This is a genomic window from Microbacterium sp. zg-Y1090, assembly GCF_030246945.1.
Lineage (GTDB): Bacteria > Actinomycetota > Actinomycetes > Actinomycetales > Microbacteriaceae > Microbacterium > Microbacterium wangruii.
The window spans coordinates 1,974,437-2,029,832 of sequence record NZ_CP126742.1; the positions used below are offsets into that span (position 1 = coordinate 1,974,437).

Sequence of the window (55,396 nt, forward strand, 5' to 3'; positions counted from 1 at the left end):
GACAACGTCGCCAAGGGCGCGTACATCCTGGCGGAGGCCCCCGGCGGCACGCCCGACGTGATCCTCATCGCCACCGGCTCCGAGGTGCAGGTGGCCGTCGCCGCCCGCGAAACGCTCGCCGCCGAGGGGGTCAACGCCCGTGTGGTGTCGGCACCGTCGCTCGAATGGTTCGCCGAGCAGGATGCCGCCTACCGCGAGCAGGTTCTGCCGGCCGCAGTGAAGGCACGCGTGTCGGTCGAGGCCGGCTCACCGCTCACGTGGCGCGGCATCGTCGGCGACGCCGGTCGTTCGGTCGGCATCGACCACTTCGGCGCATCCGCCGACTACCACACCCTGTACGAGAAGTTCGGCATCACCGCCGAGGCCGTGGTCACCGCGGCACGCGAGACCCTCAAGGAGACGCGCGCATGACAACTCCCACCCAGGCCCTGTCCGACGCAGGCGTGAGCATCTGGCTCGACGACCTGTCCCGCCAGCGCATCACCACCGGCAACCTGCAGCAGCTCATCGACACCCGAAACGTCGTGGGGGTGACCACCAACCCGACGATCTTCCAGGGCGCGATCTCGGCCGGAATCGGCTATGAAGAGGCCATCGCCGCGCAGGCGGCCAAGGGCGCCTCGACCGACGACACGATCTTCTCGCTGACCACCACCGACGTGCAGAGTGCGTGCGACATCTTCCGCCCCATCTACGACGCCACCAAGGGCGTCGACGGCCGGGTGTCGATCGAGGTCTCCCCCGACCTCGCACACGACACCGCGGCGACCGTCGCCCAGGCCAAGGAGCTGGCGGCGGCCGTCGACCGCCCGAATGTGCTGATCAAGATCCCCGCCACCAAGGCGGGGCTGCCCGCGATCACCGAGGTCATCGCGGCGGGCATCTCGGTCAACGTCACGCTCATCTTCTCGCTGGAGCGGTACGCCGAGGTCATCGACGCGTACCTCGACGGCCTGGAGCGGGCGCACAGCGCGGACTTCGACCTGTCGCACATCCACTCCGTCGCGTCCTTCTTCGTCTCGAGAGTCGACACCGAGATCAACAAGCGTCTCGAGGCCGTGGGCACCGGCGAGGCCGAAGGACTCATGTCGCTCGCAGGCGTCGCCAACGCGCGCCTCGCGTACGAGCTGTTCGAGCAGAAGTTCGCTGAGAAGCGGGCGACCGACCTCGTCGGGATCGGCGCCAACGTGCAGCGGCCGCTGTGGGCGTCCACGGGGGTCAAGGACCCGAAGCTTCCCGACACGCTCTACGTCACCGAGCTCGTCGCGCCCGGCACCGTCAACACGATGCCGGAGAAGACGCTCGAGGCCACCTTCGACCACGGTCAGATCGTCGGCGACAGCATCAGCGGCACCTACGACGCCGCACGCAAGGTCTTCGCCGACCTCGACCGGCTCGGCATCGACCTCGTCGAGGTCACGCAGCTGCTCGAAGACGAGGGCGTCGACAAGTTCATCGGCTCGTGGCACGACCTGCAGGGCACCGTCACCGAGGCTCTCGAAGGGGCCAAGGCCAACGCATGACCTTCGACATCCGGGTCACCGGGCGCGCCAAGGCGGCGGTCGACCGCGTCCTGCCGACGCTGATCGCCGACCTCGTCGCCAGCGGCATCACCGCCGGTGACGCCGCCCTGTGGGGTCCCGCCGCCGAGGCGGACGCCGCTCAGCGTCTGGGCTGGGTGCAGGCGGTCAGCGTCTCGCGTCCGATGGTCCCCGAGATCCTCGCCCTGCGCGAGCAGCTCGTGGCGCGCGGCATCACCCGGGTCGTCCTCGCGGGGATGGGCGGGTCGTCCCTCGCCCCCGAGGTCATCGCGCAGACGGCAGGCGTGCCGCTGGTGATCCTGGATTCCACCGCGCCCGGCCAGGTGCTCGCCGCGATCGACGGCGACGGCGAGACCGGCGGCCTGGCCGAGACGGTGCTGGTCGTGTCGTCGAAGTCGGGTTCCACGGTCGAGACGGATGCCGCACGGCGCGCGTTCGAGGCCGCCTGGAGCGACCTCGGCATGGACCCGGCCGAGCACATCGTCGTCGTGACCGACCCGGGCTCGCCGCTGGACGAGTCGGCTCGTGCCGCCGGGTACCGTGTGTTCCCGGCCGACCCGACCGTGGGCGGCCGCTACTCGGCCCTCACCGCGTTCGGGCTCGTGCCCACGGGGCTCGCGGGCGTCGACATCAGCGAGCTGCTCGACGAAGCGGAGGCGACGCTGCTGGAAGTGGCGATCGACAGCCCCGACAACCCCGCGCTCGTGCTGGCCGCAGCCATCGCCGGCAGCGACCCGCTGCGCGACAAGCTGGGCCTGGTCAGCGACGGCACCCACATCATGGGCCTGCCGGACTGGATCGAGCAGCTCGTGGCCGAGTCCACCGGCAAGGACGGCACCGGCATCCTGCCGGTCGCGCTGCTGCCGGTGTCCCCCGAGCTGGATTCCCGTCCCGACGACCTGCAGATCCTGCGCCTGGTCGACGAGGCGCGCGAGTTCCACCTGGTCGAGCCGCACGAGGACGAGATCCTCGTCAGCGGGTCCCTCGGCGCCCAGCTGCTGGTGTGGGAGTATGCCACCGCGATCGCCGGTCGCCTGCTCGGCATCAACCCGTTCGACCAGCCCGATGTGGAGTCCGCCAAGGTCGCCGCCCGTGCGCTGCTCGACGCCCGACCCGCGCCGACGGAGCCGTCCTTCACGGAGCACGGCGTCGAGGTGCGGGTCTCCGACCCGGCTCTCGCGGCGTCCGGAACGATCGCCGGCGTGCTCGAGGCCCTCTGGGACCGCATCCCGCCGGACGGCTATGTGTCGCTGCAGGCATATGTCGACCGTCGCGAGCTGTCGCAGCTCGCGGGGCTGCGCGAGATGGTCGCCGCCGACAGCGGGCGTCCGACCACCTTCGGCTGGGGACCGCGGTTCCTGCACTCGACAGGGCAGTACCATAAGGGCGGCCCGGCCACCGGTGTGTTCGTGCAGATCCTCGACGCCGGCGAGGTCGACCTGGAGATCCCGGGCCGGCCGTTCACGTTCGGGCAGCTGATCCGCGCCCAGGCCGCCGGCGACGCCGCCGTCCTTTCCGAGACGCACGGTCGCCCCGTCGTCACCCTCACGCTCACCGAACCGCAGCCCGACGTGCTGACGCTGTTCGAAGCCGTCCTGGAGGACTGAACCCCCCGATGACCGTCGAGATCCGGCGCGGCCACAATCCGCTGCGCGATCCTCACGACCGCCGCCTCAACCGCATCGCCGGCCCGAGCGCACTGGTCATCTTCGGCGTGACAGGCGACCTGTCGCGCAAGAAGCTCATGCCCGCCGTCTACGACCTGGCCAACCGCGGCCTGCTGCCGCCCGGTTTCGCGCTGGTCGGCTTCGCACGCCGTGACTGGGCGGACGAGGACTTCGCCCGCGTCGTCTACGACGCGGTGAAGCAGCACGCGCGCACACCCTTCCGCGAGGAGACGTGGAAGCAGCTGCTCCAGGGCATCCGCTTCGTCTCCGGCGAGTTCGACGACCCGGAGGCGTTCCGTCGCCTGCGCGACACCGTGCACGCCCTCGACGTGGAGCGCGGAACAATGGGCAACCACGCCTACTACCTGTCGATCCCGCCCAAGGACTTCCCTCTGGTGGCGAAGCAGCTGAAGTCGTCGGGACTCGTCGACGACACCGCGGCGGGCGACTCGAGCTGGCGCCGCGTCGTCATCGAGAAGCCGTTCGGCAGCAACCTGCAGACCGCCCGCGCCCTCAACGAGGCGCTGGAGGTCGCGTTCCCGGCCGACTCGATCTTCCGCATCGACCACTACCTCGGCAAGGAGACGGTCCAGAACATCCTGGCGCTCCGCTTCGCCAACGAGCTGTATGAGCCGATCTGGAACCGCAACTACGTCGATCACGTGCAGATCACCATGGCCGAGGACATCGGCGTGGGCGGGCGGGCCGGCTACTACGACGGCATCGGCGCGGCGCGCGACGTGATCCAGAACCACCTGCTGCAGCTCCTGGCGCTCACCGCGATGGAAGAGCCCATCTCCCTGGATGCCACGCACCTGCGTGCCGAGAAGGAGAAGGTCCTCGCCGCGGTGCGGCTGCCCGAGGATCTGTCGACGGCGACCGCGCGCGGCCAGTACGCCGGCGGGTGGCAGGGCGGCGAGAAGGTCACCAGCTTTCTCGACGAGGACGGCATGGACCCGGCATCCACCACCGAGACCTACGCCGCGGTGAAGCTGGAGATCGCCACACGCCGCTGGGCCGGGGTGCCGTTCTATCTGCGCACCGGAAAACGGCTGGGCCGACGCGTCACCGAGATCGCCGTGGTGTTCAAGCGCGCCCCGCAGCACCTGTTCCTGCGCAACCAGACCACCGAGCAGGGCCAGAACGCGCTCGTCATCCGCGTGCAGCCCGACGAGGGCGTGACCATCCGCTTCGGCTCCAAGGTCCCCGGCGCCGCCACCGAGGTGCGGGATGTGACGATGGACTTCGGCTACGGCCACGCCTTCACCGAATCGAGCCCGGAGGCCTACGAGCGCCTGATTCTCGACGTTCTGCTCGGCGATCCTCCGCTGTTCCCCCGGCATGAGGAGGTCGAGCTGAGCTGGCGGATCCTCGACCCGATCGAGCAGTACTGGAGCGAGCAGGGCGGGCCGCTCGAACAGTACTCCCCCGGATCCTGGGGTCCCCCGTCGGCCGATGAGCTGCTGGCCCGTGACGGCCGCGTCTGGAGGCGCCCATGATCCTCGACATCCCCGACACCACGGTGTCCCAGGTGGCCCGCTCGCTGGTGAAGGTGCGCGAAGAAGGCGGCGCGGTCGCCCTCGGGCGCGTGCTGACGCTTGTCATCGCCAGTTCCCACGGGCTCGAGGAGGACGCCATCGACGCCGCGAACGCGGCCTCGCGCGAACACCCGATGCGCGTGATCGTGCTCATCAGCGAGCCCGACGGCGAACCCCGTCTCGATGCGCAGATCCGCGTCGGCGGGGATGCCGGGGCGAGCGAGGTCATCGTGCTGCGCGCTCACGGCGACGCCGCCAGCAACCCCGACAGCCTCATCACGGGGCTCCTGCTGCCGGACGCCCCGGTCGTGGCATGGTGGCCGGACCACCCGCCGGCCGTCCCCGCCGAGTCCGGGATCGGACGCATCGCGCAACGGCGCATCACCGACGCCTCGAGCAAGCCGTACAACTCCGACCGTCTCAGCGCCCTGGCGCGCACATACGCCCCTGGCGACACGGACCTCGCCTGGACGCGGCTGACCCACTGGCGCGAGCAGCTCGCCGCCGTGCTGGACCAGCCGCCCTACGAGCCCGTGACCGACGTCGAGGTCGTGGGCGCCGGCAGCTCTCCGTCCACGGCCCTCCTCGCGGCCTGGCTTCGCCTGAAGCTGGAAGTCCCGGTCACGTGGCGCTACGCCGACCCCGACGAGTGGGACCACGGCATCCGCTCCGTGCGTCTCACGCGCGCCTCCGGCGACATCGTGCTCGAGCGCAGCAACGACATCGACGCGAAGCTGGCGCAGCCTCAGCAGCCCGAGCACGAGATCGTCCTCCCCCGCCGCACCCTGCGCGAGTGCCTCGCCGAGGAGCTGCGTCGCCTCGACCCGGACGTCCTGTATGGTCGGGTGATCACACGCGGCTGGGAGCTGCTCGGCCCTGCGGTGACACGGGAGTCGCATGGCTGAGTTCTACGCCGAGAAGCGGGTCGTCGTGCGCCCCGACCGGGAGCACATCGCACGGTCGGTCGCGACGCGCTTCCTCTCGCGGCTGACCAAGCGCGGGCGCGAGGGACAGGTCACCCACGTGTCCCTCACCGGAGGCGCCATGGGCGCCGCCGTGCTGCGTGCGGCCGGCGACCATGCCAAGCGCGACAGCGTCGACTGGTCTCTCGTGCACTTCTGGTGGAGCGACGAGCGCTTCGTCCCCGCCGACAGCGGGGAACGCAACGAGGCGATGGCGCGTGAGGCCCTGCTCGGGCGCATCCCCGTCCCCGCCGAGAACGTCCACGCCATGCCCGCCTCCGATTCCGGGCTCGACCTCGACGAGGCCGCGACCGCCTACGAGCGCCAGCTGGCGCGTTTCGCCGACGTGGATGCCGGCCTCGCCTGGCCGACGTTCCACATCACCTTCCTCGGCGTCGGCGCCGACGGGCATATCGCGTCGCTGTTCCCCGACCGGCCGGAGATCCAGATCACCGACCGCGCCGTCGTCGGCGTCCGCGACTCGCCGGTCCCGCCCGCGGAGCGGCTCACCCTCACCCGGCCGGTCATCAACTCCTCCGCGCGCGTCTGGATGGTCGTCGCGGGCACGGACAAGGCCGCCGCGCTGGGCCTGGTGCTCGCGGGCGCGAGCTACGACAGCGTGCCGGCAGCGGGAGCGAAGGGGCGCAAGCGCACCATCATCTTCGTCGACCAGGATGCCGCGGCACAGGTGCCGCCGGAGCTGATCGACGGCGAGTACTGACGGCAGCGCCGGCGTTCCGGCGCCCGCAGGTCAGTCAGCGGCGCCGGGCTTTCCGGCGCCCGCAGATATCAGAGGCCGCGGCGCTCGCGCAGCTGCGTGAGGGCGTCCTCGAGGAGGGACTCGGCCTCTTCCTCGGTGCGACGCTCCTTCACGTACGCGAGGTGCGTCTTGTACGGCTCCGGCTTGGCCAGCGCCGGGGGGTTCTCCTTATCGCGACCGGCGGGAAGGCCGGAGTGCGGGGAGTCGATCGTCTCGGGGATCTCCTCATCGGAGATGCCGGCGGCGAAGTAGCGCACCGTCTCGTTGCCGAGGGCGTCCCAGTACGAGATCGCGACGCGGTCGGCGTGGAAGCCGTGGTCCTGCTCGCCCATGGGGCCTGCGCCCACCCTCGTGCCGCGGATCGCGTTTCCACCTGTAGCCATGTCAGATTCCCTGGAACTTGGTGATCAGGCCCAGGGCCACGATCGAGACGAACCACGCAAGGGCGAGGATGACGGTGAAGCGGTTGAGGTTGCGCTCGGCCAGGCCGGACGATCCCATCGCCGACGTCATGCCGCCGCCGAACATGTCGGACAGGCCGCCGCCGCGCCCCTTGTGGAGAAGGATGAGCAGGGTCAGCAGCAGGCTGGTGATGCCGAGCATCACCTGCATGACGAACTCGAGAATGGGCACTGTCGTGTAAGCCTTTCGCTGTGGTCACTGCCGGACCGCACAAGGGTCGAGTATACCGGGCGGGAGCCGCGCGGCGGGTTCAGCGGCCGGTGTGGCCGCTGAACCCGCGCACGGTCAGACTCCGACGTGCTTCTGGTAGCGGATGATCGCGGCGAACTCGTCGACCAGCAGGCTCGCACCGCCGACCAGGGCACCGTCGACATCGGGCTCGCGCATGAAGCTGGCGATGTTGCTCGACTTCACCGAGCCGCCGTAGAGCACGCGCGTGCGCTCGGCCGCCTCGGCGCCGAGCTTCGCCGCCACCACGTCACGGAGCTTCGCGCAGACATCCTGCGCCTGCTCGGGCGTGGCCGCCTGGCCGGAGCCGATGGCCCAGACCGGCTCGTAGGCCACGACGATGTCGGCATCCGCCGCCACCGACTCCAGAGCGACCTCGAGCTGGCCGACGGGCACGGCGCTGGCGCCGTGCGTCTCCAGGTCCTCGGCGGTCTCGCCGACGCAGATCACCGGCACGAGGCCGTGCCGCAGCGCCGCCTGCACCTTCGAGGCCACGACCTCATCGGTCTCGGCGTGATACTGACGCCGCTCCGAGTGACCGATGATGACGTACCGGCAGTCGAGCTTCGACAGGAACGCGCCGGAGATCTCCCCCGTGTACGCGCCCGCATCGTGCGCCGACAGGTCCTGCGCGCCCAGGGCGAACTCGATCTTGTCGGCATCCAGCAGCGTCTGCACGGCGCGCAGATCGGTGAACGGCGGGAAGACCGCCACCTCGACGCTGGCGCTGTCGTGCTTGGCATCCTTGAGCGTCCACGCGAGCTTCTGGACGAACGCGATCGCCTGCAGGTGATCGAGGTTCATCTTCCAGTTGCCCGCGATGAGCGGGGTGCGGTTCACTGCCATCCGAGGACCTCCAGTCCGGGCAGGCGCTTGCCTTCGAGGAACTCCAGGCTCGCGCCGCCACCGGTGGAGATGTGACCGAACTGGTCATCCGAGAATCCGAGCTGACGCACGGCCGCAGCCGAGTCGCCGCCGCCGACGACCGACAGGCCGTCGACCTCGGTGAGAGCCTGCGCGACGGCCTTCGTGCCGGCGGCGAACGCCGGCATCTCGAACACGCCCATGGGGCCGTTCCAGAAGACCGTCTTGCTGCTGCGGATCGCATCGGCGAAGAGCCCTGCGGTCTTCGGCCCGATGTCCAGACCCATCCCGTCGGCTCCGAACGCGGTGTCCTCCAGTGCGTCGACGTCGGCCACCACGTGGTCGGCGTCGGAAGCGAAGGATGCCGCCATGACGGCGTCGACGGGCAGCACGATCTCCACGCCACGCTCGGTCGCGTCGGCGAGGTAGCCGCGCACGGTCTCCAGCTGGTCCTCTTCGAGCAGGCTCTTGCCCACCTTGTGGCCCTGCGCGGCGAGGAAGGTGTACATCATGCCGCCGCCGATGCAGAGCTTCTGCACGCGGGGCAGCAGGTGCGCGATGACGCCCAGCTTGTCGCTGACCTTCGATCCCCCCAGCACGACCGTGTACGGCCGCTCGGGCTTCTCGGTCAGACGGTCGAGGACATCGACCTCCTTCTCGATGAGGTAGCCCGCCGCGGACGGCAGGATCTGGGCGAGGTCGTAGACCGAAGCCTGCTTGCGGTGCACGACCCCGAAGCCGTCGGAGACGAGCACGTCGCCGAGCTCCGCCAGCTGCGCGGCGAAGGCGCGGCGCTCGGCCTCGTCCTTGGCCGTCTCACCGGGGTTGAACCGCAGGTTCTCGATCACCGCGACGTCGCCGTCCTCCAGCGCGGCCACGGCCTCCTTCGCCGAGTCGCCCACGGTGTCCCGCGCGAAGGCGACCGGCTTGCCGAGCAGTTCCGACAGCCGCTGGGCCACGGGGGCCAGGCTGTACTTCTCCTCGGGGGCGCCGGCGGGCCGGCCCAGGTGCGAGCACGCGATGACGCGCGCTCCCTGGTTGATGAGTTCGTTCAGCGTGGGAAGCGCGGCCCGCACGCGGCCATCGTCCGTGATGACGCCGTCCCCCAGGGGGACGTTGAAATCAGCACGGACGATGACACGCTTGCCGGCCAGCGAACCCAGCGAGTCGAGGGTGCGCAGGGCCATGGCCGTCAGAGCTTGCTTGCGACGAGCTCGGTGAGGTCGACGAGGCGGTTGGAGTAGCCCCACTCGTTGTCGTACCAGCCGACGATCTTGACCTGGTTGCCCATCACGCGGATGAGGCCGGCGTCGAAGATGCACGAGTGCGGGTCGGTGACGATGTCGCTCGAGACGATGTCGTCCTCGGTGTACTTGAGGATGCCCTTGAGCGGACCCTCGGCAGCAGCCTTGAACGCGGCCTTGATCTCGTCGACCGTGATGCCGTCACGCGTCTGGACGGTCAGGTCGGTGGCGGAGCCGGTGGGAACCGGCACGCGCAGCGCGAAGCCGTCGAGCTTGCCCTTGAGCTCGGGCAGCACCAGGCCGATGGCCTTGGCGGCACCGGTCGAGGTCGGCACGATGTTCAGGGCCGCGGCGCGAGCGCGACGCAGGTCCTTGTGGGGGCCGTCCTGCAGGTTCTGGTCGGCGGTGTAGGCGTGAACCGTGGTCATCAGGCCGCGCTCGATGCCGAAGTGGTCGTTGAACACCTTCGCCATGGGGGCGAGGCAGTTCGTGGTGCACGACGCGTTGGAGATGATGTGGTGGTTCTCGGGGTCGTAGTCGCCCTCGTTCACACCGATGACGAAGGTCGCGTCCTCACCGGTGGCCGGAGCGGAGATGAGGACCTTCTTGGCGCCGCCGGCGATGTGCTTGCGGGCGTCCTCGGCCTTGGTGAAGCGGCCCGTGGACTCGATGACGATGTCCACGCCCAGCTCGCCCCAGGGGAGGTTCGCGGGGTCGCGCTCTTCGAAGACCTTGATCTTCTTGTCGCCGACCGTGATCGAGTCCGCGTCGTACGTCACGTCGGCGTCGAGGCGGCCGAGGATCGAGTCGTACTTGAGCAGATGCGCAAGCGTCTTGTTGTCGGTGAGGTCGTTCACCGCCACGATGTCGAGGTCCGCACCCTGCGCGAGTGCGGCGCGAAGGTAGTTGCGTCCGATGCGGCCGAAGCCGTTGATGCCGATTTTGACAGACACGATGTCTCCCGGTTTCCGTCGCGCCGGCGACGCCTGCTCGGCGTTCCAGACACGCGATCTCTTTGACAGAAGAGGATGCCGGAATCCACCCGTTTCCGAGGAGGATTCAGGCATCCTCACCTGAGTTTGACCCTACAGCAGACCGGCCGTCTTCTCACGGGCCGTGCTAAACCGGTCCGCCACATTCGCCCAGTTCGCGATGTTCCAGAACGCCTTGACGTAGTCGGCGCGCACGTTCTGGTAATCGAGGTAGTACGCGTGCTCCCAGACGTCCAGCAGCAGCAGCGGGACGGTGCCTGCGGCGAACTGCGACTGCTGGTCGAAGAACTGCTGGATGATCAGGTTCTGGCCCACGGAGTCCCAGAAGAGTCCTGCCCAGCCCGAGCCCTGCACGCCGAGCGCGGCGGCGGAGAAGTGCGCCTGGAACTTGTCGAACGAGCCGAAGTGGTCGTCGATCGCGGAGGCGAGGTCGCCGACCGGCTTGTCTCCCCCGTCCGGCGACAGGTTGGTCCAGAAGATCGAGTGGTTGACGTGGCCACCGAGGTTGAACGCGAGGTCCTTCTCGAGCTTGTTGACGTTGGCGAAGTTGCCGGTGTCGCGGGCCTCGGCGAGCTGCTCGAGGGCGGTGTTCGCACCGGTCACATAGGCCTGGTGGTGCTTGTCGTGGTGAAGCTGCATGATCTTGCCGCTGATGCTGGGCTCCAGCGCGGCGTAGTCGTACGGCAGCTCGGGCAGGGTGTATTTCGCCATGTTCGCTTCTTCCTGTCGGCGCCGAACCGAAGTCCTCGGAGCGGCGAGGGGACGGAGTTCATCCTAGTGAGCGACAACACGGCGCGCCCCGGGTTGCTTCCCCGGGGGTGGGCATGTAACCGAGTCAGTCTTCGTCGCCGACGGGCACGGCTGACTCGGTGTCGGGGATGCCCTCGACTTCGGCCTTCTTGTCGGCCATCGCCAGCAGACGCCGTATGCGGCCGGCGACGGCATCCTTGGTCAGCTGCGGCTCGGCGTGATGCCCCAGCTCGTCCAGGCTCGCGTCACGGTGGGCCAGGCGCAGCTCGCCGGCCTGACGCAGGTGCGGGGGCACCTCGTCGCCGAGGATCTCCAGCGCGCGCTCCACGCGGGCGCACGCGGCGACGGCGGCCTGCGCCGAGCGGCGCAGGTTGGCGTCGTCGAAGTTGACCAGGCGGTTCACCCCTGCGCGCACCTCGCGGCGCTGGCGCAGCTGCTCCCACTCGGCGGCGGTACGCACGGCACCCATCTCCGCGAGCGTGGCGCGGATGGCCTCACCGTCGCGCACGACGACGCGGGGAACGCCTCGCACCTCGCGCGCCTTCGCCGCGATCCCGAGCCGGTGGGCGGCGCCGACGAGCGCCATCGCGGCCTCGCCCGACGGGCAGGCGATCTCGAGGGCGGCGGAGCGGCCGGGGTCGCTCAGGCTGCCGGCGGCCAGAAACGCCCCACGCCAGACGGCGGCGAGATCGGGGCGGGCGCCGGTGGTGAGCTTGTTGGGAAGGCCTCGCACCGGGCGGCGCCGCTGGTCGAGCAGACCGGTCTGGCGCGCGAGGGTCTCGCCACCGTCGATCACCCGCACGGCGTAGTGGCCGCCGGCACGGCCGCCGGATGCCTGCACGTGGGCGAGCTCGGGGCGGACGCCGTAGATCTCCATGAGGTCGCGGGCCACGCGGCGCGCGAGGCCGTCGGATTCCAGTTCCGCCTCCACGGCGACGCGTCCGGCGATGGAGTGCAGACCGCCCGAGAACCGCAGCAGCGCCGTCAGCTCGGCGACGCGCGCGGTGGGGCGCGGGTCGCGGATGGCGGCCAACTCGGCCTTCACGTCAGCGGTCAGGGGCACGGGATTCCTTCCGGAGGGGCGCAGGGGACGATCGTCCAGTTTACTCCCGGCCGAGGTCCCGATGCTTCACGCGCACGGCCACCCCCGGCAGCGCCGAGAGCCGGCGGGCGAGTTCCTCCGCTGTCGCCACCGACCGGTGCTTCCCCCCGGTGCATCCGACCGCGATGGTCGAGTGAGGCTTGTTCTCCCGCTGGTAGCCCGCCAGCACCGGCTGGAGGGCGGCGACGTAGGCGTCGAGGAACTCCTGTGCGCCCTCTTGCGAGAACACGAAGTCGCGCACGGCCTGGTCTTTGCCGCTGAGGGACTTGAGCTCCTCCACCCAGAACGGGTTGGGGAGGAACCGCATGTCCGCGACGAGATCGGCGTCGGTGGGCAGTCCGTACTTGAACCCGAAGCTCATCACCGTCAGCGTGTGGCGGCTGGAGCCCTCCGTCGCGAACAGGTCCACGATGCGCGTGGCGAGCTGGTGGATGTTGTTGTTCGAGGTGTCGACGATGACGTCGGCGCTCTCGCGCACACCCTCCAGCCGCTTGCGCTCGCGATGGATGCCGTCCAGCAGCGTGCCCTCGCCCTGCAGCGGGTGCGGGCGCCGAACGGATTCGAAGCGGCGCACCAGCACGTCGTCCGAGGCGTCGAGGAACAGCACCCGCAGGTGGCGGCCGTCGCGCAGCGACTGCGTGATGCGCGGCAGCTCGGAGAAGAGGTCCCGCCCGCGCACGTCGACGACTGCGGCAACCTTCGGCAGCGAGCCGCCCGCGAGTTCGCTCAAGTCCAGCAGCGGACGCAGCATCTGCGGCGGCAGGTTGTCCACCACGTACCAGCCGAGGTCTTCCAGCGCGTTCGCGGCCGTCGTGCGTCCCGCGCCGGACATGCCCGTCACGATGAGGACTTCGCCGGCGTCCTGCGTGCCCACCATCAACGTTCCCCTATCGTCGGGACCAGCCTACCGACGCGCCAGGTGCTCGTGGACCGTCGTCGCGAGCTTGGGGCCGATGCCGGGGAGCTCGGCGATCTGCTCGGGGGTCGCCTGGCTCAGCGCGGCGACGGAGCCGAAGTGGCGCAGCAGCGCCTTGATGCGCGTCTCCCCCAGCCCGGGGACCTCGCTCAGCACGCTCTGGATGTCGCGGCGGCGGCGCTTGCGCTGGTGGGTGATGGCGAACCGGTGCGCCTCGTCGCGCAGGCGCTGCAGCAGATACAGCGCCTCCGACGTGCGCGGCAGGATGACGGGGTACTCCTCGCCCGGCAGCCACACCTCCTCGAGCCTCTTGGCGATGCCGCACAGCGCGATCTCCTCGTGTCCGGCATCGGCCAGCGCGCGGGCGGCGGCTTCGACCTGCGGCTTTCCGCCGTCGACGACCAGCAGCTGCGGAGGGTAGGCGAAGCGCGGCTTCTTGCGCGCGGGCGCCACCACTTCGCCGTCGTCGGTGGGTGCCGGATCGGGCTCGTCCTGTTCCTCCGGCCGGTCGAGATACGCCACGCGCCGCGTGATGACCTGGTGGATCGAGTCGGTGTCGTCGGTCGTCTCGGGAACACCGAACGTGCGGTACTGGTCCTTGCGCGGCAGGCCGTCCTCGAAGACGACCATCGAGGCGACGACGTTCGTCCCGCTCAGGTGCGACACGTCGTAGCACTCGATGCGCAACGGCGCTTGGGAGAGGCCCAGCGCCTCCTGCAGGTCGTTCAGCGCCTGGCTGCGCGCCACGTAGTCACTCGTGCGCCGGGTCTTGAAGAGCATCAGCGCCTGCTGCGCGTTGAGGGTCGCGGTGCGCATCAGGTCGGCCTTGCGACCGCGCTGCGCGACCTGGATGGTCACGCGCTTGCCGCGCCGCGAGCACAGCCACTCCTCGAGGTCGGCACTGGCGTCGGGCAGCACGGGCACGAGCACCTGGCGGGGGATGTCCGCCGGGGCGGCATCGCCGTACGTCCGCTGCAGCACCTGGTCGACGAGGTCCGCGCCGGAGATGTCGATCTCCTTCTCGATGGTGGTCGCCCGGACGCCCCGCACGCGCCCGCCGCGCACGACGAAGTGCTGGACGGTGGCCGCCAGTTCGTCTTCGGCGATGCCGAAGAGGTCGGCGTCGGTGTCGTCGGCGAGCACCAGGGCGCTCTTGCCCAGCACCGCCTCGATGGCCTGCAGCTTGTCGCGGTACATCGCGGCGCTCTCGTAGTCCAGTGCCGCGGCGGACTCCTTCATGCGCGCCGTGAGTTCCCGCGCGAAGCGCTGGTCTCCCCCGGACATGAACGCCACGAAGTCGTCGACCATCGCCCGGTGCTCTTCGATCGTCACCTTCATCGAGCACGGGCCCCCACATCGGCCGATCTGACCGGGGAAGCAGGGACGCCCGGTCGCCATCGCCTTCTTGTAGGACGCATCGGAGCAGGTGCGGATCGGGAACACCTTGATCATGAGGTCGATGGTGTCGTGCACGGCCCATACCTTCGGGTACGGACCGAAGTACTTCGCTCCCGGAATGCGCCGGTTGCGGGTGACGATCACGCGCGGCGCCTCGTCCGCCAGCGTGACGGCCAGGAACGGATAGGACTTGTCGTCGCGGTAGCGCACGTTGAAGGGCGGATCGAACTCCTTGATCCACATGTACTCCAGCTGCAGCGAGTCCACGTCGCTGGCGACCACCGTCCACTCCACGGATGCCGCGGTGGTCACCATGCGCCGCGTGCGCTCGTGCAGCGTGTGCAGCGGCGCGAAGTAGTTCGACAGCCGCGCGCGCAGGTTCTTCGCCTTGCCGACGTACAGCACGCGCCCGTCCGCGTCGCGGAAGCGGTACACCCCGGGGTTGGTCGGAATCTCCCCCGGCTTCGGCTTGTACGGGAGCGTGGGAGCGGAGCGCGGCATCCGCTCAGCCCGCCTTGCGGACCGCCTGCGCGTCGCCGAGCACCTCGGCCAGGAACGCGCCGGTGTGGCTGCCGGCGGTGCGGGCCACCTTCTCGGGCGTGCCGGTGGCGACGATCTGCCCGCCCCCTGACCCGCCTTCCGGGCCGAGGTCGATGACCCAGTCCGCCGACTTGATCACGTCGAGGTTGTGCTCGATGACGATGACGGTGTTGCCCTTGTCGACGAGACCGCCCAGCACCTCCAGCAGGCGGGCCACGTCTTCGAAGTGCAGACCGGTGGTCGGCTCGTCGAGCACGTAGACGCTGCGCCCGTTGGAGCGGCGCTGCAGCTCGGTCGCGAGCTTCACGCGCTGCGCCTCGCCACCCGAGAGGGTCGTCGCCGACTGTCCCAGCCGCACGTAGCCCAGGCCCACGTCCACGAGCGTCTTGAGGTAGCGGTGGATCGCCTGGATGGGCTCGAAGAACTCCGCAGCCTCCGAGATGGGCATCTCCAGCACCTCGGCGATGTTCTTGCCCTTGTAGTGCACGGCCAGGGTGTCGCGGTTGTACCGCTTTCCGTGACAGACCTCGCAGTCGACGTAGACGTCGGGAAGGAAGTTCATCTCGATCTTGATCGTGCCGTCACCCGAGCACGCCTCGCAGCGGCCGCCCTTGACGTTGAAGCTGAAGCGGCCGGGCTGGTAGCCGCGCACCTTCGCCTCGGGGGTCTCGCTGAACAGCGTGCGGATGCGGTCGAACACGCCGGTGTAGGTGGCCGGGTTCGAGCGGGGGGTGCGCCCGATCGGGGCCTGGTCGACGTGGACCACCTTGTCGAGGTTGTCGAGCCCGGTGACGCGCGTGTGCTTGCCGGCGACGCGGCGCGCGCCGTTGAGCCGGGTGGCGAGCACCTCGTACAGGATGCCGTTGACGAGCGTGGACTTGCCCGAGCCGCTGACGCCGGTGACCGCCGTCAGCACGCCGAGCGGGAACTCCGCCGTGACGTTCTTGAGGTTGTTCTCGCGCGCACCGACCACGGTCAGCATGCGCTTCTTGTCGATGGGGCGACGCTTGGCCGGGGTCGGGATGGAGCGACGCCCCGACAGGTACTCACCGGTGAGCGAGTTGCGGTCCTCCAGCAGGGACGCCAGCGGTCCGGAGTGCACGACGTGCCCCCCGTCGACGCCGGCGCGGGGTCCGATGTCGACCACCCAGTCGGCGGCGTGGATCGTCTCCTCGTCGTGTTCGACGACGATGAGGGTGTTTCCGAGGCTCTTCAGCTTGAGCAGGGTCTCGATGAGCCGACGGTTGTCGCGCTGGTGCAGCCCGATGGACGGCTCGTCGAGCACGTAGAGCACCCCGGTGAGGCCGGAGCCGATCTGGGTCGCGAGCCGGATGCGCTGGGCTTCTCCGCCGGAGAGGGATCCGGCGGCACGGCTGAGGGTGAGGTAGTTGAGGCCCACCTGCACGAGGAAGTCCAGACGTGCGCGGATCTCGCGCAGCACGGCGGCGGCGATCCGGGCCTCACGGTCGGTCAGTTCGAGCTGCGCGAAGTACTCCTGCGCCTCGGCAAGGCTCAGCCGGGAGGCGTCGGCGATGGAGTGGCCGTGAACGAGCACGGCGAGCACCTCGGGCTTCAGCCGGTCGCCGTTGCAGACCTGGCAGGGGACTTCGCGCAGGTACTCCGACCAGCGCTGGCGCTGGCTGTCGGATTCGGCCTGGGCGTACTGCCGCTCGATGTACGGCACGACGCCTTCGAACCCCGACGCGTAGCGCATCTCGCGCCCGTAGCGGTTCTTCCACTTGACGGTGACCTGGTAGTTCTCCCCGCGCAGCACCGCGTCCTTGATGTCCTGCGGCAGCTTTCGCCACGGCGTGTCCAGCGAGAACTTGAGGTCCCTCGCCAGACCCTCGAGGAGCCGCTCGTAGTACTGGTACAGGCCCTTGCCCTGGGTCGTCCACGGGATCAGCACGCCTTCGCTGATGGAGAGATCCTCGTCGCCGATCATGAGGTCGACGTCGACCGACATCTTGGTGCCGAGCCCCGAGCAGGCCGGGCAGGCGCCGAAGGGCGCGTTGAACGAGAACGTGCGCGGCTCGATTTCGGTGAGCTGGATCGGGTGGCCGTTCGGGCAGGCGAGCTTCTCGGAGAACGACTGCCAGGCGTCGTCTCCTTCTTCGTCGACGAAGTTGACCTGCATGATCCCGCCGGCCAGCCCCAGAGCGGTCTCGACCGAGTCGGTCACGCGACTGAGGATGTCGGGGCCGGCCACCAGCCGGTCGACCACCACGGCGATGTCGTGCTTGTAGCTCTTCTTGAGCTTGGGGGCCTCCGCCAGCTGCACGAGGTCACCGTCGACGACGGCGCGCGCGTAGCCCTTCGCGCTCAGCTCCTTGAACAGGTCGGCGAATTCGCCCTTCTTCTGCGAGACGACGGGAGCCACCACCTGATACCGCGTGCCGTCGGGCAGCTCCATGAGCTGGTCGGCGATCTGCTGCACCGTCTGACGCTGGATGCGCTCACCGCACTCGGGGCAGTGCGGCACGCCGATGCGCGCCCAGAGCAGGCGCATGTAGTCGTGGATCTCGGTGATGGTGCCCACGGTCGACCGTGGGTTGCGGTTGGTCGACTTCTGGTCGATCGAGACGGCAGGGCTCAGCCCTTCGATGAAATCGACGTCGGGCCGGTCGACCTGACCGAGGAACTGGCGGGCGTACGAGCTCAACGACTCGACGTAGCGGCGCTGGCCCTCGGCGAAGATGGTGTCGAACGCCAGACTCGACTTTCCCGACCCCGACAGACCGGTGAAGACCACGAGCGAGTCGCGCGGAATGTCGAGGTCGACGTTCTTCAGGTTGTGTACGCGGGCACCGCGAACGCTGAGCGTTCCGCGGGAGTTTCCGGGCGCGGGGACAGAGACGATGGGCACTCCTCAAGTCTAGGCGGGGCCTCGGACACCGGCTCGGAGAAGCCTGCGAGACCGCCCTGTAGGGCACCTCCGCCGCCCGCGTCAACAGCCTCCCGCCGGTGTGCCCGCCACCGTAGCGTGGCACGACCACGCCCCGACGATGGAGGACAGACATGCCCCAGGACGACCTGACCACCCCCGACGACATCGTGATCCCCGGCGCCCCGGCTCCTGTGCCTCCGTCGCTCGCGGAACCCACCGAGCCCGTGGACCCGCTGCCGCCCCAGCCCGATCAGGCCGGCCCCGCGACGGTCTCCCCCACCGGCGCCGAGACCGGTCTTCCGGCGGCGACCGTCGCCCAGCAGGGCAGCCGCCTCACGACCGCCCAGGGCGTGCGGCTACGCGACACCGACCACTCGCTGAAGGCCGGTCCGCGCGGACCGGTGCTGCTGCAGGACCACCATCTGCGCGAGAAGATCACGCACTTCGACCATGAGCGCATCCCCGAGCGGGCCGTGCACGCTCGCGGCGCGGCCGCCCACGGCGTGTTCCGCTCCAACGGCGCTGCGGCGTCGGTCACCCGCGCGCACTTCCTGCAGCCGGGCGTCACCACACGCGTGTTCACCCGGTTCTCCACCGTGCTCGGCTCGCGCGGCTCGGCCGACACCGTGCGCGACACCCGTGGCTTCTCGACGAAGTTCTACACCGAGGAGGGCGTCTACGACCTGGTGGGCAACAACATCCCCGTCTTCTTCATCCAGGACGCGATCAAGTTCCCCGACGTGATCCACGCCGGAAAGCCCCACCCCGACCGAGAGATCCCGCAGGCGCAGTCCGCGCACGACACGTTCTGGGACTTCGTCTCGTTGCACACCGAGGCCCAGAACCACACGATGTGGAACATGTCCGATCGCGGCATCCCGCGCTCGTACCGCATGATGCAGGGCTTCGGCGTGCACACGTTCCGCATGGTCAACGCGCAGGGCGACACGTCGCTGGTGAAGTTCCACTGGCGCCCCAAGCTCGGCACCCACGCACTCACCTGGGAGGAGGCGCAGCTGGCGGCAGGCAAGGACCCCGACTTCCACCGGCGCGACCTCGCCGACGCCATCGAGTCCGGCGCATTCCCGGAGTGGGACCTCGCGCTGCAGGTCATGCCGGACACGGTCGACGAGACCTTCGAGGGCATCGACCTGCTCGACCCGACGAAGATCGTGCCCGAGGAGCTCGCCCCGTTGCAGGTGGTGGGCACCATGACCCTCAACGCGAATCCGACGAACTACTTCGCCGAGACCGAGCAGGTCGCGTTCCACCCCGGTCACCTCGTGCCGGGGATCGACGTGACCAACGACCCGCTGCTGCAGGGCCGGCTGTTCTCCTACCTCGACACCCAGATCAGTCGTCTGGGCGGGCCGAACTTCGCCCAGCTGCCGATCAACCGGCCCCACGCCGACGTCAACGACATGCTGCGCGACGGCATGCACCAGACGGCGGTGCATTCCGGGGTCGCGCCGTACAAGCCCAACTCGCTCGACGGCGGCTGCCCGTTCCACGCCGGTGCCGACGAGGCGGCGTTCACCGACCTGCCCGTGCGGGTCGCCGAGTCCGTGAAGGAGCGCGCGCAGCCGGCCGGCTTCGACGACCACTACTCGCAGGCGCGGCTGTTCTACCGGTCGCTCACGCCCATCGAGCAGCTGCACGTCGCCGAGGCGTACGCGTTCGAGCTGGCAAAGTGCTACGAGCAGGCGATCAAGGAGCGTCAGCTGCAGGCGCTGGCGAACATCGACGCCGACCTGTGCGCCACGGTCGCCGACGCGCTGGGGCTGCCCGCGCCGGCTCCCACGGTGGAGGTCCCGGATGCCCCGGTGAGCCCCGCGCTGGCGATGGTCGGCGACACCTGGCCGATCGACGGCCGCATCGTCGGGCTGTTCGCCGACGAGCAGACCGATCCGGGCGCACTGGCCCGTGCCCGTGCCGCCGTGCACGCAGCGGGGGCTCTCCCCCTCGTCGTCGCAGCCCGGGGCGGCATGCTCGGCGGCATCCCGGTGCAGCGCACCGCGCACACCGCCGCGAGCATCGAGTTCGATGCGGTGGTCGCCCTGACCGCCGCGGCCGATCCGCGCACGGCGCGGCTGTTCGACGAGGCGTTCCGCCATGGCAAGGCGATCGGCGCGACTTCGGCGGCCGAGGCCGTCCTCAGTGGCGCCCGCATCCCCGCCGACGCCCCCGGCGTCGTGGTCGGCACGCCCGAGGAGGTCGTCGCCGCGGTGCTCGACCTGCTCCCCGCCCACCGGGTGTGGGAGCGCTGGCAGGCGCCGCTGCGCTGACCCCGGCGCTCAGGCTCGCCCCGTCGCCGTCGCGGTGAACGGGGCGAGCCCGTCTCGCACGGCCGCGACCTGGGCGGCATCCATCCCCACCCGCGCCATGATCTGCTCGGGGACGCGGCGCGCCTCCGCACGCAGCGCCCGGCCCTCCGGCGTGAGGGTGATGTCGAGCACCCGCTCGTCGTCGCGGCGGCGCGTGCGCGTGACCCGCCCGTGGGCCTCCAGTCGCTTGATGATGGGCGACAGCGTCGCCGGCTCCATCGCCAACTGCTCGGCCAGCTCGCCGAGCGACTGCGGATCGCGTTCCCACAGCGCCAGCAGCACCAGGTACTGGGGATGCGTGAGACCCAGCGACTCGAGCACCGGGCGGTAGATCGCCACCACATTGCGCGCCGCGGTCACGATGGCGAAGCAGAGCTGATTCTCCAGCTTGAGCACGTCGTCGTCAGCATCCATGCCCTGCAGTCTACTTATCCGTTAGTACACTAATGATCATGACGCGAAACGATCCGGACCGCCCTCCCCTGCGCGAGCGCGTGCGAGCGGCCGGCGGGTGGTACGCGTATCTCAACACGCGCCTCATCAAGGTGGCCGGTCCCGCCTCGGTCGGACCGTACGACGTCGAGCCCGAGCCCTCCCGCGTGGAGCGCGCCTGCCCACTGTGCGGCAAGCCGATGTCGCAGCACACCTTCGACCGCAGCGGGCCGAAGCCGCTGATGACCTGCCCCTGACTCAGCGCAGGCGCACCGAACCATCGGGGTCCAGCGGCCAGCCGGGATTGACCGCCACCTCCCACGGGTGTCCGTCGACGTCCACGAAGACTCCCGAGTAGCCGCCCCACTCGGTCTCAGCCGCCGGTCGCGCGATGCGGGCGCCGGCCTGCTGCGCTGCGCTCAGGACAGCGTCGACCTCCGTGCGCGACTCCACATTGTGGGCGAGGGTCACTCCGCCCCAGCCGCCGTTGTCGGCCATGCCGGAGTCCGCCGCCAGGGCTGCCCGTGACCACAGTGCCATGACCATGCCGCCGGCCTGGAAGAAGGCGATGTCGCCGGGAACCGAGCGACGGTGCGGTTCCCAGCCGAGCGCACGATAGAACGCGATCGCCCGATCCAGGTCCGAGACCCCGAGGGTGATCAGCGACACCCGCTGCTGCATGGCCTCTCCCGTCTCACGCGTGGCCGGCGCGCTCCATGGCGCGCAGTTCCTTCTTGAGGTCCTGCACCTCGTCGCGCAGCCGCGCCGCGAGTTCGAACTTCAGCTCGCCGGCTGCGGCGAGCATCTGGTTCGACAGGTCTTCGATCGTCGCCTCCAGCTGGTTGGCTCCCTCCGCGGCGATGCCCACGCGGCGCAGCTGCGGCGTGGGGCTCTTGCCCTTGCCGCTCTTGAGCGGGCCGGAGCGCTTCTTGGACAGCAGCTCCTGCGTGTCCGAGGCCTCGCGGTTGAGAGCGTCGGTGATGTCGGCGATGCGCTTGCGAAGCGGCTGCGGGTCGACGCCGTGGGCGACGTTGTAGGCGATCTGCTTCTCGCGGCGGCGCTCGGTCTCGTCGATGGCCTTGCGCATCGAGTCGGTCATGTTGTCGGCGTACATGTGCACCTCGCCCGACACGTTGCGCGCCGCGCGACCGATCGTCTGAATGAGCGACGTGCCCGAGCGCAGGAACCCCTCCTTGTCGGCATCCAGGATCGCCACGAGCGACACCTCGGGCAGGTCGAGGCCCTCCCGCAGCAGGTTGATGCCGACCAGCACGTCGTACACGCCGGCGCGCAGTTCGCTGAGCAGCTCCACACGCCGCAGCGTGTCGACGTCGGAGTGCAGATACCGCACCCGCACCCCATGCTCGCCGAGGAAGTCGGTGAGCTCCTCGGCCATCTTCTTCGTGAGCGTCGTCACGAGCACGCGCTCGTCGCGGCCGACCCGCACGCGGATCTGCTCGAGAAGGTCGTCGATCTGCCCCTTCGACGGCTTCACCACGATCTGCGGGTCGACCAGGCCGGTCGGACGGATGATCTGCTCCACGACGCCGTCGGCGATGCCCATCTCGTAGCGGCCGGGGGTCGCCGAGAGGTACACGGTCTGGCCGACGCGCTCCTTGAACTCATCCCACCGCAGCGGGCGGTTGTCCAGCGCGCTGGGGAGGCGGAAGCCGTGGTCGACGAGTGTGCGCTTGCGGGACGCGTCGCCCTCGTACATGGCGCCGATCTGCGGCACCGTGACATGCGACTCGTCGATGACCATGAGGAAGTCGTCGGGGAAGAAGTCCAGCAGGGTGTGCGGCGGCTCCCCCGGCATGCGGCCGTCGAGGTGACGCGAGTAGTTCTCGATGCCCGAGCAGAACCCGAGCTGCTGCAGCATCTCGATGTCGAACGTCGTGCGCATGCGCAGCCGCTGTGCCTCGAGCAGCTTCCCCTGACCCTCGAGTTCCTTCAGCCGTTCGGCCAGTTCGTGCTCGATGGTGCCGATGGCCCGTTGCACCGTGTCGGTGCCCGCCACGTAATGGGACGCCGGGAAGATCGGCACGCTGTCCATGCGGTTGATCACATCGCCCGTCAGGGGATGCAGCATGTACAGCGCTTCGATCTCGTCACCGAACATCTCGATGCGGATCGCGAACTCCTCGTAGACGGGGATGATCTCGATGGTGTCGCCCCGCACACGGAAGTTGCCGCGTGAGAAGTCGACGTCGTTGCGGTTGTACTGCATCGCGATCAGCTTGCGGATGAGGGCGTCGCGGTCGTACCGCTCCCCCACCTGCAGCGCCACCATCGCCCGCAGGTACTCCTCGGGCGAGCCCAGGCCGTAGATGCAGGACACGGTCGACACCACCACTACATCGCGCCGGCTCAGCAGTGAGTTGGTCGTGGAGTGTCGCAGCCGCTCGACCTCGGCGTTGATGGACGAGTCCTTCTCGATGAAGGTGTCGGTCTGCGGAACGTACGCCTCGGGCTGGTAGTAGTCGTAGTAGCTGACGAAGTACTCGACCGCGTTGTTCGGCATGAGCTCGCGGAACTCGTTGGCCAGCTGCGCCGCGAGCGTCTTGTTGTGGGCGAGCACGAGAGTGGGCCGTTGCACCTTCTCGATGAGCCACGCGGTCGTCGCCGACTTGCCGGTGCCCGTGGCTCCGAGCAGCACGACATCGGTCTCGCCGGCGTTGATGCGGGCGGCGAGCTGCTCGATGGCCTGGGGCTGGTCGCCGCTGGGCGTGTATTCGCTGACGACCTCGAAAGGCCGGACGGCACGAGTGGTCTGCATCCTCCCAGCGTAGGCCGCACCGTCGACACGCGGCGGGGCGTTCGCCCGCGGCATACCGGCGGCGGCACGCCGGTGGGCTCACAGCGCGGGCGATGGGGCGCCGGTCCCGTACGATGGCGGCGGAAGCGAGGCAGATGTGAACCGTACGGCGGTCGTCCTGGAGGACGAGGAAGACATCCGCGCGCTCATCACGACGGTGCTCAGCGGCGCCGGATACGAGGTGTACGGCACCGCCAACGGTCTGGATGCCGTCGACCTCGTGGCCGCCCACAACCCTGTCCTGACCACGCTGGACGTCAATGTCCCCGGGATCGACGGATTCGAGGCGGCCCGCCGCATCCGCGAGGTCAGCGACACCTACGTGATCATGATCTCCGCGTTCGTCGAGGCCGCCGATGCCGAGCGGGGACGGCTCGCCGGCGCGGACGAGTACCTCGGCAAGCCCTTCCGCCCGCGCGAGCTGCGGGCGCGCCTGGAGATGGTGCCCGACCGTCGCCGGCGGCCGGAGCAGGGCTAGGCGCTCGGCTCGGCCACGAGCACGGCGGACGCTGAGCTCGACGCCGCGCGCAGCGACGCGACACGCGCCTCCTCCAGGAGCGCACCGGCATCGTGCGCGCGTGAGGACCCGACGGCGATCCCGATGCCCAGCGAAGGCAGCACGCCGCCGCTGACCGAGTTCAGTGCGTCGAACAGCTCGCGGTACACCGCCATGCCCACTCGCCGCGCCTCGCCCGAGGAGCGGACGGTGGTGATGACGGCCAGGCGGCCCTCGCCGTCCTCTCCCACGATCGCCAGCGGGGGCACCGCCCGCAGCACGGCGGCGCGTCCCGCAGCGACGAGCTCATCGGCCAGCTCGATGCCGAAGGCCGTGGCGATGTAGTCGAGCTCGGCCGTGCGGATCACGAGCACGGCGGGGAGGTCGTCCTGAGGCCGCGACGCCTGCACTATGTGCTGGAGCGCGGTCACGACGTCTCCGCGGGAACGGACGCCGAACATCGCTCCGTCCGACGCGGCGGCCCAGCCGCGCAGCTGAGCGCGGTCGGTGCGCAGCACCGACATGGCGACCACGGCCGTGATGGTGAGGACCACCGTCAGTCCGGACGCCGTCGTGGTGCCGAACCAGACGCTGAACAGCTCGCTGTCGGGGCCGCTCGTGGAGAAAACCACGATCCGCACGAAGTAGAACGCCCCCTGCAGCGCGAACACCACGGTGAGCGGGATGGCGTTGGGAGCCCGGCGCATCGCGCCGGAGCGGGTCGCGACCGCGCCGGCGATGCCGAAGCCGCACAGCGGCACGAACATCCACAGCGCGCCGGCCCAGCCCCCGATATCGGGACCCTCCACCACGACGGCGACCGACGCCGCCACGGACGCAGCCGCCACGATCCATCCGGGCAGCCGCATGCTCTGGTCGTTGTACCTGCGACACCCCAGCCAAAGCAGGCCCGCGGATGCCACCATCGTCCCGTTGCCCGCGGCAACGGCCCACCACGCGCCCGGATCGGCCGCCCACGCGAGGTACAGCAGCGTCGTCGCGCCCCCACCGAGGAACCCGAGCGCCCACAGCCTCCCCGTCGGGTCTTCGCGACGCAGGAACGTCTCGATGATGAACAGCAGAGCGCAGACGAGCACGACCAGCGCCGTGACGGCCGCGAGAGTGTCGCCGCCCATCAGCGCACTGCCTCCCTGTCTGCGCCGAGCGACTCCTCGACCGCCGATCCCGGCTTGACGGCCGGGATCGAGACGGTGAACGTCGAGCCGACTCCGAGCGTGCTGTGCACGGAGATGTCCCCGCCGAGGCGGCGGACGATGTCTCGGCTGATCGACAGCCCCAAGCCGCTGCCCACCACACTGGACCGGCGGACGGCTGTGCCGCGGTAGAACCTCTGGAAGATGTTGGAGAGATCCTCCTCATCCAGTCCCACGCCGGTGTCCTCCACGAGGATGAGGGTCTTGCGTCCGCGGGTCGCGGTCACCAATGACACCCGGCCGCCTTCCCTGTTGTACTTGATCGCGTTCGCGAGCAGGTTGTCCACGACCTGACGCAGCCGCAGCGGGTCGGCGTAAGCGCGCGCCGGCAGCGCCCGGGACAGGTCGATGGTGACGTTGCGGCTGCCGCCGCCGGTGACGAACGACTGGGCGGAGGCCTTCACGATCTCGAACACGTCGACGTCCTCGGGCTCCATCGGCAGCGCCACCGTTGCCGCGCGACTCGACGCCGCCAGCACGTCCGCCACGAGCGCGAGCAGCCGGTCGGCGTTGCGGTCGGCGATCTCGAGGCTCGATGCCGCGGCGGGGGGCAGCCCGGGCTCGTCGAGGGCGAGCTCGATGTGGCCGATGATCGACGTCAGCGGCGTGCGCAGCTCATGCGACACCGACGACACCAGGGTGTCGCGTTCCTGCATCGCCGACATCTCGGCGGTCACGTCCCGCGAGACCAGCACCGCACCACCGTCGGCGGCATTCGCCGCCGGAAGGCGACGCACGGTGATGCTGAGCGCCCGCCGCTCGCCCTGCTCCGACTCGACCCACAGCCGCTCGTCGGAGAACTCCTCCCCGGCCAGCGCGCGTGCGAGCGGCCATCGGTCGGGCGGCAGCGGGGTCGCGCCGTCGGCCCGATAGACCGACGGCGGCGGCCCCTGCCGCTCGGGCAGGAGCTCATGCAGGTGAGAGTGCGCGCCGCCGGTGATGGCGGTGGCGCCGTCGCGGTCGATGCGCACCACCTCGAAGTCGACGGTGTCGAAGATCTCGGAGAGCATCTGCTCCTGCCGGCGTGAGCGCTCGAGCGCCTGCGCCAGCACCTCCGCCTGCCGCCGCAGCAGCCGCCGCTGGGCACCCGCGCGTCGCGCCCCGGCGTATGCCGTCGCGCCGACGGCCACGAGGATCACGGGGAACAGGAGCGTCGTGAAGCGCGGCGCCGGGTCGGGGCCGAGCACCACGGAGACGACATAGCACGCCATGGTCAGGCCGAGACCGCCGATGAATCCGGGGAGGGCGAACGCAGAGGACAGCCACAGGACGGGGAACGCCCACAGCAGGCCGGTTCCGGCTTCCGGGTCGGCGAGCCGCATCAGCAGGATCGCCACGATGTCGCCCAGCGGGATCAGCGCCGCCCACCCCGAGGGGATCCGATGCCAGGGGACCGCCATCGCGACGGCGGTCAGTACGAAGACGAGGATGACTCCGGCGAGGTAGACACCCGCGTCGCGGAAGACATCCCCGGCGAAGCGCAGCAGCGTGAGCGCCAGGATGACACCGGCCAGCAGCACCTGGTTCAGCGCGATCGAGCGCGACCGTGTGTGGTCAGCGGCGGGGATCTCGGGAAGGGTGGGCCAGGGCGTGCGGCGGCGCTCGCCCTCGGGTCGGGGCGCAGAAGACTGCATAGAACGACGCTACCGCGACTCGCCGTCGCCGCCGTGCGTGCCGGTGTCAGCGTGCGCCTCGCCGCCGTCGCCGGCCAGGCGGCGCCACAGGTCGTCGGTCTGCGCGCGGGTGTCGGCCAGGGTGCCGGTGGTGTCGATCACGACATCCGCGATCGCGAGGCGGCGCGCGTCGGGCACCTGGGCCGCCAGGCGCGCCTGCGCGTCGGCCTCGTTCATCCCGCGCAATTCCACCAGGCGCCGCACGCGCACATCCGCGGGCGCGTGCGCGACGACGATGAGGTCCCACGGGTCGTCGGCGCGCGCATCCACCAGCAGCGGCACGTCGTAGACGACCACCGCAGCCGGGTCGGCCTCCCGGGCTGCGGCGAACCTGCGGGCCGACTCCTGGCGCACGGCGGGGTGCACGATGGCGTTGAGCCGGGCCAGCGCCTCGTCGTCCCCGAACACGAGGGATGCCAGCCGCGCGCGATTGAGCGAGCCGTCGGCACCCAGCACATCGGGGCCGAACTGCGCGGCGATCTCGTCGAGCACCGGCGAACCGGGGGTCTGCACGTCACGGACGATGCGATCGGCATCCACCACGATCGCGCCGTGTTCGGCGAGCCGCTGGGCGATCGTGGATTTCCCCGACGCGATTCCCCCGGTGAGCGCGATGAGAGGCATGGGTTCGAGCATGCCAGATCGGCGGCGCCGGTGCCGGGTGCGGAAACGACGAAGGGCCGCCACTGCGAACAGTGACGGCCCTCCGAAACGGATCAGCGACCCGAGAGCTTCTCCCGCAGAGCGGCGAGAGCCTCGTCGTCGGCCAGCGTGCCGGCAGAACCGCTGTCGGACGAGTACGTGCCCGCACCCGCGTCGACGCCGGCTGCAGCCTCGGCCTCGAGGGCCTTGGCGACGGCGGCCTTGTGAGCCTCCCAGCGGCCCTGGGCGGCGGCGTACTCGGCCTCCCAGGCCAGACGCTGCTCGTCGAAGCCTTCCTTCCACTGGTTGGTCTCGGCGTCGAAGCCCTCGGGGTACTTGTACTCCCCGTTCTCGTCGTACTCCGTGACCATGCCGTAGAGGGCGGGGTCGAACTCGGTGCCGTTCGGGTCGACCGACTCGTTGGCCTGCTTGAGCGACAGCGAGATGCGGCGACGCTCGAGGTCGATGTCGATGATCTTCACGAAGACCTCTTCACCGACCGAGACGACCTGCTCGGCGAGCTCGACGTGCTTGCCCGACAGCTCGGAGATGTGCACGAGGCCCTCGATGCCGTCGGCGACGCGGACGAACGCACCGAACGGAACCAGCTTGGTGACCTTGCCCGGAGCGACCTGACCGATCGCGTGGGTGCGGGCGAAGACCTGCCAGGGGTCCTCCTGCGTCGCCTTGAGCGACAGCGAGACGCGCTCGCGGTCCAGGTCCACCTCGAGGATCTCGACGGTGACTTCCTGGCCCACCTCGACGACCTCGGAGGCGTGCTCGATGTGCTTCCACGACAGCTCGGAGACGTGCACCAGACCGTCGACGCCGCCGAGGTCGACGAACGCGCCGAAGTTGACGATCGACGAGACCGTGCCCTTGCGGACCTGGCCCTTGTGCAGGTTGTTGAGGAACGTGGTGCGCGACTCGGACTGCGTCTGCTCGAGCAGGGCGCGGCGCGACAGCACGACGTTGTTGCGGTTCTTGTCCAGCTCGAGGATCTTGGCCTCGATCTCCTGGCCCAGGTACGGGGTCAGGTCGCGGACGCGGCGCAGCTCGATGAGCGATGCCGGCAGGAAGCCGCGCAGGCCGATGTCGACGATCAGGCCGCCCTTGACGACCTCGATCACCTGACCGGTGACGACGCCGTCGCTCTCCTTGATCTTCTCCACATCGCCCCAGGCGCGCTCGTACTGGGCGCGCTTCTTGGACAGGATGAGGCGGCCTTCCTTGTCCTCCTTCTGGAGAACCAGGGCCTCGACCTCGTCGCCGACCTTGACGACCTCGTTGGGGTCGACGTCGTGCTTGATCGAAAGCTCGCGCGAGGGGATGACACCCTCGGTCTTGTAGCCGACGTCGAGGAGGACCTCGTCGCGGTCGATCTTCACCACGGTGCCTTCGATGAGGTCGCCGTCGTTGAAGAACTTCAGAGTCTTCTCGACCGCGGCCAGGAAGTCCTCGGCAGATCCGATGTCGTTGATCGCGACCTGCTTGGTGGCCGGGGCGGTCGTTGCGGTAGTCATGTAGTGGGTTGTCCTTGTGGGTTTGGGTATCGGGCCTCGCATCGTCTTCGGACCGAACGCGCGGGCGCGGGCGGAACCTCGGAGGGAGGCGGAGCGGATTGTGTGATGCCATGCCATTCGCGGACGCCGAAAGGTCGGCCACACGAATGACACTTCAGGATACCAGAGAACCGCGCCGTTCCGCGAGGATCGTGGGCGCCCTCACGCGCCCGCGGCGCTCGCACAGGAGACGCAGCGGTCGGCCTCGGGCCGCGCCTGCAGTCTCTCGATCGGGATGGGGCGGCCGCACGATACGCACGCGCCGTAGGTGTGCGCGGCGAGGCGTTCCCGCGCGGCATCCAATCGATCCCGCTCGGCCACCGCGGCGCGTCGCAGCGCGTCGATCTGCGCCCACTCCCCGCTGAGGGTCGAGCCCTCGGGGTCGTGCTCGTCGTCGGCGGTGCCGTCCGCCCGGTCGCGGCGCAGCAGCGCGTCATCGCCGTCGAGCCGCGCGAGGCGCACCTCGACGTCCGCCCGGCGGCGCTCGATCACCGACGCCAGCGCGGCGATGTCCGCGGCGCGGTCGCTCACCGCGTGCGCAGCGCCTCGGCGATGGGCATGTCGCCGTTTCCGAAGCGCAGCGTGCGTCCGATGGTCGCCGGCTCGGCGAGGGATGCCGCGACGACGGCTGCCACGTCGGCGCGCGAGACGGCGCCGTCACCGTCGGGGTCGAGGCGGATGCGACCGGTGGGCGGGTCGTCGGTGAGGGCCCCGGGCGCGACGATGGTCCAGTCCAGCCCGCTGTCGTGCAGGTGGGCGTCGGCGGCCCACTTGGCATCGGCGTAGGCGAAGAAGGAGTTGTCGGGGTCGACGCCGTGGCCGGCGCGCGAGCCGATCCACGACACCATCACGAATCGGCGTACGCCCGCCGCCCGCGCGGCATCGATCGCGCGCATCGCGGCGTCCCGGTCGACGGCGTAGGTGCGGGAGGCGTCTCCACCGCCTGCGCCCGCCGCCCAGACGACCGCGTGGTTGCCGGCCACGAGGTTGGTCAGCTGGTCGAGGTCGAAGCGCTCCACGTCCGCCACGACGGGGGCGGCGGCGGTCGCGGTGACGTCGACGGCGTGATCGGGGTTGCGGATGACGGCGCTGACGGTGTCGCCGCGCTCGGCGAGGATCGGCTCGAGCAGTCGGGCCACCTTGCCGTGGCCGCCGATGATCAGGATGCGGGCCATGAGGGCCTCCTTCCGGGTCGGGGCTCCCACGTTACGTGCCCGGTGTCCTCAGCGGGCCGGATCAGCTTCCTCTGTCATCGTTCGCGGGCTCCCCTGGGCGAGCCTGCTGTGACGGCGCCCCCAGAGCAGATAGAACGCCAGCACCACGGCCAGCCAGACGGCGAACCAGACGTACGTCGACCAGCCCAGACCCGAGATGAGGTACAGGCAGGCGACGATCGAGAGCACCGGCGTCACCGGATAGCCGGGCACGCGGAAGGCGCGCGGCAGGTCGGGGCGCGTGCGGCGCAGCACGAGCACGCCCACCGACACCACGATGAAGGCGACGAGGGTGCCCATCGACACCAGATCCCACAGGCTCGACAGCGGCACGAACCCCGCGAGCACGGCAACGACGCCCGCCACCACCACGGTGGAGAACACCGGAGTGTGCGTGCGCGGGTCGACACGCGCGAACGCCCGTGGCAGCAGACCGTCGCGCCCGATGGCGTAGAGGATGCGGGTCTGCCCGAACAGGATCACCAGCGTGACCGAGAAGATCGACACCACCGCGCCGGCAGCGAGCAGGGTCGCCGGCCACGAGGCTCCCAGCACGTCCGACAGGATCACGGCGAGCCCGGCGCTCTGCTGGCCGGGGTCGGAGAAGTCCTGCCACGGCTGCGCGCCCACAGCGGCGACGGCGACGAACAGATACACGGTCACCACGATGGCCAGCGCGATCAGGATGGCGCGCGGCATCGACCGCTGCGGGTCGCGCACCTCGTCGCCCGCCGTCGATACGGCATCCAGTCCGATGAAGGTGAAGAAGATGGTGCCGGCCGCCGCCGTGACACCGGCGGCGCCGTGGGGGGCGAAGTCGGCGAAGTTGTCGACGGTGAAGGCGGTGACCGCGATCGCGGCGAACATCAGGAGCACCGCCACCTTGATGACGACCATGACGGTGTTGACGACGGCGGACTCACGGGTGCCGCGCACGAGCAGCACAGCGCACAGGAGCACGAGCACGACGGCGGGCAGGTTGACGATGCCGCCCTCGCCGGGGGCCATGGTCAGCTCAGCGGGCAGGTTCCATCCGAACAGCGCATGGATGAGGTGGTCGAGGTATCCGCTCCATCCCGAGGAGACCGCGGCGGCCGAAACGCCGTACTCGAGCACGAGGCACGCGGCCACGCCCATCGCGACGATCTCGCCGAGGGTCACGTAGGCGTAGGAGTAGGTGGACCCGGAGATCGGCACCGCCGAGGCCATCTCGGCGTAGCAGACCGCCGACAGCCCGGCGGCGATCGCGGCGATGACGAACGAGAGGAGCACCGCGGGCCCCGCCAGCGGCACGGACTCGTGCATCACGAAGAAGACGCCGGTGCCGACGGTGGCACCCACTCCCAGCATCGCGAGCTGGAAGGTGCCGAGCCGGCGCACCAGTCCCCCGGTGTCCGCGGGTGCGTCGCCGGGTGCGACGATCGGCTTGCGACGGAACAATTCACGCATCGCGCTCCCTGAAGGAGGCATGGTCCCCTCCTTGCTGACGGCCGGGAACGATTGTAAACCCGGCTGCCTGAGTGCCCTTCCCAGGCCAGGTGGATCCATGCAGCGGAATACACAGCGGAGCGTGGACGTTGTGACGATCACCCGAAACCCGCTGGAGAATCGCATGACCGCCCCCGCAGACGAACGCCACCTGAACGCCGACACCACGATGGGCGCGGTGACCCTGCGCGTCGCCGACCTCGAGACGATGAGCGGCTACTACGCCGCGGCCTTCGCCATGGAGCCCCTGGAGGACCGGGCGCGCGGGCGCGAGGTGCACCGGGTGCTCGGTCGCGGCACCACCCCGCTCGTGCGCCTCGTGCACACCCCCGACCTCCCCGTTGCGGCCCCCGGTCAGGCGGGACTGTTCCACACCGCCTTCCTTTTCGACGATGCCGCCGCCCTGGCGGCGACGGTGTACCGCGCCGCGCAGCATCCGCTCAGCCGCTTCACCGGGTCGGCCGACCACCTCGTCAGCGAGGCGTTCTACTTCACTGACCCCGAGGGCAACGGCGTCGAGCTGTACACCGACCGCGACCGCTCTGAGTGGGTGCACGAGAACGGCCAGATCCGCATGGACACGATCGCGCTCGACCCGAACGAGTACCTGACCCGGCACCTGACGCAGGACGTGGTGGATGCCGGCCCCTCACGTTCCGGCACCGTCGGCCACGTGCACCTGCAGGTGGGCGACATCGCCACAGCCCGCGGCTTCTACGTCGACGGGCTGGGGTTCGACGCGACCCTGTCGGCCTACCCGGGCGCGCTCTTCGCCTCGGCCGGCGGCTACCACCACCACGTCGCGATGAACATCTGGAACAGCCGCGGCGCCGGTCCGCGCGCCGCCGCGCTCGGGCTCGGGGACGTCGCGGTGACCGTTCCGGGCCGCGACGACCTCGACGCACTCGCCGCCAGACTGCGCGGCCGTGGCATCCGCTTCGACGCCGACGGGCGCTCGGTGCGCGTCGACGACCCGTGGGGCACCCGCGTGACCGTCGCGCTGGCCGACGCGACCACCGACGAGGTGCTGTCGCGCTGACGTCGCAATTCCCGGCCCTCGCACTGACGCCGCGACGCCCCGCGGCCTAGCGTGGTGCGCGTGCCCGTGTCATTCCGCTTCGCCTCAGCTGTGCGCGCCGACCGCCGGCTGCCGCTCGTGCTGCTGTCGAAGGCGGCGCTGGCGACGGTCGCGGCGTGGGTGATCACGGGAGCGATCCTCCCCGGTTCGCCGCCGGTGTTCGCTTCCATCGCGGCACTGCTGATCGTGCAGCCGAGCGCCAACCAGTCGGCGACCAAGGCCGTCGAGCGCAGCGTCGGGGTGACCGCGGGTGTCGCGATCGGCTCGTCTCTGGGACTCGCCTTCGGGACGCAGCCGTGGGTCGTGCCGGCGGCGATCGTGACCGCTCTGCTGTTCGCGTGGATTCTGCGCATGACCCCGGGGGTCAGCAACCAGACGGTCATCAGCGCGATCCTCGTGCTGGCTCTGGGCGTGTCGACACCGGGGTACGCCGGCGCCCGCATCGTCGAGACGATCATCGGCGCGCTCATCGGGCTGACGGTGAGCGTGGCGCTCGCCCCCACCGTCCCCGTCGCAGAAGCGCGCGAGCGCGTGGACGCGCTGGGGCTGGAGATCGCCGCGACGCTCGACCGGCTCGCCGAGGCGTTCGAGAACAAGCACTCCGCGCAGGAGCTCGAAGGGATGCTGCTGACGGCGCGGCTGCTGCGGCCCATGCGCGAGGCGGCGACGACCGCCATGAAGGCGGCGACCGACGCCCTCACCCTCAACCCGCGGGCGCCGCGCTACCGCGACCAGTTGGCGCAGCTGCAGGATCTGCTGGAGCGCTTCTCCGGCATCGTGATCCAGGTCATCGGCATGACGAGGGCCGTCCGCGACCACGGACCCGACGACCTCGCCCGCGAGCCGGCGTCACCGGCGATCGCCGAGCAGCTGCGCCGGGCGGCCCACGACCTGCGCCTTCTCACGAGCGCCCCCGACGACATGGTCGCCCCCGACGAGGAGCCCGCGCTGACGCGGCCGCTGCAGATCCAGACCCCCTCGTCGGGCAACTGGGCGCTGATCGGCTCGATCCTCGTCGACCTGCGCCGCGTGCATCAGGCGATCACCGACCCGCTGTGACCGGCGGGTCGATGACCCCGTCGAGGTACCACCAGCGCTCGCTCTGACGCACGAACCGGCTGCGCTCGTGCAGCACGCCGCGCGCGCCGCCCTGGCTCCACGACGCGCGGAACTCCACGGTTCCGCGCTTGTCCCCCGCCTCGGCCGAGACGATCTCGAGCCCGCGCCACCGCAGACCGGGTTCGAGGTCGAGGTTCTCGGGACGGGTGCCGGGATGCCAGGTCTGCGCGAGATACGCGGCATCGCCGACGGCGAAGGCGGTGTAGCGCGAGCGCATGAGGGCTTCGGGTGTCGGTGCGGGGATGCCGCCGAGGTACCGGCCGCAGCAGGCGGCGAGCGCCGCACCGCTTCCGCAGGGGCAAGGCTGGTCGTCACGCATGGTGCTGCCAGTCTCGCACCGCTTTGACACCTCTCCTCCCCCGGCCTAGCGTTCAGGCGCAGCCGCATCGTGAGGAGCACCGTGACCGCAGCGAACAGCGCGCACGTCGTACGCAGCCCGCAGTTCTGGTGGCGGGTCGCGACGCTCGCCGCCTGCCTGGTGGGGCTGTCGACCGGCAACCACCGTCTGGTGTTCTTCACGATCCAGAGCAACGTGATCGTCTTCGCCTACGTCGCCGGCGCCCTGTACTGGATGCTGCGGCGCGGCACCACCGACGCCCCCGCCCCGCGACTGCGCGGTGGCGTGGTCACCTGGATCCTCACCACGGCTCTGGTCTCCCACGTCTTGCTGAACCTCGGCGCAAACCCGCTGCCCGGGCTCGTCGTCGCCGACCCCGACACCGCGCTGGCGAACCGCTCACTGTTCCTGCTGCACTACGTCGTGCCGGCCATGGTGCTCGTGGACTGGCTGCTGTTCGGCCCGCGGCGCGCGGTGCGCTGGCGGGATGCCGCGCTGTGGCTGCTGTACCCCGCCGCCTACGCCGTGGTCACCCTGGCGCGCGGTGTCTTGTTCCCCACCATCGCCGACCGGTTCCCGTACCCCTTCCTCGACATCGACGCCCTCGGACCCGGAGGCGTCGCCCTCGGCATCGTGCAGGTCGTCGTGGTGATCGCCGTGATCGCGATCGGGGTGATCGCGCTCGACCGGGCGTCGGCCGCCGTGGGCGATCTCGTGCAGCGTCGGCGCTAGCCGCCTGCTGTGGATAACCGGATGCCGCGCCGCGCCTGGCCGGTAGCGTGTGCGCATGAACTCACGGAGCGTCGTCGCTGCGGTGGGTGCGGCCGTGATCGTCGCCCTGCTGACGGCCTGCACGCCCGAGCCGCAACCCGCTCCCACGCCCACGCCCACTTCCACGGCCTTCGCGAGCGAGGCGGACGCGTTCGCCGCCGCCGAGGAGACGTACCGCGCGTACGTCGACGCCCTGAACCAGGTGGATCTGAGCGACCCGGCGACGTTCGAGGCCGTGTACGCGTGGACGACGGGAGAGGCGAATGCGGCTTCCCGCCAGTCGTTCTCGCAGATGCATGCCGAGGGACTGACCGTCGGCGGCGTGAGCACCCCGACCGTCGTGGAGGCGCGGAGCAGTGAGGACGCACCCGATGGCGTCGAGGTCGCCGTCTGCGTGGACGTCTCGCAGGTGACTCTTGTCAATCCGTCCAACGAGTCCGTTGTGGCGCCGGACCGGAGAGACGTCCAGTCTTTGCTCCTCGATTTGGAGGTCGGGGAGACCCCCACGGGGTGGAGCATCTCGCTCATCTCGGGGCGCGAGGGCGAGCCAGCATGCAGCTAGGAGCAACGCTCGCAGTTCTCATGCTCGTGGCAGGGTCCGCCACGGGTGGCGGTTCGAATCCGTGTCACGCCGGGACGTGGGGCGGAAACTGCGACGTGACCAACACCGGCGGGTCGGTCGAGGTCGGCGGCTCCTACGGCGAGGGCGGGGCCGGCGGTGGCCGAGGCGGGGGCGGCGGGAGCGGCATCCGGCCTGAACCGCCCGCTCCTGCACCCGCGCCGGCACCCGCGCCCACGTGCAATCCGGTCGTCGGGTGCCGTGGCACCTACACGGTGTGGACGCCGCCCGAGGTCACGATCAGCGACCTCGCGTCGTTCACGCCGGCGCGACCGTCGTTCTCCGGCGAGCCGGCGGGCATCGCCGTGCGCGGCATGGCGGCGAACTTCGTCGCTTCGGCGACCGAGCAGCAGCTCACCGGTGAGCTGTTCGACCTGCCCGTGACGGTGAGGTTCGTCCCGGCATCCTTCGTGTTCGACTACGGCGACGGCACCGTGCGCGCCACCCGGTCCGGCGGCGCCTCCTGGCCGCAGCTGGGGCAGGCGCAGTTCACCCAGACGCCGACCAGCCACGCCTACGCCCAGCGCGGCACCTACACGGCATCCGTCACCGTCCGCTACGCCGCCGCGGTCGACTTCGGCACCGGCACCTGGCGCGAGGTGCCGGGATTCGTCGATGCGACCACAGGCGGGTACGACGTGCGGGTGGTGGAGGTGCTCACCGCACTCGTCGACCGCACCTGCATCGAGAACCCCGCGGGTCCCGGCTGCTGACGGGGTCTACCCCTCTGGCCGCACGGCCCCACGCAGCTCCATCGCGGCGCGCGCGTACCGGACGGTGAGAACACCGGACACGAAGAGGATCCCCGCCCCGGCGATGACCCCGAAGCCGTCGCGCCCGTTCACGACCTGAGCGACCAGGATCGACGCCCCCGAGAGGGCGGCGAGACCATACAGCGCGACCAGGCCGACAGCGGTGCGGAGCGTGAGAGCCGACATGAGCATGGCGACAACCTACATGCGCCGTTACTCCGCCCCGCTGCGCAGCGGCGAGCCGACGACCTCGAATCGTTGCCCACCCATCGCGCCGGACAGCAAGGGACGGGCTTCGGAGATCGCTGCCCGCACAGACGGCAGATCGAGCGATGCCCGGTGGGCGTCGGCCGATGTCCAGAGTTCGACCACGAAGACCGTGTCCGGCTCCTCCTCGGAGATGCCGACCTCGTAGAGCAGGCAGCCGACGGCGGCAAGGTCGGCGGAGGGGCGCGTGAGCAGGGCGACCAGCTCGTCGCGCTTGCCCGGGATCGTCCCCAGGGTGCCGGTGTTCGCGAATGTCATGCGCGAAGCCTGCCGGCAGCCTCCGACATCCGCTCCGACCGATCGGCGCCCGTGCCAGGATGAGCCCGTGACTGACCGCCTCATGTTGCTCGACACCGCGTCGCTGTACTTCCGCGCGTTCTACGGCGTGCCCGACAAGGTGCGCTCCCCCGACGGAACTCCCATCAACGCCGTGCGCGGGCTGCTCGACATGATCGCCAAGCTCACGACGACCTACGACCCGACCGACATGGTCGCCTGCTGGGATGACGACTGGCGTCCGCAGTGGCGCGTCGACCTCATCCCGACGTACAAGACGCACCGCGTCGCCGAAACGGTCACCGGAGCGCCCGACGTCGAGCAGGTGCCCGACCCGCTGGAGGCGCAGATCCCGGTGATTCGCGACGCCCTCGCCCTGCTGGGCATCCCGGTCGTCGGGCTTGCCGACCACGAGGCCGACGACGTCATCGGCACGCTCGCGACCCGGGCGACCATGCCGGTCGACATCGTCACCGGCGACCGCGACCTCTTCCAGCTCGTCGACGACGCCCGCGGCGTGCGGGTGATCTACACCGCCCGCGGCATGAGCAACCTCGAAGTCGTCACCGATGCGACCGTCGTGACCAAGTACCGCATCCTGCCGACCCAGTACGCCGACTACGCCACGCTGCGCGGCGACGCCTCCGACGGCCTGCCGGGGGTCGCCGGAATCGGCGAGAAGACCGCCGCGACGCTGCTCGCCGCGCACGGGGACCTCGAGGGCATCCGGGCCGCCGCCGCCGCGAGCGAGGGGATGTCCGCCACCGTCGCGAGCCGCATCCTCGCCGCCGCCGACTACCTCGACGTCGCCCCGACGGTGGTGAAGGTCGTCACCGACCTCGCCATCGCGGCCCCCGCGTCGCGGCTGCGCGCACCGGATGCCGCGGCGCGCGAGGCGGCACAGGCGTTCGCCGAACGGTGGGGGCTCGGCACCTCGATGACGCGCGCCCTGGACGCGCTCGCCACCCGCGGCTGAGACCCGCGCGGTTCAGCGCCGCCGGCCGGTCCACTCCCGCAGACGATCCAGCGGCCACGTCGTGACGATGCGGTCGGCGGGCACCCCTGCGCGCTCGGCCCGCGCCGCGCCGTGATCGATCAGGGAGAGCTGCCCGGGCGCGTGGGCGTCGGAGTCGATCGAGAACAGGCATCCGAGCTCGAGCGCGAGCGCAAGCAGGTCATCGGGCGGGTCCTGCCTCTCCGGGCGGGAGTTGATCTCCACCGCCACCCCATGCTCGGCGCAGGCGGTGAACACCGCGCGGGCATCGAACTGCGACGGCGGGCGCGTGCCGCGCGAGCCTTCGACGAGCCGGCCGGTCACATGGCCGAGAACGTCCACCTGAGGGTCGGATGCCGCGGCGACGAGGCGGCGCGTCATCGGGCCCCGCTCCATTCGCAGCTTCGAATGCGCCGACGCGACCACGATGTCGAGATCGGCGAGGAGATCCTCCTGCTGGTCGAGCGCACCGTCGTCGAGGATGTCGACCTCGATGCCGCTGAGCAGGGTGAACCCCTCACCGCTGAACTCCGGGAGCAGGGCGAGCTGCTCGCGCAGCCGTTCCGCCGACAGCCCGTTGGCCACCCGCAGGCGCGGCGAATGGTCGGTGAGGGCCAGATACTCGTGGCCCAGTGCACGGCCGGCCTGGGCCATGAGGTCGATCGACGTCAAGCCGTCCGACCAGTCGGAGTGGCTGTGCAGGTCGCCACGCAGCAGCGCCCGCAGGCCCGAGCCCACGGGTGCGACGCCGGCGCTCTCGCGCAGTTCGGCGAGATAGGCCGGAACGTCGCCTGCGAGGGCCTCCTGGATGACGGCGAAGGTCGAATCGCCGATCCCCTTGCGCCGCCGCAGCGCCGCGGTGTCACGCAGCTCGGCGTCGTCGAGGCCCTCGATCGCAGCCGCGGCAGCGCGGAACGCCTTCGACCGGTAGCGGGAGGCGCGCTCGCGCTCGAGCAGCGAGGCGATCTCACTCAGCGCGTCATACGGATGCATGGCGACAGAGTACGGGCCCGCACCGACGTGGTGCGGGCCCGTAGCGCCAGAAGGTCAGACCGAGGCGACCGACGACCGCTTCACGACGACCGGAACCGAGGCGAGGCGGTGGATCGCCCAGCCGAAGATGATCGACAGCACGCCGACGCCCATCGCGAAGGCCGAGACGCCGAACGAGACGACCGAGGTGAACAGCGAGGCACGCAGGAACGATGCGTTCATCATCGTCGCCCGCACCGGGTCCTCCTTGTCGAGCTCGGCGTAGGTCATGCCGTCGCTGGCCTGCAGCGCGTGGTGCTGGATGATGTCGGCCTGCACGAAGGCGGTGAACGGCCCTGCGACGGTCTGGCCCTGGAAGGCCATCGCGTCGTCGGGGATCGTGATGTTCTCGGCGCGCAGCTGGCTGGAGACCATGATCCAGACCACCAGGCCGACGACGATCAGCGCGATGCCACCGAGGATGCCGACGATGCCTGCTGCCTTGATGAGACCGGTCTTGCGGACGGGGGGCTCGATGGTGTCGGCCGTGGTGGCCGGTGCGTTCGACATGGGAGGTTTCTCCTAGAAGTGACGGGATGAAACCTCAACGTATCGTGAGCGCGCTCCCCCGCCGACCCGCCGGGCCGGAAGTAAACGTCTCAGCCCGCGAGCACCTGCGTCGCACCGACCCACGCCTGCAGGGTGGCGGCCGCCGCGCCCGAGTCGATGGCGTCCGCTGCGGCAGCCTTCGCCTCCGCGAGCCGCTCCAGAATGGGCCGCTGCACCTGCGTCGGGTCGAGCGAGAGCCGGTAGGCGACCATGCCGGCGGCGGTGTTGAGCAGCACGATGTCGCGCACCGCGCCGGTCTCGCCGTCGAGCGTGCGGCGCACCACCTCTGCATTGTGCTCGGGCTCGCCGCCCAGGAGATCGTCGATGTCCGCCAGCGGGATGCCGAGGTCGCGCGGGTCCAGGTCGTGCTCGTGCACGTCGCCGAGGCTGATCTCCCACAGGCGGCTGTGCCCGGTGGTCGTCAGCTCGTCGAGGCCATCGTCGCCGCGGAAGACCAGTGCGGTCGCGCCGCGCGTGCGGAAGACCCCCGTGATCAGGGGCACGCGGTCGAGCTGGGCCACGCCGACGGCATTGGCCTCGGCGCGCGCCGGGTTGCACAGCGGGCCCAGGAAGTTGAACACCGTCGGCACGCCCAGCTCGCCGCGCGTGGCCGCCGCGTGGCGGAAGCCCGGGTGGAAGGCGGAGGCGAACGCGAACGTGATGCCGGTGCGCTCGAGCGTCTCGGCGACAGCCTGCGGCGACAGCGTGAGGTCGACCCCCAGCGCCCGCAGCACGTCCGAGGACCCCGACTTCGAACTCGCCGCCTTGTTGCCGTGCTTGACGACGGGGATCCCGGATGCCGCGGCCACGATCGCCGACATCGTGGAGATGTTCACCGTGCCGAACCGGTCGCCACCGGTGCCGACGATGTCGAGCACCGCCGCGGGCACCGGCAGCGGCACCGCCGCTTCGAGGATCGCATCGCGGAAGCCGACGATCTCGTCGATCGTCTCCCCCTTCGCCCTGAGCGCGACGAGGAAACCGGCGAGCTGCGAGGGACTCGCCGCGCCGGTCATCACCTGTCGCATCGCCCATGTCGACTCGGACACGCTGAGGTCGCGGTCATCGAGAAGCGTGGTGAGGATTTCGGGCCAAGAAGTGAGCTCCGCCATGAGGGACGATCCTATCCTGGCGCGACCAGCGGATTCCGACGGCTTGTTAGGGTGGCCTAACCAACATTCGGGCCACACTCGGCTCTTCGATGCGAAACTCACGGGCCACTTTCAGCCATAATGAATGTGTGACGAGCACCTCTACGAGCTATCCCCAGGCCATGCGGTCGGTCAAGCGACCAGACCCGGTCGCTGTCGGCACCATCGTCTGGCTCGGCAGCGAAGTCATGTTCTTCGCCGGCCTTTTCGCGATCTTCTTCACGCTGCGCAGCACCTCGCCTGAGCTGTTCGCCGAGCGATCCGAGATCCTGAACGTCCCCTTCGCAGCGATCAACACGTTCATCCTCGTGATGTCGTCGTTCGCGTGCCAGGCGGGCGTGTTCGCCGCCGAGCGTTTCCAGTCCTACCGCACCGGCAGCCTCTGGAACGTGCGCAAGTGGGGCATGGTCGAGTGGTTCTTCCTCACGTTCGTCATGGGCGCCGTCTTCGTCTCCGGTCAGATCTGGGAGTACGCCACCCTCGTCGCCGAGGGCCTGCCGATCAGCGCGGACCCCTACGCGTCGGCCTTCTACATCACCACCGGATTCCACGCCATTCACGTCACCGGCGGGCTCATCGCCTTCCTCCTGGTGATCGGCCGCGCGTACGCCGTCAAGAACTTCGGCCGCAAGGAGATGACCACCGCGATCGTGGTCTCCTACTACTGGCACTTCGTCGACGTCGTGTGGATCGTGCTGTTCGCCGTCATCTACCTGCTGCCCTTCGTAAGCTGAGAGCGAGCTGAAAACCGACATGGCACGACACACCTCCCGTCGCCCGAACGGACGCCGCAGCCCCTGGGCCGCCGCCGCTCTCATCGGCATCGGCCTGCTGGTCACCGGCGGCGTCTACGCCGGAGCCTCCGCAGCGGTCGCCGCGGCCGAGCCGCAGACCGTCGCCTCCACCCTCACCGTCGAAGACGGCAAGAAGCTCTTCCAGGCGAACTGCGCCACCTGCCACGGTCTCGACCTGCAGGGCTCCGAGAACGGCCCGTCGCTGTACGGCGTCGGCGAGCTCTCCGTCGAGTTCCAGATGGCCACAGGTCGCATGCCGCTGCAGATGCAGGGACCGCAGGCGCCGCAGAAGCCCGTCCAGTTCACGCAGGAGCAGATCGAGGCGATCGCCGCCTTCACGCAGTCGGTGGCCCCCGGCCCCACGTACCCCGACGCGAACATCATCGACGGCGACGGCGACGTCTCCAACGGTGCCGAGCTCTTCCGCATCAACTGCGCCATGTGCCACAACGTGGCCGCGGCCGGCGGTGCCCTCACCGAGGGCAAGTACGCTCCCCCCCTGACCGACACCAGCGCGCTGCACATCTACGCGGCGATGGTCACCGGACCGCAGAACATGCCGGTCTTCAACGACATGACCCTCAGCACCGACGAGAAGCGCGACATCATCTCCGCGCTGATGTACATGCAGGAGAACCCGTCGCCCGGCGGCTTCTCCCTCGGCTCGCTCGGCCCCGTCTCGGAGGGTCTCTTCATCTGGATCTTCGGTATCGGCAGCCTCATCGCCCTCACCGTGTGGATCACGGCGAAGTCGAACTGATCGATCACTGACACAGCATCACGGAACGCACGAGGAGCACCATGACACACGAGGACGACGCGCTCGAGCACGAGAGGGCTTCCTGGAAGCCCTCCCCGGGGCTCGCGGTCGCGGTTTCCGACCCCGTGCAGAACCCCGGACTGCCGCCGCACCGCGCGCGCGTCACCGACAAGGACCCCGCCGCCATGCAGCGGGCCGTGCGCACGGTCTACACCCTGTTCTATCTGTCCCTCGCCGGGAGCATCTGGGCGGTCGCCGCCTACATGATCTTCCCGATCGAGAGCGGGCAGATGATCGACATCCGCAACAACAACCTCTTCATCGGTCTGGGTATCGCCCTGGCACTCCTGGCGATCGGCATCGGCGCCATCCACTGGTCCAAGGCGATCATGTCGGACAAGGAGTTCATCGAGCCCCGTCACGCCACCCGCGGCCGTGACAGCACCCGCGAGGCTGCTGTCGAGGTCTTCCGCGAGGCGAACGAGGAGTCCGGCTTCGGCCGCCGCGCGATGATCCGCAACTCGCTGATCGCCGCCGTCGTGGCATCCGTGGTGCCCGGTATCACGCTCTTCCGCGGCCTCGCCCCGGAGAGCAGCCCCGAGCACCCGCACGCCGGCGACCCGGTCTACCTGCTCAGCCACACCATGTGGAAGAAGGGCGAGCGTCTCGCGCACGACCCCAGTGGTCTGCCGATCCGCGCCGCCGACCTGACCCTCGGCTCCGCCGTGCAGGTGATCCCCGAGTCGCTCGCGACCATGAGCCACCACGACGGCTATCTCGAGGAGAAGGCCAAGGCCATCGTGCTGCTGGTGCGTCTGCTCCCCGAGCAGCTCAAGGAGACCCCGGAGCGCCGTGACTGGTCGTACAACGGCATCGTCGCGTACTCCAAGGTCTGCACGCACGTCGGTTGCCCCGTTGCGCTCTACGAGCAGCAGACCCATCACCTGCTGTGCCCCTGCCACCAGTCGCAGTTCGACGTCTCCGACGGCGCGGCTGTCATCTTCGGCCCCGCGGCCCGTCCGCTGCCGCAGCTGCCCATCATGGTCGACGACGAGGGCTACCTCGTCGCCCGCAGCGACTTCACCGAGCCGGTCGGCCCGAGCTTCTGGGAGCGTCATTGAGCACCGCAACTGTCACTGAGGAAACGACCGAGAGGCCGAAGAACTCCGACGAGAAGCCGCTGGGCGGTCGTTTCGTCGCGGGTGCGGCCAACTACCTCGACGAGCGCACGAGCATCTCGGGCCTGGTCAAGGAGCTCGGACGCAAGATCTTCCCCGACCACTGGTCGTTCATGCTCGGCGAGATCGCTCTGTGGAGCTTCGTCGTCGTGCTCATCTCGGGTACCTTCCTGACGTTCTTCTTCCAGGCGTCGATGGTCGAGACCCACTACTACGGCGCCTATCCCCCCATGCGCGGCATCGAGATGTCCGCCGCGCTGGAGTCGACCCTGCGGCTGTCCTTCGACATCCGCGGCGGCCTGCTGGTGCGCCAGATCCACCACTGGGCTGCGCTGGTGTTCGTCGCCGGCATCGGCGTGCACATGCTCCGCGTGTTCTTCACCGGTGCGTTCCGCAAGCCGCGCGAGCTGAACTGGGTGATCGGCTTCGTGCTGTTCGTCCTGGCCATGGGTGAGGGCTTCACCGGCTACTCGCTCCCCGACGACCTGCTCTCGGGCAACGGCCTGCGCATCATCGACGGCATGGTCAAGGGAATCCCGCTGATCGGCACATGGACGTCGTTCCTGCTGTTCGGCGGCGAGTTCCCGGGTGTCGACATCGTCGGCCGCCTGTACGTGCTGCACATCCTGCTGCTGCCCGCCATCCTGGTGGCACTGCTGGCGCTGCATCTCATGCTCATGATCATCAACAAGCACACGCAGTTCGCCGGCCCCGGCCGCACGAACAGCAACGTCGTGGGCTACCCGATGGTCCCCGTCTACATGTCGAAGATGGGCGGGTTCTTCTTCGTCACCTTCGGTGTGATCGTGCTGATCGCGTCGCTGTTCACGATCAACCCGGTGTGGAACTACGGTCCGTACGACCCGTCGCCGGTGTCCGCAGGAACCCAGCCCGACTGGTACATCGGCTTCGCCGACGGCGCGCTGCGCCTGGTCCCGCCGCACCTCGAGTCGGTCTTCCTCGATCGCACGTGGTCGTGGAACATCATCCTGCCGCTCGGCGTGCTGGTCGTCTTCATCCTGCTGGTCGCCATCTACCCCTTCCTCGAGGCGTGGATCACCGGCGACAAGCGCGAGCACCACATCGCACAGCGTCCCCGCAACGCCGCCACCCGCACCGCCATCGGCGCCGCCGGTGTCACGTTCTACGCGGTGCTGTGGGCCGCAGCCTCGTCCGACCTCATCGCGACGCACTTCCATCTCACGATGGAGGGTGTCATCCACGCCCTGCAGGCGCTGCTGATCGTCGGACCGGTGCTCGCCTACTTCGTCACCAAGCGCATCGCCATCGCGCTCCAGAAGAAGGACCGCGAGATCGTCCTTCACGGCTACGAGTCCGGTCGCATCGTGCGCCTCCCCGGCGGCGAGTACATCGAGGTCCACCAGCCCGTCGACGAGTACGAGCGCGTCAAGCTCGTGGACTACGAGACGCAGGCACCGCTGGTCGTGCGCCCCAACGACAAGGGCCGCATCCCGTGGCACGAGAACCTGCGCGCCTCGCTGTCGCGCTGGTTCTTCGAGGACCGTCTCACCCCGCTCACCCAGACCGAGCTGGACGCGGCGCTCGAGCACCAGCACCACTCGCTCGACCACATCGAGGAGGAAGAGGTCGCCGAGCTGCAGGGCGCCCACGACCGCGCGGGCGTGCCCGACGCTCCCCTCCACCCGATCGACGACGGTCACAACAGCGAGACGGCCAACCGGCCCTCGAACGTGATCGTCCCCGAGAAGGACGACGACACGAAGAAGTAACCCGGGCGCAGCCCGCAGACCGAAGGCCCCGGTGTCCGCACCGGGGCCTTCGTCGTCGCCGGCGCAGGCAGGATTCCGCCGCCTCCTGGCCGTTCGCCTGCTCGTCCGTCGAGCCCGCGACCCCCTAGCGTCGACCCATGACCTCCCCCGACGCCCACGCCCACTTCTCCGCGCGACTGGCCCACGAGACCGACCCGTCCGACGTCTACGCCGCGCAGCGCGCCGGAGACAGCTTCGTCCTGGTGGATGTGCGCAGCGACGCCGCATGGGCGCAGGGCCGCATTCCGGGAGCGATCCACCTCCCCTACCGGGACATCCCCGCACGGGCACGCGGCGAACTCGACAGCGCCGTGCCCGTCGTCGTCTACTGCTGGGGTCCCGGGTGCAACGCCGGCACGCGCGGCGCCCGGGAATTCGCCGCCGCAGGCTTCCGTGTGCGCGAGATGATCGGCGGCTACGAGTACTGGGCGCGCGAGGGGCAGCCGATCGAGAACGACGACGGTCCGCTCCCCCGTACGCTCGATCCGCTCACCACGGTGGTGCGCTGATCACGACGGACACGACCGCGCGCGGACGGTGAGCCGTGTCAGGCGCTCTCGAGCCCTTCGGCGAACCGCGCGGTGGCGGCGCCAGCGAAACGCACGGAAGCATCCGCCACGGTGCCGCTGGGCGCCGTGCTCACGTCGCAGACGACCGCCGTGGCGTTGTCGCGGGTGCCGGCATCCAGCGCCACCCGCACGACCCACTCCGCTGCCCGCTCAGGGGTCGGTGCGAGCTCGAGAAGGCGGGCGAGTTCGTCGAACGGCACGTAGTCGCTCACGCCGTCGCTGCACAGCAGCCAGCGATCGCCCGCGACCGGTTCGAGCTCGGCGACGCTGATGACGTCTTCCTCGCCACCTCCGAGCGAGGCGGTGATGATGTTGCGGCGCGGATCGACGGCGGCCTCCTCGGCACTGAGGATCCCCTGGTCCACCAGCGCCTGCACCAGGGAGTCGTCGCGGGTCTGCCGGCTGAGAGCGCCGTCGCGCCACAGATAGGCGCGGGAGTCCCCCGTATGGGCGAGGAGCAGCGAGCCGGCTTCGCTCAGCCACAGCCCGGTGAAGGTGGTCGCCATGCCGACGAGGGCGGGATCGCGGCGCGCATGGGCGCCGATGTCCCAGTTCGCCCAGCGCACGCGCTCCGCCAGCTGCTCCGCGTCACGCATGGGACCGGCGCCCACCACGAGGCGATGGAGCAGCGCCGCAGACGCCAAATCGCCTGCAGGGCCGCCACCGACGCCGTCGGCGACGCCCGCACCCCAGGATGCCGCGAAGGCGGCATCCTGGTTGACGGTGCGGAACTCACCGACGTCCGAGACGGCGGCGGCTCTGAGGCGAGCCGGCATGAGGATGATCAGCGGGCGAAGTAGCCGCGGTAGTACTCGAAGACCCAGCCCACGAGGGCGACCACGAACACGGCCAGGCCGATCGGGATCATGAACGTGCCCACGGCGAAGCCGATCATGGCCAGCGCAGCCGAGAAGGCCAGCACGATGGGCCACCACGACCACGGGCTGAACTCGCCCAGCTCAGGGTCACCGTCATCGATGTCGGCCGTGAGGATGTCCTCGGGCAGCTCGCCGCCCTGGGCTTTGTGCACGCGGCTCACGTAGAAGCCGATGAGAGCGGCCATGAACACCGAGAAGAACAGCGCCACGGTGCCGACCCACTCGATGGCCTGGTTCCACGGGAGGCTGGGGTGGGCGATGATGTTCCACCCCGTGTAGACGACGGCGACGATCAGGAAGAAGACCGCGAGGAGCCACCAGAGGTTGACGTTCGTCTTCATGCCTACTTCACCTCTCCCTCGTTGACGTCGACAACGGGCGCATCGGGGGCATCCTTCGCCGGTCCGACGCCCACGGGCACGGCCGCTTCAGGGTGGTTCAGGTCGAATGCGGGCCGCTCGCTGCGGATGCGCGGGATCGACGTGAAGTTGTGGCGCGGCGGCGGGCAACTCGTGGCCCACTCCAGCGATCCGCCGTAGCCCCACGGGTCGTTGACCGTGACGCGCGGCGCCTTGCGGGCGGTGATCCACACGTTCAGGAAGAACGGCAGCATCGAAATTCCGAGGATCATCGCACCCACGGTGGAAACCTGGTTCTCCCAGGTCCAGCCGTCGGCGGCCGAGTAGTCGGCGTAGCGGCGGACCATGCCGTCGACACCCAGCCAGTGCTGGACGAGGAACGTCATGTGGAAGCCGATGAACAGCAACCAGAAGTGCACGTAGCCGAGACGCTCGTTGAGCATGCGGCCGGTCCACTTGGGCCACCAGAAGTAGAAGCCGGCGAACATCGCGAACACGACGGTGCCGAAGACCACGTAGTGGAAGTGCGCGACCACGAAGTACGAGTCGGACAGATGGAAGTCCAGCGGCGGCGACGCCAGGATGACGCCGGTGAGACCACCGAAGACGAACGACACCAGGAAGCCGAGCGCGAAGACCATGGGGGTCTCGAAGGTGATCGACCCTCGCCACATCGTGCCGATCCAGTTGAAGATCTTCACCCCTGTCGGCACCGCGATCAGCATCGTCATGAGCGCGAAGAACGGCAGCAGCACGGCACCGGTGACGTACATGTGGTGCGCCCAGACGGCGACCGACAGCGCAGCGATGGCGATGGTGGCGTAGACGAGCGTCTTGTATCCGAAGATCGGCTTGCGGCTGAACACCGGGAAGATCTCCGAGACGATGCCGAAGAACGGCAGCGCGATGATGTACACCTCAGGGTGACCGAAGAACCAGAACAGGTGCTGCCAGAGGAGCACGCCGCCGTTCTGCGGGTCGAAGATGTGCGAGCCGAGGATGCGGTCCGAGGCTGCCGACAGGATGGCCGCGGCCAGCACCGGGAACGCCATCAGGATCAGGATGCTCGTGATCAGCGTGTTCCAGGTGAAGATCGGCATGCGCCACATCGTCATACCGGGGGCGCGCATCGTCACGATCGTGGTGATGAAGTTCACCGCACCCAGGATCGTGCCGAAGCCGCTCATGCCCAGGCCGAGCATCCACAGGTTTCCGCCCGCGCCCGGCGAGAAGCTCGCGTTGGCGAGCGGCTGGTACGCGAACCATCCGAAGGATGCCGCGCCCTGCGGGGTGAGGAAGCCCGAGATCGCGATGAGCGACCCGAAGAGGAACAGCCAGAAGGCGAAGGCGTTCAGACGCGGGAACGCCACGTCGGGCGCACCGATCTGCAGCGGCAGGATCGCGTTGGCGAAGCCGGCGAACAGCGGCGTCGCGAACATCAGCAGCATGATCGTGCCGTGCATCGTGAACAGCTGGTTGTACTGCTCCATGGTCGGCACGACCTGCATGCCGGGCTCGAACAGCTCGGCGCGGATGATCAGCGCCATCACGCCGCCGAGCAGGAAGAAGAGCACCGACGCGATCAGGTACATGTACCCGATGGTCTTGTGATCGGTGGAGGTGATCCACTTGACGATCAGGTTGCCCTTCTGCTCCACGCGGGACGAGCTCAGAAGCGCGGCCTGGCGGGGAGGAAGGGTGGTGGTGCGGGTGCGTTCGGTGCCCTCGAGCGTCGTCGCCATATCAGTCGTCTCCCTCTGACGATGCCCCGGTGCCCGGCAGGTTCTGCAGGCGGTCGTAAGCCTCGTTGATGTCACCCGTCTGGCCCGCGTCGCGCAGGGTCTCGAGGTATTCGTCGTACTCGGCCTCGCTGACGACCTCCACGTTGAAGAGCATCATCGAGTGGTACTCGCCGCACAGCTCGGCGCACTTGCCGGCGTACGTGCCCTCGCGGGTGGGCGTGAAGGACCAGTAGTTGTCCTTGCCGATGTACATGTCCTTCTTGTACAGGAAGTCGATGATCCAGAACGAGTGGATCACATCGCGCGACTGCAGCTGGATCTTCACGGTCTTGTCGACCGGCAGGTAGAGCGTCGGCAGGGCGGCCTGGTCGATGTCACCGTTCGCAGCGGCCTGCGCCTGGACACCCATCGTCCAGACGGCGTCGTCCTCATCGCCGTCTTCGGCGTTGTACTGGAAGTCCCACGACCACTGCTTGCCGATGGCCGTGATGGACACGTCGGGGTCGTCGTACTGGGTCTCGAGGATCGCCTGGTCACGCGCGGTGAAGGCGAAGAAGCCCATGACGAGGATCAGCGGCACGACCGTGTAAAAGATCTCGATCGGCATGTTGTACCGCATCTGCACCGGCAGACCGGTCTGGCCGCGGCGACGACGGTAGGCGATGGCCGCCCAGCCCATGAGACCCCACGTGACGATGCCCACGACGAGGAGCACGATCCAGGAGGTGACCCAGAGGCCGGAGACCATGTCGACCTGGTTGGTCGCTGGCGTACCGTCCTCCACGAAGCCGGGGAGATAGCCGTTGAGCTCCGTAGGCGTGCAGGCGGCGAGAGTGATCGCCGTGACTGCTCCCAACGGGACGACGGCCCAGCGGAGGCGGCGTTTTGATCGCACGGTGCACCTTTCCGGACGCGGGTATGACCAACTCAGTCTAGGGCAAGGTCACACGGGATTCAGGCCAACCATTCAGGTCCTGATACGCGTCGTCCGGCGGGTTTCCGGTGCTGATCAGCACCGGAGCCGCCGGACGTTCGCTCGCGAAACCTTCAGATCAGTGGAAGCTGTCGCCGCACGCGCAGCTGCCCGCTGCGTTGGGGTTGTCGATGGTGAACCCCTGCTCGGAGATGGTGTCCTTGAAGTCGATCATGGCGCCATCGAGGTACGGGACGCTCATGTCGTCGACGATGACCTCCACGCCGTCGAAGTCGACGGTCTTGTCGCCGTCGAGGTACCGCTCGTCGAAGTAGAGCTGGTAGATGAGGCCGGAGCAGCCGCCGGGCTGCACCGCAACGCGAAGCCGCAGGTCGTCGCGGCCCTCCTGGTCGAGCAGGCTCTTGACCTTTGCGGCGGCGGCGTCGGTGAGCGAGACGCCGTGGTCGCGGGCGACCTCGGCGACGGGCTGTGCGGTGTCGGTCATGTGCTCTCCCGTGGTTCGGGCCGCTGGAGGGCGGCAGATGGCACGATTCTACGCCTGCCCTCTGGGGAACGGGCTCGGATCAGGCGGTGCGGGCGTCGAGACGCTCCAGCAGCAGCGCCTCCGACACGAGGGCGTTGCGGAACGTCTCGAGGTGCAGCGACTCGTTGGGGCTGTGCGCCCGCGCGTGCGGGTCCTCGACGCCCGTGACGAGGATCTGCGCGGCGGGGAACTCCCGCACCAGGTCCGAGATGAAGGGGATCGATCCGCCGACGCCGATGTCGACCGGGTCGACGCCATAGCCCTCCGCGAGGGCGGCGCGGGCGTCGGCGACGGCCCAGCCGTCGCTGTCGACGAGAAACCCGTCGCCGCAGTCGACGTCCGAGAAGGTCAGCTGGGCGCCGAAGGGCGCGTGGGCGCGCAGGTGCGCCTCGAGAGCGTCGTACGCCTCCTGGGCCGACTGTCCCGGGGCGACGCGCGTGCTGATGACGACGGACACCTCGGGGCTGAGGGTGTTCGAGGCGTTCACGACGCTCGGGGCATCGATGCCGGTGACGGTGATGGACGGCTTGTTCCAGATGCGGCTGAGGATCGTGCCCCCGCCGATGGGCGAAACCCCCTCGGGCAGTCCCGCCTCGTCGCGCAGCGTGGCCTCACCGTACTCGGGGGTCTCGGCGTTACGGTGACCCAGCCCGGCGACGGCGACGCCGCCGTCGGCATCCCACAGCGTCGACAGCAGCGTGATCGTCGCCATCATCGCATCGGGCACGGCGCCGCCGAACATGCCGGAGTGCGAGGCGTGGTCGAGTGTGCGCACCGTGAGGGTGAAGCGCGCGTTGCCGCGCAACGACACCGTGAGGGCGGGCGTGCGGGAGTCCCAGTTGCCCGAGTCGGCCACGACGATGACGTCGGCACGCAGCGCGTCGGCGTTGTCGTGCAGGAAGGCGGCGAAGGAGCGCGAGCCCGCCTCCTCCTCGCCCTCGATGAACAGGGCGACGCCCAGATCGAAGTCGGTGCCGAGAACCTCGGTGAGGGCGCGGAGGGCGCCGATGTGCGCCATCACTCCGGCCTTGTCGTCGGCGGCGCCGCGGCCGTAGAGGCGCCCGTCGCGCACGGTGGGTTCGAACGGCGTCGACTCCCACAGCGACTCGTCACCGACCGGCTGCACGTCGTGGTGCGCGTAGAGCAGGATCGTGGGGCGGCCGTTGCGGGCTGCGCGGGTGGCGAGCACCGCCGGCATCCCCCGCTCGTCGGTGCCGGGGATGGCCGCGTCGCGGATCTCGACGCGGTCGAAGATCCCGAGGCCCTCGGCGAGCTCCTTCACCGCCTCGGCGCTGCGACGCACCTGGGCCGGGTCGAAGCCGGGAAAGGCGATCGACGGGATGCGCACGAGCGACCCGAGATCGGCCAGGGCGGCGGGAACGGCGGCGGTGGCGGCGGCACGCACCGCATCGGGTCGGGACAGCTCGGAGGTCATGCGGGTAATCTTAGGTCAACCCGCTTTTCGCACTATCCAGAGGATCCCCGTGGCCAACACCCCCACCCCCGCGCCGAAGGACTCGTCGCTCGCGACGCCCACCGAGCAGGCCGGACCCGGTAAGGGCCGCCCCACCCCGTCGCGTGCCGAGCGCGAAGCAGCGCGCAAGCGCCCCCTCGTCGCCGACACCAAAGAGGCCCGCGCCCGCGCGAAGGCCGAACTCGCCGCCGCCCGCGAGAAGGCCCGCGTCGGCATGGCCAACGGCGAGGACCGTTATCTTCCCGCCCGCGACAAGGGGCCGCAGCGCAAGTTCGCCCGTGACTTCGTCGACGCGGGCTGGCACCTCGGCGAGGCCGTGATGCCGATGATGCTCCTGGTCATCGTCCTCACCTTCATCCCGATCGCCGCGATCACCTACTGGTCGTTCGTTGGCCTGTGGATCTTCATCATGTTCGTCATCGGCGACATGATCATCACCTCGATCCGGGTGAAGAAGGCGGCCAAGGAGCGCTTCGGTGCCGCCCGCATGGAAAAGGGCCTGGGCTGGTATGCGGCGATGCGCACCATCCAGATGCGCTTCATGCGGCTGCCCAAGCCTCAGGTCAAGCGCGGCCAGCACCCCTGAGACCGCGGTTGATCTGCCGCGCCCACAGCGGGCCGCGGTAGAGGAACGCGGTGTACCCCTGCACGAGGTTCGCTCCCGCCGCCAGGCGCTCACGCACGTCGACAGCGGTCTCCACTCCCCCGACCGAGATCACGCAGAACTCCTCGGGGACGACCGCGCGCACCAGCCGCAGCACCTCGAGTGACCGCTGCTTCAGCGGCGCACCCGACAGCCCGCCGGCACCTGCGGCGGCGACGACGTCGGCATCCGTCACCAGTCCCTCGCGGGAGATCGTCGTGTTCGTGGCGATGATCCCCGCAAGGCCGGTGTCGACCGCGAGCCGTGCGATCGCCTGCACCTCGTCGTCGGGCAGATCCGGCGCGATCTTCACCAGCAGCGGGGTGTCGCCGGCTGCCTCGCGGACGGCGGCCAGCAGCGGCCGCAGCGTCTCGACGGCCTGCAGTCCACGCAGACCCGGGGTGTTCGGCGACGAGACGTTCACGACCAGGTAGTCCGCCAGCGGCGCCAGCAGACGGGTGCTGGTGACGTAGTCCGCGGTCGCGTCCTCGACGTCGACGACGCGGCTCTTGCCGATGTTGACGCCGAGCACCGCACGCTTCGAGCGGCGCCGCAGCGCGCGCAGGCGGGATGCCGCCGCCGCCGCGCCATGGTTGTTGAAGCCCATCCGGTTCACCACGGCGCGGTCGGGGATCAACCGGAACAGCCGCGGTCGCGGGTTGCCCTCCTGCGGCACAGCGGTGAGCGTTCCCACCTCGACGTGGCCGAAGCCGAGCGCCCACAGGCCCGCGGCGCCGGTGACGTCCTTGTCGAAGCCCGCGGCCACCCCGAACGGGGAATCGAACGTGAGCCCCAGCGCCTGCGTGCGCAGTTCGGGGGCGGGCGCGGTCAGACGCCGGGCGAGCGGGGCGAGCGGCCGCGTGCCGAGCAGGCGGATCACCGTCATCGCCGCGTGGTGCGCGGTCTCGGGATCCATGCGGGACAGGACGGTGCGGAAGAGGAGCGGATACATCCCCTCCAGCCTAGAGCCGCCGATTGCGGGTGTCAGTCCGCGGCGGCGGCGGCGCTCATCACGCCGGCGGCGTGATCGGCGCGCAGCTGCGCGATCGCCGCCTCGAAGTCCTCGAGGGAGTCGAACGCCTGATAGACGCTCGCGAACCGCAGGTAGGCGACCTCGTCGAGGTGGCGCAGCGGCCCGAGGATCGCCAGTCCGATGTCGTTCGTATCGATCTGCGACGAGCCGGTCTGGCGCACCGCCTCCTCGACGCTCTGCGCGAGGATCGCCAGATCGCCTTCGGTCACCGGCCGACCCTGGCAGGCCTTGCGCACGCCTGACATGACCTTCTCGCGGCTGAACGGCTCGATGACACCGGAGCGCTTGATGACGTTGAGGCTCGCCGTCTCGACCGTGGAGAACCGTCCGCCGCACTGGGGACACTGCCGCCGCCGGCGGATGCTGAGGCCGTCGTCGCTGGTGCGCGAGTCGACGACGCGGGAATCGGGATGACGGCAGAAAGGACAGTGCATGGCAGAGAAAGACTAACCCTCGAACCGGGCGGTCACCGCTTCGCCGTGTGCGGGGAGCACCTCGGCGTCGGCCAGCGCGACGATCGCGTCGGCCACGGCGGCCAGGGCGTCGTGGTCGTAGGTGATGATCTGCTGCGGCCGCAGGAACGTCGAGGCCGAGAGCCCTGCGGCGTAGCGCGCCTGGCCTCCGGTGGGCAGGACGTGGTTGCTTCCCGCCAGGTAGTCCCCCAGGCTCACCGGCGACGCCGCGCCCACGAACACCGCTCCCGCGTTGACGAAGTCGTCGATCCGGGGGGCGGCGAGGTGCAGCTCGAGGTGCTCGGGCGCGTACGCATTGCTGAACGCGGTGGCGGCGGCGATGTCGTCGACCAGCACGATCGCCGACTGCGGGCCGGCGAGGGCCGCCGCGATGCGCTCGGCGTGCAGGGTGCGCCCCGCGCGCTCGGCGACGGATGCCGCGACGGCGTCGGCCAGCTCGGCGGAGTCGGTGACGAGGACGGCCGAGGCCTGCTCATCGTGCTCGGCCTGACTGATGAGGTCCGCGGCGACCAGCACGGGGTCGGCGCTGTCGTCGGCGACGATCAGGATCTCGGTGGCACCGGCCTCGGAATCGGTGCCGACGACCCCGGCGACGGCGCGCTTGGCGGCCGCGACGAAGTTGTTGCCGGGCCCCGTGACGACATCGACCGGCTCGAGCCCGATGTCCTCCACCCCGTAGGCGAACGCGCCGATCGCGCCGGCGCCGCCCATCGCGTACACCTCGGTGACGCCGACCAGCCGCGCTGCGGCGAGGATCACCGGGTGCACCCGCCCGCCGTGCTCACGCTGCGGCGGCGAGGCCAGGGCGACATCGCTCACCCCGGCGACCTGCGCCGGCACGACGTTCATGACGACGCTCGACGGGTACACCGCCTTGCCCCCGGGAACGTAGACGCCGGCGCGGCGCACCGGGCGCCACCGCTGCTCGATGCGTGCGCCCGGCGCCGGTGTGACGACCGCGGACGCGGGCACCTGTGCGGCCGAGGCCTCACGCACGCGGCGGATCGCCTCTTCCAGGGCGGCGCGCACCGTCGGGTCGAGGGTCGCGAGGGCTTCGTCCAGGTGCGCGTCGGGGACGCGAACGGCGTGACCGGACACCCCGTCGAAGCGCTCGGCCTGTTCGCGCAGCGCCGCCTCGCCTCGGCCCGCCACGTCATGCACCAACTGTGCGGCCGTGGTGAGGGCTTCGGCGCGGGCCGCCTGGGCGCGGGGCACGGATGCCAGCAGCTCGGCCGGCGACAGGGCGCGGCCGCGGAGATCGAGGGTGCGGAGCATCCCTCCAGATTACCGGCGCGCGTCGCCCCCCCCCCCCCCGGGGCGCGGCGCCCCCGCGACGAGGCGCTTCAGCCGGGGCGCTCAGCCTCGGGTGACGCCGGAGGTGTCGTGGAGGTAGCCGACCCGGCCGTCCTCGTGACGCACGACGAACGTCTCGTCCCGGTCCTCGATGACGAGCGCCCACGCCGTGGGGCCGATGCGGAACAGCGGCATCCCCTGGTCGTCGACCACGTCGCGCTCGACCGGCACAAGGGCCCAGAACGGCTCGGTGGCGGCGGAAGCGGGACCGGCATCTTCAAAGAGTGCGGCGGTCTC

The 55,396-nt window shown here is 69.8% G+C and carries 57 protein-coding genes (2 of these 57 cut by a window edge); 21 read left to right on the plus strand and 36 right to left on the minus strand.

Features of this window, described 5'->3' with window-relative positions:
- The 6 genes in view from tkt to pgl are tightly spaced (at most 8 nt apart) and all read left to right on the plus strand, a layout consistent with a single transcriptional unit that may run on beyond the window.
- Positions 1-411 carry the end of a transketolase gene (tkt, locus tag QNO26_RS09405; RefSeq protein WP_257638492.1) on the plus strand. It extends 1,689 nt beyond the left edge of the window, so the window shows 411 of its 2,100 coding nt (coding positions 1,690-2,100); its start codon lies off the left edge, out of view; its stop codon occupies positions 409-411.
- Positions 408-1,523 (plus strand): transaldolase, encoded by a 1,116-nt coding sequence (gene tal, locus QNO26_RS09410; protein ID WP_257638493.1) that lies wholly within the window; start codon positions 408-410, stop codon positions 1,521-1,523. The genes tkt and tal overlap by 4 nt, the downstream gene beginning before the upstream one ends.
- On the plus strand, positions 1,520-3,148 hold the full coding sequence (locus tag QNO26_RS09415) for a glucose-6-phosphate isomerase (RefSeq protein WP_257638494.1): 1,629 nt from the start codon (positions 1,520-1,522) through the stop codon (positions 3,146-3,148). The genes tal and QNO26_RS09415 overlap by 4 nt, the downstream gene beginning before the upstream one ends.
- Positions 3,149-3,156: 8 nt before the next feature.
- Complete coding sequence (zwf, locus tag QNO26_RS09420; protein ID WP_257530223.1) at positions 3,157-4,707, plus strand: glucose-6-phosphate dehydrogenase; 1,551 nt, start codon at positions 3,157-3,159, stop codon at positions 4,705-4,707.
- The gene (locus QNO26_RS09425) at positions 4,704-5,651 is read left to right on the plus strand and encodes a glucose-6-phosphate dehydrogenase assembly protein OpcA (RefSeq protein ID WP_257530221.1); all 948 of its coding nucleotides are present in this window, start codon (positions 4,704-4,706) and stop codon (positions 5,649-5,651) included. The genes zwf and QNO26_RS09425 overlap by 4 nt, the downstream gene beginning before the upstream one ends.
- Positions 5,644-6,429: a 6-phosphogluconolactonase gene (gene pgl, locus QNO26_RS09430; protein ID WP_257638495.1), complete on the plus strand. Its 786-nt coding sequence runs from the start codon at positions 5,644-5,646 to the stop codon at positions 6,427-6,429. The genes QNO26_RS09425 and pgl overlap by 8 nt, the downstream gene beginning before the upstream one ends.
- 68 nt (positions 6,430-6,497) lie before the next feature.
- On the opposite strand, the gene QNO26_RS09435 is transcribed toward pgl, so the two are convergent.
- From QNO26_RS09435 to uvrA, 10 genes are all read right to left on the minus strand, one after another.
- Positions 6,498-6,851 (minus strand): RNA polymerase-binding protein RbpA, encoded by a 354-nt coding sequence (locus QNO26_RS09435; RefSeq protein ID WP_257530217.1) that lies wholly within the window; start codon positions 6,849-6,851, stop codon positions 6,498-6,500.
- A gap of 1 nt (position 6,852) precedes the next feature.
- Positions 6,853-7,101 (minus strand): preprotein translocase subunit SecG, encoded by a 249-nt coding sequence (gene secG, locus QNO26_RS09440; RefSeq protein ID WP_257530215.1) that lies wholly within the window; start codon positions 7,099-7,101, stop codon positions 6,853-6,855.
- Between the two features lie 114 nt (positions 7,102-7,215).
- Positions 7,216-8,004, minus strand: a complete 789-nt coding sequence (tpiA, locus tag QNO26_RS09445) for a triose-phosphate isomerase (RefSeq protein WP_257530213.1) — start codon at positions 8,002-8,004, stop codon at positions 7,216-7,218.
- Positions 7,995-9,209: a phosphoglycerate kinase gene (locus tag QNO26_RS09450; protein WP_257638496.1), complete on the minus strand. Its 1,215-nt coding sequence runs from the start codon at positions 9,207-9,209 to the stop codon at positions 7,995-7,997. Before QNO26_RS09450 ends, tpiA begins: the two co-directional genes overlap by 10 nt.
- 5 nt (positions 9,210-9,214) lie before the next feature.
- A complete protein-coding gene (gap, locus tag QNO26_RS09455; RefSeq protein WP_257530209.1) occupies positions 9,215-10,219 on the minus strand; it encodes a type I glyceraldehyde-3-phosphate dehydrogenase in 1,005 nt (334 codons plus the stop codon).
- A gap of 132 nt (positions 10,220-10,351) precedes the next feature.
- On the minus strand, positions 10,352-10,969 hold the full coding sequence (locus QNO26_RS09460; RefSeq protein ID WP_257530208.1) for a superoxide dismutase: 618 nt from the start codon (positions 10,967-10,969) through the stop codon (positions 10,352-10,354).
- Positions 10,970-11,093: 124 nt separating this feature from the next.
- Positions 11,094-12,071 (minus strand): DNA-binding protein WhiA, encoded by a 978-nt coding sequence (whiA, locus tag QNO26_RS09465; RefSeq protein WP_257530206.1) that lies wholly within the window; start codon positions 12,069-12,071, stop codon positions 11,094-11,096.
- Positions 12,072-12,111: 40 nt separating this feature from the next.
- Positions 12,112-12,987, minus strand: coding sequence for an RNase adapter RapZ (gene rapZ, locus QNO26_RS09470; RefSeq protein WP_257530203.1), 876 nt, complete (start codon positions 12,985-12,987; stop codon positions 12,112-12,114).
- A 27-nt stretch (positions 12,988-13,014) separates the two neighbouring features.
- Positions 13,015-14,925, minus strand: a complete 1,911-nt coding sequence (gene uvrC, locus QNO26_RS09475) for an excinuclease ABC subunit UvrC (protein WP_257530201.1) — start codon at positions 14,923-14,925, stop codon at positions 13,015-13,017.
- A gap of 4 nt (positions 14,926-14,929) precedes the next feature.
- Positions 14,930-17,830: an excinuclease ABC subunit UvrA gene (gene uvrA, locus QNO26_RS09480; protein ID WP_257530199.1), complete on the minus strand. Its 2,901-nt coding sequence runs from the start codon at positions 17,828-17,830 to the stop codon at positions 14,930-14,932.
- A 152-nt stretch (positions 17,831-17,982) separates the two neighbouring features.
- Here uvrA and QNO26_RS09485 point away from each other — a divergent pair, with 152 nt between their 5' ends.
- The gene (locus tag QNO26_RS09485; protein ID WP_257638497.1) at positions 17,983-20,136 is read left to right on the plus strand and encodes a catalase; all 2,154 of its coding nucleotides are present in this window, start codon (positions 17,983-17,985) and stop codon (positions 20,134-20,136) included.
- Positions 20,137-20,145: 9 nt separating this feature from the next.
- Here the strand turns inward: QNO26_RS09485 and QNO26_RS09490 are convergent, their stop codons facing one another.
- Positions 20,146-20,589, minus strand: a complete 444-nt coding sequence (locus QNO26_RS09490) for a MarR family winged helix-turn-helix transcriptional regulator (RefSeq protein WP_257530196.1) — start codon at positions 20,587-20,589, stop codon at positions 20,146-20,148.
- A gap of 32 nt (positions 20,590-20,621) precedes the next feature.
- Here QNO26_RS09490 and QNO26_RS09495 point away from each other — a divergent pair, with 32 nt between their 5' ends.
- A complete protein-coding gene (locus QNO26_RS09495) occupies positions 20,622-20,864 on the plus strand; it encodes a hypothetical protein (protein WP_257530194.1) in 243 nt (80 codons plus the stop codon).
- Between the two features lies 1 nt (position 20,865).
- On the opposite strand, the gene QNO26_RS09500 is transcribed toward QNO26_RS09495, so the two are convergent.
- Both QNO26_RS09500 and uvrB read right to left on the minus strand, forming a co-directional pair.
- Positions 20,866-21,288, minus strand: a complete 423-nt coding sequence (locus QNO26_RS09500) for a VOC family protein (RefSeq protein WP_257530192.1) — start codon at positions 21,286-21,288, stop codon at positions 20,866-20,868.
- 13 nt (positions 21,289-21,301) lie between these two features.
- On the minus strand, positions 21,302-23,383 hold the full coding sequence (gene uvrB, locus QNO26_RS09505) for an excinuclease ABC subunit UvrB (protein WP_257530190.1): 2,082 nt from the start codon (positions 23,381-23,383) through the stop codon (positions 21,302-21,304).
- A 136-nt stretch (positions 23,384-23,519) separates the two neighbouring features.
- Between uvrB and QNO26_RS09510 the strand changes: the two genes are divergently transcribed.
- Positions 23,520-23,900 (plus strand): response regulator transcription factor, encoded by a 381-nt coding sequence (locus tag QNO26_RS09510; RefSeq protein WP_257530188.1) that lies wholly within the window; start codon positions 23,520-23,522, stop codon positions 23,898-23,900.
- Here the strand turns inward: QNO26_RS09510 and QNO26_RS09515 are convergent.
- From QNO26_RS09515 to QNO26_RS09545, 7 genes are all read right to left on the minus strand, one after another.
- The gene (locus QNO26_RS09515) at positions 23,897-25,054 is read right to left on the minus strand and encodes a hypothetical protein (RefSeq protein WP_257530185.1); all 1,158 of its coding nucleotides are present in this window, start codon (positions 25,052-25,054) and stop codon (positions 23,897-23,899) included. The two genes, QNO26_RS09510 and QNO26_RS09515, sit on opposite strands and share 4 nt — an antisense overlap.
- A complete protein-coding gene (locus QNO26_RS09520) occupies positions 25,054-26,766 on the minus strand; it encodes a sensor histidine kinase (RefSeq protein WP_257530183.1) in 1,713 nt (570 codons plus the stop codon). The genes QNO26_RS09515 and QNO26_RS09520 overlap by 1 nt, the downstream gene beginning before the upstream one ends.
- 9 nt (positions 26,767-26,775) lie before the next feature.
- Positions 26,776-27,429 carry a dephospho-CoA kinase gene (gene coaE / locus QNO26_RS09525; RefSeq protein WP_257530181.1) on the minus strand — a complete coding sequence of 218 codons (654 nt, stop codon included), beginning with the start codon at positions 27,427-27,429 and terminating at the stop codon, positions 26,776-26,778.
- 92 nt (positions 27,430-27,521) lie between these two features.
- Positions 27,522-28,970, minus strand: a complete 1,449-nt coding sequence (rpsA, locus tag QNO26_RS09530) for a 30S ribosomal protein S1 (RefSeq protein ID WP_257530179.1) — start codon at positions 28,968-28,970, stop codon at positions 27,522-27,524.
- 201 nt (positions 28,971-29,171) lie between these two features.
- Positions 29,172-29,540: a TraR/DksA family transcriptional regulator gene (locus QNO26_RS09535; RefSeq protein WP_257530177.1), complete on the minus strand. Its 369-nt coding sequence runs from the start codon at positions 29,538-29,540 to the stop codon at positions 29,172-29,174.
- A complete protein-coding gene (locus QNO26_RS09540; protein ID WP_257638498.1) occupies positions 29,537-30,184 on the minus strand; it encodes an NAD(P)H-binding protein in 648 nt (215 codons plus the stop codon). Before QNO26_RS09540 ends, QNO26_RS09535 begins: the two co-directional genes overlap by 4 nt.
- A 48-nt stretch (positions 30,185-30,232) precedes the next feature.
- Entirely contained in the window at positions 30,233-31,672 is a 1,440-nt protein-coding gene (locus QNO26_RS09545) for an APC family permease (RefSeq protein WP_257530174.1), read from the minus strand.
- Between the two features lie 163 nt (positions 31,673-31,835).
- On the opposite strand from QNO26_RS09545, the gene QNO26_RS09550 reads away from it, so the two are divergent.
- A complete protein-coding gene (locus QNO26_RS09550; protein WP_257530172.1) occupies positions 31,836-32,750 on the plus strand; it encodes a VOC family protein in 915 nt (304 codons plus the stop codon).
- Positions 32,751-32,810: 60 nt separating this feature from the next.
- A complete protein-coding gene (locus QNO26_RS09555; protein ID WP_257530170.1) occupies positions 32,811-33,848 on the plus strand; it encodes an FUSC family protein in 1,038 nt (345 codons plus the stop codon).
- Here the strand turns inward: QNO26_RS09555 and QNO26_RS09560 are convergent.
- Positions 33,832-34,227 (minus strand): YchJ family protein, encoded by a 396-nt coding sequence (locus QNO26_RS09560; RefSeq protein WP_257638499.1) that lies wholly within the window; start codon positions 34,225-34,227, stop codon positions 33,832-33,834. The two genes, QNO26_RS09555 and QNO26_RS09560, sit on opposite strands and share 17 nt — an antisense overlap.
- An 81-nt stretch (positions 34,228-34,308) precedes the next feature.
- Here QNO26_RS09560 and QNO26_RS09565 point away from each other — a divergent pair, with 81 nt between their 5' ends.
- The 3 genes from QNO26_RS09565 (at position 34,309) to QNO26_RS09575 (ending at position 36,348) form a co-directional block, all read left to right on the plus strand.
- Positions 34,309-34,977, plus strand: a complete 669-nt coding sequence (locus tag QNO26_RS09565; RefSeq protein ID WP_257638500.1) for a Pr6Pr family membrane protein — start codon at positions 34,309-34,311, stop codon at positions 34,975-34,977.
- A 55-nt stretch (positions 34,978-35,032) separates the two neighbouring features.
- Positions 35,033-35,578 carry a hypothetical protein gene (locus tag QNO26_RS09570; RefSeq protein WP_257638501.1) on the plus strand — a complete coding sequence of 182 codons (546 nt, stop codon included), beginning with the start codon at positions 35,033-35,035 and terminating at the stop codon, positions 35,576-35,578.
- 95 nt (positions 35,579-35,673) lie between these two features.
- Positions 35,674-36,348 (plus strand): hypothetical protein, encoded by a 675-nt coding sequence (locus QNO26_RS09575; RefSeq protein ID WP_257638502.1) that lies wholly within the window; start codon positions 35,674-35,676, stop codon positions 36,346-36,348.
- A gap of 6 nt (positions 36,349-36,354) precedes the next feature.
- Here QNO26_RS09575 and QNO26_RS09580 read toward each other — a convergent pair whose 3' ends face one another.
- Together QNO26_RS09580 and QNO26_RS09585 are read right to left on the minus strand one after the other, a co-directional pair.
- On the minus strand, positions 36,355-36,579 hold the full coding sequence (locus QNO26_RS09580) for a hypothetical protein (RefSeq protein WP_257530160.1): 225 nt from the start codon (positions 36,577-36,579) through the stop codon (positions 36,355-36,357).
- A 21-nt stretch (positions 36,580-36,600) separates the two neighbouring features.
- On the minus strand, positions 36,601-36,912 hold the full coding sequence (locus QNO26_RS09585) for a putative quinol monooxygenase (RefSeq protein ID WP_257530158.1): 312 nt from the start codon (positions 36,910-36,912) through the stop codon (positions 36,601-36,603).
- Positions 36,913-36,979: 67 nt separating this feature from the next.
- Between QNO26_RS09585 and QNO26_RS09590 the strand changes: the two genes are divergently transcribed.
- On the plus strand, positions 36,980-37,906 hold the full coding sequence (locus QNO26_RS09590) for a 5'-3' exonuclease (protein ID WP_257530156.1): 927 nt from the start codon (positions 36,980-36,982) through the stop codon (positions 37,904-37,906).
- Positions 37,907-37,918: 12 nt separating this feature from the next.
- Here QNO26_RS09590 and QNO26_RS09595 read toward each other — a convergent pair whose 3' ends face one another.
- From QNO26_RS09595 to trpD, 3 genes are all read right to left on the minus strand, one after another.
- Positions 37,919-38,917, minus strand: a complete 999-nt coding sequence (locus QNO26_RS09595; RefSeq protein WP_257638503.1) for a PHP domain-containing protein — start codon at positions 38,915-38,917, stop codon at positions 37,919-37,921.
- 54 nt (positions 38,918-38,971) lie between these two features.
- Positions 38,972-39,466 carry an aromatic ring-opening dioxygenase LigA gene (locus QNO26_RS09600; protein ID WP_257530151.1) on the minus strand — a complete coding sequence of 165 codons (495 nt, stop codon included), beginning with the start codon at positions 39,464-39,466 and terminating at the stop codon, positions 38,972-38,974.
- A gap of 89 nt (positions 39,467-39,555) precedes the next feature.
- A complete protein-coding gene (gene trpD / locus QNO26_RS09605) occupies positions 39,556-40,617 on the minus strand; it encodes an anthranilate phosphoribosyltransferase (protein WP_257638504.1) in 1,062 nt (353 codons plus the stop codon).
- Between the two features lie 161 nt (positions 40,618-40,778).
- Between trpD and ctaE the strand changes: the two genes are divergently transcribed.
- The 5 genes from ctaE to QNO26_RS09630 all read left to right on the plus strand — a co-directional run bounded on the left by ctaE (position 40,779) and on the right by QNO26_RS09630 (position 45,687).
- Positions 40,779-41,390, plus strand: a complete 612-nt coding sequence (ctaE, locus tag QNO26_RS09610; RefSeq protein ID WP_257530510.1) for an aa3-type cytochrome oxidase subunit III — start codon at positions 40,779-40,781, stop codon at positions 41,388-41,390.
- 19 nt (positions 41,391-41,409) lie between these two features.
- Positions 41,410-42,210: a cytochrome bc1 complex diheme cytochrome c subunit gene (qcrC, locus tag QNO26_RS09615; protein ID WP_257530147.1), complete on the plus strand. Its 801-nt coding sequence runs from the start codon at positions 41,410-41,412 to the stop codon at positions 42,208-42,210.
- Positions 42,211-42,251: 41 nt separating this feature from the next.
- Complete coding sequence (gene qcrA / locus QNO26_RS09620; RefSeq protein WP_257530145.1) at positions 42,252-43,331, plus strand: cytochrome bc1 complex Rieske iron-sulfur subunit; 1,080 nt, start codon at positions 42,252-42,254, stop codon at positions 43,329-43,331.
- Entirely contained in the window at positions 43,328-45,139 is a 1,812-nt protein-coding gene (qcrB, locus tag QNO26_RS09625; RefSeq protein WP_257530143.1) for a cytochrome bc1 complex cytochrome b subunit, read from the plus strand. Before qcrA ends, qcrB begins: the two co-directional genes overlap by 4 nt.
- A 137-nt stretch (positions 45,140-45,276) precedes the next feature.
- A complete protein-coding gene (locus tag QNO26_RS09630; protein ID WP_257530141.1) occupies positions 45,277-45,687 on the plus strand; it encodes a rhodanese-like domain-containing protein in 411 nt (136 codons plus the stop codon).
- A gap of 38 nt (positions 45,688-45,725) precedes the next feature.
- Here the strand turns inward: QNO26_RS09630 and QNO26_RS09635 are convergent, their stop codons facing one another.
- From QNO26_RS09635 to QNO26_RS09660, 6 genes are all read right to left on the minus strand, one after another.
- On the minus strand, positions 45,726-46,523 hold the full coding sequence (locus QNO26_RS09635) for a PP2C family protein-serine/threonine phosphatase (protein WP_257530139.1): 798 nt from the start codon (positions 46,521-46,523) through the stop codon (positions 45,726-45,728).
- An 8-nt stretch (positions 46,524-46,531) separates the two neighbouring features.
- Positions 46,532-46,966 carry a cytochrome c oxidase subunit 4 gene (locus QNO26_RS09640; RefSeq protein ID WP_257530137.1) on the minus strand — a complete coding sequence of 145 codons (435 nt, stop codon included), beginning with the start codon at positions 46,964-46,966 and terminating at the stop codon, positions 46,532-46,534.
- A 2-nt stretch (positions 46,967-46,968) separates the two neighbouring features.
- Positions 46,969-48,726: an aa3-type cytochrome oxidase subunit I gene (gene ctaD, locus QNO26_RS09645; RefSeq protein ID WP_257530135.1), complete on the minus strand. Its 1,758-nt coding sequence runs from the start codon at positions 48,724-48,726 to the stop codon at positions 46,969-46,971.
- A gap of 1 nt (position 48,727) precedes the next feature.
- Complete coding sequence (gene ctaC / locus QNO26_RS09650) at positions 48,728-49,621, minus strand: aa3-type cytochrome oxidase subunit II (protein WP_257530133.1); 894 nt, start codon at positions 49,619-49,621, stop codon at positions 48,728-48,730.
- A 157-nt stretch (positions 49,622-49,778) separates the two neighbouring features.
- On the minus strand, positions 49,779-50,144 hold the full coding sequence (gene erpA / locus QNO26_RS09655; protein ID WP_257530130.1) for an iron-sulfur cluster insertion protein ErpA: 366 nt from the start codon (positions 50,142-50,144) through the stop codon (positions 49,779-49,781).
- Positions 50,145-50,223: 79 nt separating this feature from the next.
- Positions 50,224-51,618, minus strand: a complete 1,395-nt coding sequence (locus QNO26_RS09660) for a dipeptidase (protein WP_257638505.1) — start codon at positions 51,616-51,618, stop codon at positions 50,224-50,226.
- Positions 51,619-51,667: 49 nt separating this feature from the next.
- Here QNO26_RS09660 and QNO26_RS09665 point away from each other — a divergent pair, with 49 nt between their 5' ends.
- Complete coding sequence (locus tag QNO26_RS09665) at positions 51,668-52,243, plus strand: DUF3043 domain-containing protein (RefSeq protein WP_257530126.1); 576 nt, start codon at positions 51,668-51,670, stop codon at positions 52,241-52,243.
- Here the strand turns inward: QNO26_RS09665 and QNO26_RS09670 are convergent.
- From QNO26_RS09670 to QNO26_RS09685, 4 genes are all read right to left on the minus strand, one after another.
- On the minus strand, positions 52,221-53,252 hold the full coding sequence (locus QNO26_RS09670) for a quinone-dependent dihydroorotate dehydrogenase (protein WP_257530124.1): 1,032 nt from the start codon (positions 53,250-53,252) through the stop codon (positions 52,221-52,223). The genes QNO26_RS09665 and QNO26_RS09670 overlap by 23 nt on opposite strands.
- Positions 53,253-53,284: 32 nt before the next feature.
- Complete coding sequence (nrdR, locus tag QNO26_RS09675) at positions 53,285-53,767, minus strand: transcriptional regulator NrdR (RefSeq protein ID WP_257530122.1); 483 nt, start codon at positions 53,765-53,767, stop codon at positions 53,285-53,287.
- 12 nt (positions 53,768-53,779) lie between these two features.
- On the minus strand, positions 53,780-55,081 hold the full coding sequence (hisD, locus tag QNO26_RS09680; RefSeq protein ID WP_257638506.1) for a histidinol dehydrogenase: 1,302 nt from the start codon (positions 55,079-55,081) through the stop codon (positions 53,780-53,782).
- 81 nt (positions 55,082-55,162) lie between these two features.
- A protein-coding gene (locus QNO26_RS09685) for a hypothetical protein (protein ID WP_257530120.1) crosses the window boundary here: on the minus strand, positions 55,163-55,396 show its 3' portion. It continues 963 nt past the right edge of the window; the window shows 234 of its 1,197 coding nt (coding positions 964-1,197); the start codon falls outside the window, past its right edge — the gene reads right to left on this strand; it ends in the stop codon at positions 55,163-55,165.

Bases quoted from the DNA above. Each gene is read 5' to 3' on its own strand.
- QNO26_RS09630 (WP_257530141.1), top strand. From the start codon at position 45,277: ATGACCTCCCCCGACGCCCACGCCCACTTCTCCGCGCGACTGGCCCAC.
- hisD (WP_257638506.1), bottom strand. From the start codon at position 55,081: ATGCTCCGCACCCTCGATCTCCGCGGCCGCGCCCTGTCGCCGGCCGAG.
- pgl (WP_257638495.1), top strand. From the start codon at position 5,644: ATGGCTGAGTTCTACGCCGAGAAGCGGGTCGTCGTGCGCCCCGACCGG.
- uvrC (WP_257530201.1), bottom strand. From the start codon at position 14,925: ATGCCGCGCTCCGCTCCCACGCTCCCGTACAAGCCGAAGCCGGGGGAG.
- QNO26_RS09415 (WP_257638494.1), top strand. From the start codon at position 1,520: ATGACCTTCGACATCCGGGTCACCGGGCGCGCCAAGGCGGCGGTCGAC.
- QNO26_RS09635 (WP_257530139.1), bottom strand. From the start codon at position 46,523: ATGCCGGCTCGCCTCAGAGCCGCCGCCGTCTCGGACGTCGGTGAGTTC.
- rapZ (WP_257530203.1), bottom strand. From the start codon at position 12,987: ATGGTGGGCACGCAGGACGCCGGCGAAGTCCTCATCGTGACGGGCATG.
- trpD (WP_257638504.1), bottom strand. From the start codon at position 40,617: ATGGCGGAGCTCACTTCTTGGCCCGAAATCCTCACCACGCTTCTCGAT.
- erpA (WP_257530130.1), bottom strand. From the start codon at position 50,144: ATGACCGACACCGCACAGCCCGTCGCCGAGGTCGCCCGCGACCACGGC.
- QNO26_RS09460 (WP_257530208.1), bottom strand. From the start codon at position 10,969: ATGGCGAAATACACCCTGCCCGAGCTGCCGTACGACTACGCCGCGCTG.
- QNO26_RS09580 (WP_257530160.1), bottom strand. From the start codon at position 36,579: ATGCTCATGTCGGCTCTCACGCTCCGCACCGCTGTCGGCCTGGTCGCG.
- zwf (WP_257530223.1), top strand. From the start codon at position 3,157: ATGACCGTCGAGATCCGGCGCGGCCACAATCCGCTGCGCGATCCTCAC.
- QNO26_RS09550 (WP_257530172.1), top strand. From the start codon at position 31,836: ATGACCGCCCCCGCAGACGAACGCCACCTGAACGCCGACACCACGATG.
- ctaE (WP_257530510.1), top strand. From the start codon at position 40,779: ATGCGGTCGGTCAAGCGACCAGACCCGGTCGCTGTCGGCACCATCGTC.
- QNO26_RS09490 (WP_257530196.1), bottom strand. From the start codon at position 20,589: ATGGATGCTGACGACGACGTGCTCAAGCTGGAGAATCAGCTCTGCTTC.
- QNO26_RS09670 (WP_257530124.1), bottom strand. From the start codon at position 53,252: ATGTATCCGCTCCTCTTCCGCACCGTCCTGTCCCGCATGGATCCCGAG.
- QNO26_RS09540 (WP_257638498.1), bottom strand. From the start codon at position 30,184: ATGGCCCGCATCCTGATCATCGGCGGCCACGGCAAGGTGGCCCGACTG.
- QNO26_RS09640 (WP_257530137.1), bottom strand. From the start codon at position 46,966: ATGAAGACGAACGTCAACCTCTGGTGGCTCCTCGCGGTCTTCTTCCTG.
- QNO26_RS09560 (WP_257638499.1), bottom strand. From the start codon at position 34,227: ATGCGTGACGACCAGCCTTGCCCCTGCGGAAGCGGTGCGGCGCTCGCC.
- ctaD (WP_257530135.1), bottom strand. From the start codon at position 48,726: ATGGCGACGACGCTCGAGGGCACCGAACGCACCCGCACCACCACCCTT.
- rpsA (WP_257530179.1), bottom strand. From the start codon at position 28,970: ATGACTACCGCAACGACCGCCCCGGCCACCAAGCAGGTCGCGATCAAC.
- QNO26_RS09435 (WP_257530217.1), bottom strand. From the start codon at position 6,851: ATGGCTACAGGTGGAAACGCGATCCGCGGCACGAGGGTGGGCGCAGGC.
- QNO26_RS09545 (WP_257530174.1), bottom strand. From the start codon at position 31,672: ATGCGTGAATTGTTCCGTCGCAAGCCGATCGTCGCACCCGGCGACGCA.
- QNO26_RS09425 (WP_257530221.1), top strand. From the start codon at position 4,704: ATGATCCTCGACATCCCCGACACCACGGTGTCCCAGGTGGCCCGCTCG.
- QNO26_RS09585 (WP_257530158.1), bottom strand. From the start codon at position 36,912: ATGACATTCGCGAACACCGGCACCCTGGGGACGATCCCGGGCAAGCGC.
- coaE (WP_257530181.1), bottom strand. From the start codon at position 27,429: ATGCCTCTCATCGCGCTCACCGGGGGAATCGCGTCGGGGAAATCCACG.
- uvrB (WP_257530190.1), bottom strand. From the start codon at position 23,383: ATGCAGACCACTCGTGCCGTCCGGCCTTTCGAGGTCGTCAGCGAATAC.
- QNO26_RS09600 (WP_257530151.1), bottom strand. From the start codon at position 39,466: ATGTCGAACGCACCGGCCACCACGGCCGACACCATCGAGCCCCCCGTC.
- QNO26_RS09500 (WP_257530192.1), bottom strand. From the start codon at position 21,288: ATGCAGCAGCGGGTGTCGCTGATCACCCTCGGGGTCTCGGACCTGGAT.
- tpiA (WP_257530213.1), bottom strand. From the start codon at position 8,004: ATGGCAGTGAACCGCACCCCGCTCATCGCGGGCAACTGGAAGATGAAC.
- tal (WP_257638493.1), top strand. From the start codon at position 408: ATGACAACTCCCACCCAGGCCCTGTCCGACGCAGGCGTGAGCATCTGG.
- qcrC (WP_257530147.1), top strand. From the start codon at position 41,410: ATGGCACGACACACCTCCCGTCGCCCGAACGGACGCCGCAGCCCCTGG.
- QNO26_RS09520 (WP_257530183.1), bottom strand. From the start codon at position 26,766: ATGCAGTCTTCTGCGCCCCGACCCGAGGGCGAGCGCCGCCGCACGCCC.
- QNO26_RS09595 (WP_257638503.1), bottom strand. From the start codon at position 38,917: ATGCATCCGTATGACGCGCTGAGTGAGATCGCCTCGCTGCTCGAGCGC.
- QNO26_RS09485 (WP_257638497.1), top strand. From the start codon at position 17,983: ATGCCCCAGGACGACCTGACCACCCCCGACGACATCGTGATCCCCGGC.
- QNO26_RS09495 (WP_257530194.1), top strand. From the start codon at position 20,622: ATGATCATGACGCGAAACGATCCGGACCGCCCTCCCCTGCGCGAGCGC.
- QNO26_RS09660 (WP_257638505.1), bottom strand. From the start codon at position 51,618: ATGACCTCCGAGCTGTCCCGACCCGATGCGGTGCGTGCCGCCGCCACC.
- QNO26_RS09515 (WP_257530185.1), bottom strand. From the start codon at position 25,054: ATGGGCGGCGACACTCTCGCGGCCGTCACGGCGCTGGTCGTGCTCGTC.
- QNO26_RS09450 (WP_257638496.1), bottom strand. From the start codon at position 9,209: ATGGCCCTGCGCACCCTCGACTCGCTGGGTTCGCTGGCCGGCAAGCGT.
- qcrA (WP_257530145.1), top strand. From the start codon at position 42,252: ATGACACACGAGGACGACGCGCTCGAGCACGAGAGGGCTTCCTGGAAG.
- QNO26_RS09570 (WP_257638501.1), top strand. From the start codon at position 35,033: ATGAACTCACGGAGCGTCGTCGCTGCGGTGGGTGCGGCCGTGATCGTC.
- nrdR (WP_257530122.1), bottom strand. From the start codon at position 53,767: ATGCACTGTCCTTTCTGCCGTCATCCCGATTCCCGCGTCGTCGACTCG.